This window comes from Isoptericola haloaureus (genome assembly GCF_036689775.1).
Lineage (GTDB): Bacteria > Actinomycetota > Actinomycetes > Actinomycetales > Cellulomonadaceae > Isoptericola > Isoptericola haloaureus.
This window is the reverse complement of the sequence record NZ_JBAGLP010000118.1, coordinates 684,639-740,489: the sequence shown is the minus strand read 5'-3', so window position 1 is coordinate 740,489 and position 55,851 is coordinate 684,639. Positions and strand designations below refer to the sequence as shown.

Sequence of the window (55,851 nt, the reverse complement as noted above, 5' to 3'; positions counted from 1 at the left end):
GCGATCGCGCACTCTCGGCTTCGTGTTCCAGCAGTTCCATCTCCTCCCGCACGCGGACGCCGTCGAGAACGTTGCGCTGGGCATGCTCTACTCGGGTTTCGTTCGTGCCGAACGACGACGTCGCGCGGTGGAGGCGCTACGGCGGGTCGGCCTGGGAGGGCGCCTCGATCACCGGCCCACGCAGCTGTCCGGGGGTGAGCAGCAGCGCGTCGCCGTGGCGCGTGCCATCGCGCACGAACCTGCGCTGCTGCTCGCCGACGAGCCCACCGGCGCCTTGGACGAGGCCACCGGTGAGTCGATCATCGACCTGCTGTGCCGCCTCGACGGCGTGTCCGTCGTCGTCATCACCCACGACCCGGCGGTCGCGGCCCGCTTCCCGCGGCAGGTCCGGATCCGGGACGGGCGCATCGTCGCCGACGGCGTCGGACCAGTGGCGTCCGACGGGGAGGGGCGTTGATGGCGCGACTGAGCGTCCGCGACGCGCTGGCCACCGCGGCGCTGGGGCCCCGGGCACGTCCGTCGCGCTCCCTGCTGTCCATGCTCGGCGTCGCCCTCGGGATCGCCACGCTGGTGGCCGTCCTGGGGATCACCGCCACCAACGAGGACAGGTTGCGTCTGGAGCTCGAAGCACTCGGTTCCAACGTGCTCGAGGTGCGTCCCGGCGTCGGCCCGGACCTGACCACCGTCCCGCTGCCCTCCGAGGCACCAGGCATGGTTCGGCGTATCGGGCCCGTTCTCGACGCCGCCCGCGTCTCGCCGGTGGCCGGCGCCGGCGTCTACCGGACCGATCTGGTGCCGGACACGATGGGCGGAGCCCTGGCTGTGGTGGCGGTGCAGGCGGAGCTGGCCGACACCATGGACCTGAGGATGGCCGAGGGCCAGTGGTTCGACCGTTCGTCGACGGCGCTGCCCACCACTGTGCTGGGGTCGGTCGCCGCGTCCGAGCTCGGCATCGTCGAGATCGGGCAGCGTGTGTGGGTCGACGACGACTGGTACGCCGTCGTCGGGATCCTCGAACCAGCGCGTCTCGCCCCGACTCTCGACCGTGCGGCGCTCATCGGCGAGGACTGGTCCAGCCGGACGACTCCCGCCGAGGAAGACACCGTGCTGTACGTACGAGTTCGCACCGGGGCGGTCGACCCTGTGCGCGACGTCCTGGCGGCCACCGTCAACCCGGCGATACCTCGTGCGGTCACGGTCTCTCAGCCTTCCGTGCTGGCGCACGCCCAACGGGCCGTCGACTCGACCTTTGCCAGCCTGGCACTGGGTCTGGCCGCTGTAGCTCTGCTCGTCGGTGCCATCGGGATCGTCAACACGATGGTGATCGCCGTGCTGGAGCGGCGCGGCGAGATCGCTCTGCGCCGGGCGGTCGGAGCACGGGCTGGGCAGATCCGTGCGCAGTTCGTCCTGGAGGCGGGGTTCTTGGGGCTGGGCGGAGGCGTTGCCGGCGCGACCCTCGGTGTGCTGGTCACTTCCGTGTACGCACTCACCCACGGCATGCCGCCCACTGTGGACATGGTGCCGTCGGGCGTCGGTGTCGCACTGTCGGTCGTGGTCGGCGTCGTCGCGGGGGTCTACCCGGCGACACGGGCCGCGAGACTGCCGCCGATGGCCGGTCTGCGCGGGGATTGACCGTGGGCGCTGACCGGTTCCACCGTCAGTCGGGGTGGCGCTCGACGACGTAGGTGTGGCCGTCCGGCCCGGTGATCCGTTCGTAGGTGCTGCGCAGCCGGGCCTCGCGGGCCCGGTCCTGCGCGCTCGGCGGGACGGGCGGGGTGCGCCGGATCGACGCCGGGCCGAAGACCGGCAGGAACGACTCGGTGAACCGCATGCCCCAGGTGCGGTCGTCGTCGGGGCGGCGGCGGAACAGTCCCACGGCATCTCCTGATGGTTGGTGCGCCAATGATTGATCCACCAACCATATGCCTCCGCGCGGTCGCGGCCTACCCTGAGCGCATGGACCGACCGGACGACCCCCTGGCGCTCGAGGCGCAGGTCTGCTTCGCGCTGTCGGCGGCCTCGCGCGCGATGGTCGCGCTGTACCGCCCGGTGCTCGAGCCGCTCGGGCTGACCCACCCCCAGTACCTCGTGCTGCTCGGGCTCTGGGAGGACGACGGCGCCGGACGCACCACCACGGCGACCGGCCTCGCCGACCGGCTCTACCTCGACCCGGGCACGCTGTCGCCGCTGCTCAAGCGGCTGGAGACGCAGGGGCTGCTCACGCGGCGACGGTCCGCGGCCGACGGCCGGGTCGTCGAGGTGCACCTGACGGCCCGGGGACAGGCCCTGCGGTCGGAGGCCGTCGAGGTCCCCGGCCGGGTGGTCGCCGCCTCCGGACTGAGCCTCGACGAGCTCGAGCGGGTGCGGGCCGCCTCGGACGCGGTCATCGCCGCGGCGCACGGCGAGCGCGCCGATACGGTGGGGCCATGACCGACCTCAGCGCCGCCGTCGACCCGTCCGCCTACGCCGCCCGCCTGACCGCCGACGACCTGCTCGGCACCGTGCCCGACCTGATGGCTGCCCCGGCGGTCCGCTGGGGCGTCCTCGGCGCCGGGAACATCGCCGGCTCGTTCTCCGACGGCGTCCGGGACCGGACGGCGTCCCGGGTGACCGCCGTCGGCTCCCGCTCCGTGGACAAGGCCCAGGCGTTCGCCGACGCGCACGCCCCCGGCGCGCGGGCGCACGGCTCGTACGAGGAGCTGGTGACGGACGACGAGGTGGACGTCGTCTACGTCGCCACCCCGCACTCGCACCACCTGGAGCACGCCCGCCTCGCGATCGCCGCCGGCAAGCACGTGCTCGTCGAGAAGCCGCTCACCCGGTCGGTCGCCGAGTCGCGCGCGCTGCTCGACGCCGCGCGCGAGGCCGGGGTGTTCCTGCTGGAGGCGGTGTGGACCCGCTACCTGCCGCACGTCGCGGCGATCCGCGCCGCGATCGCGCGCGGGGAGATCGGCGAGGTGCGCACGGTGCTGGCCGACTTCGACATCTTCCGTGAGTACGACCCGACCCACCGCCTGTTCGCCCCCGAGCTGGCCGGCGGGGCGTTGCTCGACCTGGGGATCTACCCGATCACGCTGGCCCACGACCTGCTGGGCGTGCCGGCCGCGACCGTGGCTCGCGGCACGCTTGCCGAGACCGGCGTCGACGACCACGTCAGCATGATCCTCTCCTACGAGTCAGGGGCGCAGGCGGTGCTGCACACGTCCTCGACCGCCCGCGGGGCGGCCGGCGCCCGCATCATCGGCACCCGCGGCCGCATCGAGATCCCGCAGGGGTTCTTCACCCCGACGGACTTCACCGTCGTGCGCGACGACGGGACGAGCTGGACGTTCACGTCCCCGGCCGGCGAGGGCAAGGCGTACGAGGCGGCCGAGGTGGCCCGCTGCCTCGAGGAGGGTCGGACCGAGAGCGCCCGGATGCCGTGGGGCCACACGCTCGAGGTGATGGGCATCCTCGACGACGTGCGGGCGCAGCTCGGGGTCACGTACCCGGGGGAGTGACCCGTACCCCTCCGGGGCGCCGTCGGCGCTCCGGAGGGCTGTCGTCAGCGGGTCAGCCGGCGACCGCTGATCTCGGTCGGCGTGATCCGCACCCACACGTTCTTGCCGTCGTCCAGGTAGGGCACCAGCTCGGTCGCCTCGGCGGCGGCGATGTCCTCGTCCGTCTCCAGCACCTCCGCGGTGCCCTTGAGCACGACGCTGGAGGCCGTGTCGAACCGCCACTCGTCGGCCTCGAAGGCCACGCGGTTGTTGACCGTCACCTCGACGAGCTTGCTGCCCGGTCGGGTGAGGAAGTAGATGCGCCCGTCCGCGACGGCGTGGGAGACCGGGAAGATCTCCGGCTCACCGGCGACGGCCGTCGCCAGGCGGCCGATCGGCTGGTCGGCGAGCACGGTCCAGCACTCGTCGTCCGTGAGCGTCGTGGTCGTTCCGTCGTCGGTCATCGTCGTCCCCTTCAGTCGTCGTGTCCCTATCGTCCCGCTCCCCGATGGGTCCTGCGTCACGAGACCCCCGGATGCGACAAATACCACAGCAGCTCCGCTGTGGGCGGGCGCGGTTAGGGTGTGGGCGTGAGCAGCGCACCCGGGTACTTCGTGTCGTTCGAGGGCGGCGACGGCGCCGGCAAGTCGACGCAGGCCCGCCTGCTCGCCGAGTGGCTCGGCGCGGTCACGGGCCGCGAGGTCGTGCTGACGCGCGAACCCGGCGGCACCCCCCTGGGGGCAGAGCTGCGACGGGCCGTCCTGCACGGCGACGACGTCGACCCGCGCACCGAGGCGCTGCTCTACGCCACCGACCGGGCGCACCACGTGGCCACCGTGGTCCGGCCCGCCCTGGAGCGCGGCGCCGTCGTGGTGACCGACCGGTACCTCGACTCCTCGGTCGCCTACCAGTCCGGCGGCCGCGAGCTCTCCCAGGACGAGGTCGAGAACCTCTCGCTGTGGGCCACCGACGGGCTGCTGCCCGCCGTGACCGTGCTGCTCGACGTCGACCCCGCCACGGCCGCGGCCCGTCGCGCGGGACGCCCGGACCGCCTCGAGCGCGCCGGCCTCGACTTCCACCGGCGCACCCGGGACGCGTTCCTGCGCCGCGCCGTCGCCGACCCGGACCGCTGGCTCGTCATCGACGCCACCGGCACCGTCGACGACATCCAGGCGCAGATCCGGGTCGACGTCGCCTCCCGCCTCGACCTGACGCCCGTGGTCGAGGAGGCAGCGCGCCTGTCGGATCCCGAGGTGTCCGCGGTGCGGGCCCCCGCCGAACCGTCCGGCGCGGACCCGGAGGACGTCTCGTGACCGTGTGGGACGACGTCGTCGGCCAGCCGGAGGCCGTGGGCGTGCTGCGGCGCGCCGCGACCGACCCGGCCGCGATGACCCACGCCTGGTTGCTGACGGGCCCGCCCGGCTCGGGACGGTCCGTCGCCGCGCGGGCGTTCGCCGCGGCGTTGCAGTGCCCCGAGGGCGGCTGCGGGCACTGCCGCGAGTGCACCACCACGCTCGCCGGGACGCACCCGGACCTGACGGTCGTGGCCACGGACAAGGTCGTGATCGCCATCGACGAGGTGCGCGACCTCATCACCACCGCCTCGCGCACGCCCTCGGTGGGGCGGTACCGCGTCATCGTCGTCGAGGACGCCGACCGGATGGTGGAGCGCACCACCAACGTGCTGCTGAAGTCGATCGAGGAGCCGCCGGCGCACACCGTGTGGGTGCTGTGCGCGCCGAGCAGCCAGGACGTGCTGCCGACGATCCGCTCGCGGTGCCGCGGCGTCGTGCTGCGGGTCCCGCCGGCCCGCGACGTCGCCGAGCTGCTGGTGCGGCGCGACGGCACCGACCCCGCCGTCGCGCTGCAGGCGGCCCAGGCCGCGCAGTCCCACGTCGGGATGGCCCGCCGGCTGGCCCGCGACCCCGAGGCACGGCGCCGTCGGGCGGACGTGCTCGAGATCGCCCGCCGGATCCGCGGGGTCCCCGACGCGGTGCTGGCCGCCGCCGACCTCGTCGAGGTCGCCAAGGCCGAGGCGACCGCCGCGACGACCGAGCGGGACGCCGCCGAGCGGGCCGAGCTGCTGCGGGCCCTCGGCGTCGCCGAGGGCGAGACCGTCCCGCCGAAGCTGCGGTCCCAGGTCAAGCAGCTCGAGGACGACCAGAAGCGCCGGGCGACCCGCAGCCAGCGTGACGTCCTGGACCGGGCGATGGTCGACCTGCTGTCGCTGTACCGGGACGTGCTGGTCGTCCAGCTCGGCGCCGACGTCGACCTCGTCAACGCCGAGCAGGCCGCCACCGTGCGCGGGCTGGCCCGCGACTCGACCCCGGAGCAGACGGTGCGCCGCATGGACGCGATCGGCCAGGCGCGCGAACGGCTGGCGGGCAACGTGGCGCCGCTGCTCGCCGTCGAGGCGATGACGGTCGCGCTGCGTCCGCAGGGCTGACGGACGCCGGTCCGGCGGGCCGCGCCCGGCGCGGGGGTGCTGCTGGCTCTGGATCCGGCCCCGGCGGCGGCGACGGGCACGAGAAGGTTCGGTGAAGGTGCCCGTCACGGCCTGTTCCGGCCGGTAGGTTGGGCGGGTGAATTTCGCTGCTCGTCCTCCGCGCCCGCAGTCCGACGTCTCGGCCGCTCGGCGGACCGGTCTGCTGGCTGCTGTGGTGGGTCTCGGACTGGTCCTGGCCGGGTGCACGGCGGAGACGCCCGGCAAGACCGCCACGCCCGTGGACGAGGCGACGACGGCGGCGCCGACGACGCCGTCGGCGGCCGGTGCCCCCGAGGGGTTCGAGGACTTCTACGCCCAGGACCTGGAGTGGACCGACTGCCGCGGCGGCTACGAGTGCGCCACCGCGACGGCCCCCCTGTCCTGGGACGACGCGGAGGCGGGCAGCATCGAGCTCGCGCTGGTGCGGACGCGCGCCACCGGGCAGAAGGTCGGCTCGCTGCTGGTCAACCCCGGCGGGCCCGGCGGCTCGGGGGCGGACTTCGTCGAGAACGGGTCCTTCGGCGAGCCGCTGCGCGAGTCCTTCGACATCGTCGGCTTCGACCCGCGCGGGGTGCAGGACTCGACCGCCGTCGAGTGCTACGACGACGAGGCCAAGGACGAGTACCTCAGCGAGGACGTCGACCTGTCCACCGACGACGGTCTCGAGGCCGCGCGCGCGTCGGCCGCGGCCTGGGCTGAGGCGTGCGCGGCGAACACCGGCGAGCTGCTCGGCGAGGTCGACACCCAGAGCGCCGCGAAGGACATGGACATGCTGCGCGCCGTGCTCGGCGACGAGCAGCTGCACTACCTCGGGTTCTCCTACGGCACGAGCCTGGGGGCGACGTACGCGGGCCTGTTCCCCGAGCGCGCGGGCCGGCTGGTGCTCGACGGCGCGATCGACCCGACGCTGGACGCGGACGAGATCTCGGCCGGCCAGGCCGTCGGGTTCGAGAACGCGCTGCGCGCCTTCGTCACCGACTGCCAGGCCGGGGCCGACTGCCCGCTGACCGGGTCCGTCGACGCCGGCATGCAGCAGGTGCGCGACGTCCTGGACCGCGCCGCAGACCGTCCCTACCCGACCAGCGGCGACCGGGACGTCACCCAGACGCTGGCCTTCTACGGGGTCGCGGTGACGCTGTACGCCGAGCAGAGCTGGCCGGTGCTCACCCAGGCGCTCGACGAGGCCATCAACGTCGGCACGGGGGACACGCTGCTGTACCTCGCGGACTTCTACAACGACCGCAACGCCGACGGCTCGTTCGCGACCAACTCCACCGAGGCGTTCACGGCGATCAACTGCCTGGACAGCGCCGGCGCCACGGACATCGAGACGATGCGGGCCGAGGCCGCCGAGATCGAGGAGGCGGCGCCCACGATGGGGTCGTTCTTCGGGTACGGCGGGCTGTCCTGCGCCGACTGGCCCTACCCGCCGGCCGAGCAGGAGTACGACGTCGCGGCGTCCGGAGCGGACCCGATCGTCGTCATCGGCACCACCAACGACCCGGCCACGCCGTACGTCTGGTCCGAGGGCATGGCCGACGCGCTCGACTCCGGGGTCCTGGTGACCTACGAGGGGGAGGGGCACACCGCCTACGGCCGGTCGAACGACTGCATCGCCGACGCCGTGGAGGAGTACCTCGTCGAGGGCACGGTGCCCGAGGACGGCCTCACCTGCTGACCCCTCTCGAGGTAGGCAACCCTCCACCGAGGTAGGCCGGGTCGTGCCGAGGTAGGCAACTCTTCGCCGAGGTAGGCAATCGTCGGCCGAGGTGGGTGATCCGCGCGCCCGGCGACGTGGCCCGGGCTGTGACGGATCCGACGACGGCGGCGCTCGGATCGCTTTGGAGTCCGGCCTCGGCGTCGGGTAGTGTTGCCTCGCCCGCTGATCGGGACCCGTTCTCGGTCGTCTGTGGCACGCCGCCTTAGCTCAGTCGGTAGAGCGATTCACTCGTAATGAATAGGTCGTCGGTTCGATTCCGACAGGCGGCTCCGAAGCACCGAAGGCCCCCTCGACCCGGTCGAGGGGGCCTTTGCGTCGTCCACGGTCGGCAGCACGCTACGTCGATGTCTCCGCTGGTCATCGAGTCGCCGGCGGAGGCACCCCGATCGAGCTCGCCCGCGAGCACCTGGGTGGCGACGGGCCCCGCACCTGGCCGATCTCGCCGAGCTGCTGCCCCGCGCATCCGCAGTGGGAGCGGCCGAGGTTCTTCAGCTTCCTCTTCGTCGTCCTGAGGCGCGCGAGAAGTCGCCGGCGCGTCACCACCTGCGGTCACCCGCCGGCGGCGAGCCACTCCGTGGTGCTGCGCAGGGTCTCGCGCAGCGTGCGGCCCTCGTGCCACTCCCGCCAGGTCAGCAGGACGATCAGCGCGTCGAAGACCGTCAGCAGGGCGACGACGACGGTCGGGTGCACCACGAGCTCGTAGGCCTGGTAGCCGAGGAACGCCAGCAGCACCGCGATCGCCCAGGGGTAGACCCGCCGGGTCCCGAGCACGAGCGCTCCGACGATGCCGATCTTCACGACCCCGTGGATCAGCAGGTAGGCCGCCAGGAACGAGGCGGTCCCGGCGTCGAGGTTCTCGACGCCGCGCAGCAGGACGTGCGCGAGCAGGTCGTGCGGGTCCTCGGCGAGCTCGTGCGCGGTCAGGGCGTCGGCCGCGTCCCGGAGCTGGGCCGGCGTCACGACGAGCAGCACCACGCCGCTGACCAGCTCGACGACGCCGTCGATCCCCTTGAGCAGCACGCCGACCAGGAAGACGAGGTCCAGCACCCGGTCGCGCACCGCCCGGTCAACCCTCGAGCTGGGCGGCCATCGCCGGACGGTCGAGCATCTCCCACACGTCGGTGATGCGCTCCCCGGCGAACCGGAAGAAGAACATGTGCTCGACCTCGATCGAGCGTCCGGTCGGGGCGAGGCCTTGCCAGGGACCGCGATGGGTGCCGTGGAGCGTCGCATGGACCGCCGCCACGTCGTCCGAGGCGGTCACGGCGTGCACGGCGAACCGGAGGCCGTCGAAGGCCTCGTGCCAGGCGCCGACGATCGCCTCGAGCTCGGCCAGGTCCGTCGTCCGGCTCCGGCCCTCGACGTGCAGCGCGAAGGTGCCGAGCGTCGGGGCGAGGGCCTCGAACCGCTGCTCGTTCCAGCCGTGGTCGAAGACGGCACGCACGAAAGCGGCCCTGTCCGTCCCCGCGGCGCCCATGGCTCGTCAGCCCTCCAGCCACTCCCAGGCGGCGTCCTGGTCGGTGAAGTACTGCGCGTCCTGGGCGTAGAACGCCTCGGCCCATCGCGCCAGCCACTTCTCCCAGGTGCGGTCCCCGACGACGGCCATCCGCTCGACGACGTGCCGGAAGCGTTCGCCGAAACGCAGGTCCGCTCCCCACGCCTCGGCCTTCTCCCATCGGAAGTTTGTGAGGTCCAGCAGCAGTCGTGCCGTGCTGTGCTCGTCCACGGCGCCCTGCACGGCGGGGACGAGCTCGTCGTAGTCGTCGCGGGTGACGTCCCCGACGACTCGGTAGCCGAGGACGGCGCCGTGGCTGCGCGGCAGCTTCTCGATCATGTCGCCCTCCGTGGTCGGCCACGTCCAGCGTCACGGCGATCGGCTCGCGCCGCACGTCGGGCGACACGGCGGCGTGCGAACGCCCTCGAAGCGTGCATAGCGTGATCCGGGAGGGACAGAGATGGGCGACGCGATCGGTGCGACAGCCGGCTACGCGGTCGGGATCGCGATCAGCCCGATCCCGATCGCCGCGGTGATCCTGATGCTCTTCAGCGGACGCGCCCGCGTCAACGGCATCGTGTTCATGCTCGCCTGGATCACCGGGGTCGCGGGCGTGGTCACGATCGTGGTGCTCCTGCCCGGACTCGGGACCGGCGGGACCGGCCCGGGCCCTGCGGTGGGATGGACCAAGCTCGTGCTCGGCGGCCTCCTGCTGGTGCTGGCCGGCCGGCAGTGGTCCAGGCGCCCAGGTCCCGACGACGAGCCACCGGTCCCCGGATGGATGTCCCGGATCGACGAGCTCCGTCCCGTCGCCGCGCTCGGCCTGGGACTCGCGCTGTCGGCGGTGAACCCCAAGAACCTGCTCCTCGCCGCGGCCGCGGGTGCCTCGCTGGCCGCGCTGCCGCTGTCCTCGGGGCAGACGGCCGGTGCCGTCGCCGTCGTCACGGCGCTCGCCACGCTCACCGTGACGCTCCCGGTGCTCGGCTACCTGGTCGCCGGACGCCGGCTCGCCCCCGTGCTGGACCGCACCAAGACCTGGTTGATCTCGAACAACGCCACGGTGATGGCGGTCCTCCTGCTCGTCCTCGGGGTCAGCCTCCTCGGGGACGCGCTGCAGATCCTGACCTGATCGGCGAGACGACCGGACGGCGGGGAGGCCCGGATGGACGACGTGGAGGCGGTACCGGCGATCGGCGACTGGAGCATCGCCGAGAGCATCTCCGTGTGGATCGAGGTCGTGGCGATCGTCGTCATCACGGTCGCCGTCGTGGCGGCGTTCGTCACCGGCGCCAGGGTGCTGCGCACCGCCGGGGTGCGTGACGCCGTCGAACGCGTCAAGCAGTCGGTGGGGCGGGGCCTGCTGCTCGGCCTGGACCTGCTGATCGCCGCCGACGTGATCCGGACCGTGACGCTCGAGCCCACGCTGCAGAACGTCGCGGCCCTGGGTCTGCTCGTCGTCGTGCGGACGTTCCTGTCCTGGTCGCTGATGGTCGAGCTGCACGGCCGGTGGCCGTGGCAGGGCACCCCGGGCACACCGACGCGCTAGGGGTCCCGGACGGTGGGGCGACCGGGCGACGACGGACGCCGGCGTGGCACAAGTTCACCCGGTAGCCGTGACGACGCCGGGGACCGCGGGGCGTGTACTGGTGATCATGGCGCACCGCCCTCCGCGCACGGCGTTCGAGGACGACGCCGGCTGGCAGCGGGCGCACGGCCGGGGTCGGGACGTGCGCGCCCGGGTGCCCCGCCGGATGCACGGGGTGTGGGATACGCGGGGCGTCGGGGACCGGGACCCGGTCGACATCCTCGACAAGCAGGCCGCGACGCGTGTCCGCGAGCTCGTCCCGATCCGCTACGGACGGATGCTCCGGTCCGCGTTCGCCTTCTACCGGGGAGCGGCGGCGGTGATGGCCGACGACCTCGCCTCGGCCCCGTCGACGGGCCTGACCGTCCAGCTGTGCGGGGACGCCCATCTCGCCAACTTCGGTGGTTTCGCCGCCCCGGACCGGGACATCGTCTTCGACATCAACGACTTCGACGAGACGCTGCCCGGACCGTTCGAGTGGGACGTCAAGCGACTGGTCGCCAGCTTCGCCGTCGCCGCGCGGGACCGCGGGTTCCCGCCGAGCGCCGAGGCCGACCTGGCGCGCTCGGCGTCCCGCAGCTATCGCACGAGCATCGCGGAATTCGCCCGGACACCCCGTCTCGACGTCTGGTACGCGCGCCTGGACGCCGACGAGCTGGAGCGTCGCTGGGGCGGGGCTGCCGGCGCCGACACCCTGAAGCGGTTCCACAAGAGCCTGCGCAAGGCCCGGCGCAAGACCGGCGCCCGAGCCTTCTCGCGGTACACCGAGGTCGGCCCCGACGGTCGGCTGCAGCCCCTGAGCGACCCGCCGCTCGTCGTCCCCCTGGAGGACCTCCTGACCGAGCAGAGCCTCGACGAGGCCCGGGAGACGATCGGCGCCGCCTACGACCGCTACCTCGACACGCTGTCGGACGACCGGCGGTACCTGCTGTCCGGGTACCGCGTCGCCGGGATGGCACGGAAGGTGGTCGGCGTCGGCAGCGTCGGCACCCGGTGCTGGATCCTGCTCCTCGTCGGCGCCGAGGACGCGGCGGACGACCTGGTGCTCCAGGTCAAGGAGGCGGGGGCGTCGGTGCTGGAGCCGTACCTCGGTGCGAGCCGGTACGACGACCACGGACGTCGGGTCGTCGAGGGACAGCGCCTGATCCAGGCGGCCTCGGACGTGCTCCTGGGCTGGAACCGGGCGACGAACGTCGCGGGCGAGACCCACGACTTCTACGTGCGCCAGATGTGGGACGGCAAGGTGTCGGCCGATCTGGAGGGGATGGACCGTGACGCCTTCGAGGTCTACGCCGAGATCTGCGGGTGGACGCTGGCGCGCGCTCACGCCCGCTCCGGGGACGCCCCGGCCGTCGCGGGGTACCTGGGGACCGGCGACCGGTTCGACCGGTCGATGGCCGAGTTCGCGACCGCCTACGCGGACCAGAACGAGGCGGACTTCCGTCTCCTCCAGCGGGCCGAGACCACTGGGCGGATCGTGGCCGCGGACGGCTGAGCCGGTCGCCGGATCAGGAGCCGCCCGCCGCCGGGCACGGCAGGTCGGCGAGCTCCGGCGCCGACTGCGTCATCGAGGCCACGGTCTCGTCGATCAGCGTCGGTGAGACCCGGCCCGGTCCGGGCGCGAAGGGGTTGTTCAACGCCATCACCAGGAGGACCAGCACCGCCGTGAACGTCGTCGAGAGCCCGACGAGGACCGCCTGCGTGCGCGGAGAGCTCGGCAGCGTCACCACGAAGAGCAGCACGACGACGAGCAGCCCACCGCCCAGGACCAGGCCCCACAGCAGGACCGGGAGGCTGGTCGCGGCCGTGACGATGCGGGTCTCCCGCGCCGTCGAGATCGACCCGATCTGCACGACGGTGTTCGTCGCGGCGGCAGAGTAGAAGGCTCCCTCCGGTGCCGGCGCGTCCTGCCCCAGCGACGCCACGAGATCCGCGTAGGCGGCGTCGACCTCCGGGGCCGCCGTCCCCTCGCGCATCGCCGGCCAGTCGTCGGCCGAGGCGGCCTCGGCGTAGCAGATGAGGGCGTGCCGGACGTCCGCGCCGGCGTCGTCGAACAGCGCGGCCTCCTCGAACGCCGTCCCGATCGAGGTGGCTTCGTCGCCCACCGCGCCGCGGGCGTCGGCGAACGCGCCGAACAGGTAGAGGATGGAGAAGCCGATGACGATCCCGTAGGCCGTGGCCACGTACGACAGGGTGGCGGTCCACGGCGCCGGGTCGACCGTCCCCAGTCCCCGTGCCGTGCGGCGGACCAGCAGCGTGATCCCGGCCGCGACCATCCCGACGGCGACCACGATCAGGGCGGTGACGCCCGGGCTCCACGACAAGACCTCAACCTCCGCTCCGTGCGCTCGCGTCGTGCGAGCCGGAATCGCCAGGGCCATGCTGACTGGCATGGCCCTCCACTCGTCAGAGTTCCAGGAGTTCGAGCGGCTCGCGATCGCTCCGCTGTACGCGCGACCGCGGGTGACGCACGGGATGCCGTCCGAGGTCATCCCGGAGGACGGCATGGACCCGCCGGTGGCGTACAGCATGATCCACGACGAGCTGATGCTGGACGGCAACTCGCGCCAGAACCTGGCCACCTTCGTCACCACGTACATGGACGACGAGGCCCGGCTGCTGTTCGCCGAGACCGCCGACAAGAACATGATCGACAAGGACGAGTATCCGCAGACGGCGGCGATCGAGGGCCGCTGCGTCCGGATGATCGCGCAGCTGTGGAACACCCCGGAGGGGGAGAACGCCACCGGCACGTCCACGACCGGCTCGAGCGAGGCCGTCATGCTCGGCGGGCTCGCCCTGAAGTGGCGGTGGCGCGAGCGCCGGAGGACCGCCGGTCTGTCCTCGGATCGCCCCAACCTCGTCATGGGGATCAACGTGCAGGTCGTGTGGGAGAAGTTCTGCCGCTACTGGGACGTCGAGCCGCGCTACGCGCCGATCGAGGAGGGTCGCCTCCAGCTGAACGCCGAGGAGGCCGTCAAGCTCTGCGACGAGAACACCATCGGTGTCGTGGCCATCCTCGGGTCGACGTTCGACGGGTCCTACGAACCGGTGGAGGAGATCGCCACGGCGCTCGACGAGCTGGCCGCCTCGGGTGGTCCCGACGTCCCGATCCACGTGGACGCGGCGTCGGGCGGGTTCGTCGCGCCGTTCCTCGACCCGGACCTGCGCTGGGACTTCCGGGTGCCGCGGGTGCGCTCCATCAACTCCTCGGGGCACAAGTACGGTCTGGTCTTCCCCGGTGTCGGATGGGTCGTCTGGCGCACCCCGGAGGACCTGCCCGAGGACCTGGTGTTCCACGTGAACTACCTCGGCGGGGACATGCCGACCTTCGCGCTGAACTTCTCCCGGCCCGGTGCGCAGGTGATCGCCCAGTACTACAACCTCATCCGGCTCGGCCGGGAGGGATACCGGCAGATCCAGCAGGCGGCGCGGGACACCGCCCTGTTCCTGTCGGGAGAGGTCGCCCGGACGGGGCCCTACGAGCTGATGTCCGACGGCTCCCAGCTGCCGGTCTTCCTGTTCCGGCTCAAGCCGGAGGTGACCAACTACACCGTCTACGACGTCTCGGCGAAGATGCGCGAACGGGGCTGGCAGCTCCCGGCGTACTCTCTGCCGGAGCATCTCAGCGACGTCTCGGGTCTGCGGGTCGTCGTCCGTAACGGGCTGTCGCGCGACATGGCCGAGCTCTTCCTCGCCGATCTCGCCCGGTCCACGGACTTCCTGGAGAGCCTCGAGACCCGGATGCCGCACGACCCCAGCCACACGGAGTCGTTCCGGCACTGATGCGACCCGTCCGGTCCGGTCACGTGACCGACGGACCGGTCAGGCGGCGTCCGTCGAGACCTGCGACGTCGGGGGGACGACGGCGGGCCTCGGTCGGAACTGCCCCGTCGCCGCCAGGACGGCGACGAGCACCAGGGGGACGATCCAGCCGCTCCACCCCAGGATGGTGGCCTGCGTGGTGTCCACCGACGTCCCGGCCGCGCCGAACAGCACGTGCATCCCGGCGGCCGCGTTGAGCGACCCGTGCGCCAGCGCGGGCGCCCAGACGTTGCCGCTGCGGATCCGCAGCCACGAGAAGACCGCACCGGTCACGGTGCAGAAGCCGACCATGGTCGCCAGCGCCACCAGCGGTGACGCGTCGGGGTAGTTGTAGCCGAGCAGGACCAGCGGCGCGTGCCAGACACCCCAGATCACGCCCGAGAGCAGGACGGCGACGAGGACGCCGTACCGGTCGGTCAGACGGGGCAGCAGCCAGCCGCGCCAGCCGATCTCCTCGCCCAGGGCCGGCACGAGGTTGATCACCGAGCCGACGACGATGTTGGCGAGCTGGGCGACCACCAGGACCTCGATCGGGAACTCGAGCTCCTCGGTCACCCCGAGGGCGGCGAACTGCGCGTCGATGGTCTCCTGCAGGCCGGAGAAACCGGTGAGGTCGGTGGTGTAGAGGCCGAACGCGGCCGCGACGACCAGTGCCGCCGCCACGAGGAGCAGCGGGACGAGGAAGGCCAGGCCCATCCAGGCGAAGAACCGACCCCAGGGACGGACCGGGACGAGGCCGAGGGACCGCGCCAGGGGCCGTCGCTCGACGAACCGGACGACGACGAACGCCGCCAGCGCCGGGGTGCACATCATCGCCAGGGCCACGAGGGTGAACCGCGGCGTCTCGAGGCCGTCGCCGAGCCACAGCGGCAGGGCGACGAGCCAGGACAGGCCGAGGCTGATCGCGAGGTACACCCAGAGCGCACGCATGGAGCCACCGTAGTGGGCGCGGGTACTCTCGGGGCATGGTGTGGACCTTCGGGCGTCGGCGGCCGACGACCTATCTGCTCGGCGAGCCCGCCGATCCGTACCCGGCGCAGGCGCCGGAGGCCCGTCGCGGTCGCGTGCTGCGGATCACCGAGATCGGCGAGCCCGTGCTGCACAGTCCGGCGCGGACGGTCGAGACGTTCTCGACGCCGGAGCTGGCCCGGCTGGTCGACGACCTGTTCGCCACGATGGAGGTGGCCCAGGGCGTCGGTCTCGCGGCACCCCAGGTGGGTGTCGACCTGCGCGTCTTCGTCTACGACCTGACCGACGACCGGGGCGACCGGCACGTGGGCCACGTGGTCAACCCCGAGCTGACGGTCGACGGCTCGGCCGAGCTGGTGACCGAGGACGAGGGCTGCCTGTCGGTCCCCGGCGCCTACGAGCCGCTCGCGCGCCGCGCCGCCGCGACCGTGCGCGGCGTCGACCAGCACGGGGGACCGGTGCAGCTCGAGGCCACGGGCTACCTCGCCCGGTGCTTCATCCACGAGAGCCAGCACCTCGACGGCGTCCTGTACTGGGACCACCTCTCGGGCGACCTCCAGCGCGACGCGTTGCGACAGCGGGACGAAGAGCGTCCGGGCATCCTGGACGAGCGGCGCGAGATCGCCGTCGAGCTGGGCAAGCGCCCGGCGGAGTACCCCGCCGAGCCCGCCGGCGGGCGCTGACCCTCAGTCGGTCAGGTGCCGGGCCCGCCAGGCCACGGCGCCGCCCACGGCCACGCCCACGGCGGCCAGGCCGAGCCCGATGGCGGCCCAGGCGTCCCCGTCCAGCAGGCGTTCCTGGGCGCTCCACAGGTCGCTGTCGCCGGGCTCACCGTCCTGGTCGGCCGCGCCCGCGGTCGGGTCGCTCGGGCCGGCGACGGCGGACGGCGAGGCGGTGGACGCCGTCGGGCTCGGTGACGCCGACGGTGACGGCGACGCCGAGCGGGACGGGCTCGGCGACGGCGTCGGCGTCGGCGAGGCGCTCGGTGACGGCGTCGGCGACGGGGTCGGGTCCTCCTCGGCCGGGGTCGGCTCGGCGGACGTCGGTGCGGGCTCGGGATCCTCGGTGGGGTCCGGCGCGCTCGGGGTGGAGGGTTCGGGGTCCGCCGGCTGCGAGGTGCGCTCGCCGGTGCACCGGGCGCCGCCGGAGTCCTCGTGCCACTCGCCCACCCCGGGCACCCGCACGTAGACGACGCAGTATCCGTCGGGCATGGTCGCGGACGCCTGGCTGAAGGCGACGTCCCCGGCCCGGCCCATCGTCATCGGCTCGGTCAGCCACTCGTAGCGCCAGCCCTGCAGGCTGCGGATCGAGTAGCCGACACGGTCCTCGTGGTCGCGCTGGTCGCGGTCGCGGTAGCTGACACCGTCGACGGTGACGGTGAGGTCGTCGTCGGCGGCCGCGGCAGAGGCGGCGAGGCCGCCCGCGGCGCCGGCCAGCACGATGCTCGCGACGGCGCGAGAGACGAGGTGGACGGGACGCACGGGAACCTTCCGACGCTGGGACCGGCTCGTGCCGGACGGCGAGGCTCATCGTAGGCGAACCGGGCACGACGGCGGCACCCTGCCGCCGTCTGCCATGCTGGGGCCGTGGCTCGCGTCGTGCTCCCGCCGTGGCCGCCGGTACCGCCGTCGGCGGGACGCGTCGAGCTCCGTCCCGTGTCGACGCGGGACGTCGCGATGGCCCGGGAGCTGTCGTCCGACCCGTACGTGTCGCAGAACGGGTCGTTGCCGTTCCGCGCCGACGCCGACGCCGCGCTGGCGTGGGTGGATCGTCAGCGGGCACGGCACACCGAGGGGTCCGGGTTCTCCTGCTCGGTGGTGGAGCGCGCGACCGGCGATGCCGTCGGCCACTGCGGTCTCTGGACGCGTGACCTCGGCGAGGGCCGCGCCTCGGCGGGCTACGCGATCGTTCCCGCCGCCCGCGGCAGGGGACTGGCGGCCGATGCGCTGAACGCCCTCACCCGGTTCGCGTGGACCGTACCGGGGCTGATCCTGGTCGAGCTGTCCGTCGAACCGTGGAACGTCGCCTCGGCCCGGACGGCGGAGCGATGCGGCTACCTCTTCACGGGCCGGCTGCCCCGGCGTCGGGTGAGCTCGGGGCGAGACCGCGACCTGCATCGCTACGTCGCCGTCCGGCCGGTGCGAGGGGACGAGGAGTCCTGAGCAGGGCTCCGCCCGTCGCGTTCATCCGGCCCACGTGGCGACCCAGTCGGCGACGGTCCGGGCGACGTCGTCGACGGCCTTGACGTCGTGGGCGCCGGCCAGTGTCACCTGCGTGACGGGTCCCGGGATCGCCGCGGCGTGCTCGGCGAGCTCCTCGGGACGGCCGAACGGGTCCTTGTCCCCGGAGACGAACAGCACCGGGACGTCGAGGTGCCCGAAGTGGTCGACGCGCAGCGTCGACGGCTTGCCGGGCGGGTGCAGCGGGTAGCTCAGCAGGACGAGCCCGGCGGCGGGCAGTCCCTCGGCGACGGCCATCGAGCACATCCGTCCGCCGTAGGACCGCCCGCCGAGCAGCAGGCGGTCCGTCGTGACCCCGAGCCGGTCGGCGAAGGCCTCGGCCTCGGTGCGGACGTGCGGGACGGCGACGGACGGCCGGTCGGGGGCGCGCCGGCCCGCGATCCGGTACGGGAAGTCGACCCGGGTCACGGGCAGCGGCGGATCCAGGGCAGCCAGGTGGTCCTCGACGGCGCGCAGCGTCTGGTGCTCACGGTCGGCGCCCGCTCCGGGCGTCAGGAGCAGGCCGGCGGGGGTGGTCGTGGAGGACATGGTGACAGTGTGGCCCGGACCCCCGACGCCGCGCACGAGGGCGCCTCGGACCGGTGATGTCCATCACCCGTCGCGTCGCCGCTGGTCAGCGGTGCGCGTCTCGGCGGCATAGGGTTTCCAACGATGTATTACATCGTTTACCCTGACGTGGACGGGAGTCGACCAACGGACGGTCCGCCCCCGTGTCGCCACCCCCGAGGAGCACCGATGACGGACCACGCTCAGGTCGCGCCCAACCCGATCGTGTTGCAGCGCGCGGACCCCCACGTACTGCGCCACGACGGCCAGTACTACTTCACCGGCTCGTACCCGGCCTACGACCGGATCGTGCTGCGCCGCGCCGCGCGGCTGGAGGACCTGCAGGCGGCGGAGGAGGCGACGATCTGGACCAAGCACGCCACCGGTCCGCAGTCGCACCTCATCTGGGCGCCGGAGATCCACCGCGTCGACGACGCCTGGTACATCTACTACGCCGCCGCACCGGTCGGCCACGGCACGGTCGACGCCCCCAGCGAGAACGAGACCTTCAACCACCGGGTCTTCGTCCTCGAGTGCACGGCCGACGACCCGCTGACGGGGGAGTGGGTCGAGCGCGGCCAGGTCGACACCGGCTGGGAGTCGTTCGCGCTGGACGCCACGACGTTCGTCCTGCACGGGGAGCAGTACCTCGTGTGGGCCCAGGAGGACCTCGAGGTCTACGGGCACTCGAACCTCTACATCGCGCGGATGGCGAACCCCTGGACGCTCGCCACGCCGGCCGTGGAGCTCACCCGGCCCGAGCTCGACTGGGAGATCAAGGGTTTCTGGGTCAACGAGGGCCCGTCCGTCCTGATCCGCGGCGGTCGCCTGTTCCTCACCTACTCCGGCTCCGCGACCGGCATCGACTACGCCATGGGCGTCCTGACGGCCGACGCCGACGCGGACCTGCTCGACCCGGCCTCGTGGACCAAGTCCACCGAGCCGGTCTTCGTCTCCGACCCGTCGGTCGGGCAGTACGGCCCGGGGCACAACTCGTTCACCGAGACGCCCGACGGCGAGACCGTGCTGGTCTACCACGCCCGTGACTACACCGAGATCGTCGGCGACCCGCTGTGGGACCCCAACCGGCACGCCCGGGCCCAGGTCCTGCCCTTCGACGCCGACGGCAACCCGGTCTGGGGCACCCCGGTGCCCGACACCCGACCGACCCCCACCACGACCGAGGTGCTGCCGCCCTCCGGTCTGGCGCACGACCTGGAGGAGGCAGCGCTGTGAGCACCGCCGAACCCGTCGTCGACCAGCGTCCGGTCCGTCACGGCGCCCTGCACTCGCTGAAGAAGCCGGTCTTCTGGAACATCGGCGGGCTGTTCTTCTTCTACTTCGCCATCTGGCAGCTCGTCATGACCTTCCTCAGCCTCTGGCTCGAGGAGGAGGCCGGGATGACGAGCGGCAACATCGGCCTCGTCTTCTCGGTCATCGCGCTGGTCGCGTTCGCCCTGCAGCCGCCGTACGGCTACATCCAGGACAGGCTGGGCTTCCGCAAGCACCTCTTCGCCTTCGTCGTCGTGTGCGGCGCGCTCATGGGGCCGTTCTTCGCCTTCGTCTTCCTGCCGATCGTCGAGACGAACCAGGTGCTCGGGGCGGTCGTGGCCGGAGCGTTCCTCGCCCTGGTGCTCAACGCCGGGGTGAGCGTCGTCGAGACGTTCAACGAGCGCAGCTCCCGCGCCAACGGCTTCGAGTACGGCCACGTGCGGTTGTTCGGCTCCCTGGCCGGGGCGACCGCCTCGCTGGTCGGCGGCTTCATCTGGGCCTCCAACCCGGACAACATCTGGTGGGCCGCGACGTTCTCGGCGGTCGTCCTCGGCGCCCTGCTGCTGGTGATGCGCACCCCGAAGCCGGGCGACGCCGGATACACGGCGCTCGCGGCCGACGGTGGCGCCGACGCGACGAAGGACGCCGTCGACCGCAGTGCGTTCCGCACCCTGCTCAAGGACCGCTCCTTCGTCGGCTTCATGGTGCTCATGTTCGGCACCGCCGCGTTGTACGACGTCTTCGACCAGCAGTTCCCGATCTACTTCGCCGAGCACGCCACCGCGGTCGCGGACCCGCAGGTCCTGTTCTCCCGCGTGGTCTTCGTCCAGATCCTGCTCGAGGCCGCGGTGATGATCGCGATGCCGTTCCTCATCAACCGGATCGGCGCCAAGTGGGGACTCGTCGCCTTCGCCGGCGTGCTCGTGATCCGGGTGCTCGGCTCGGCGTTCATCGTCAACACCGAGATGCTGGTCCTCTGGCGCCTGCTCGCGGCGATCGAGATGCCGCTCATGCTGGTATCGGTGATGAAGTACATCACCCGCATGTTCGACGTGAAGATCTCGGCCAGCGCCTACATGATCGGCTTCAGCATGTCGAAGGCCGCCGGCGTGTTCATCTTCTCCTGGCTCTTCGGTCTGTCCTACGACGCCATCGGCTTCAGCGCGTCCTACATCGTCATGGGCGTCGTGGTCGTCACCGTCACGGTGATCGCGATGGTCCTCATGCGCGACGACCGGGGTCGCCCCGACCCCGGCAAGGACGACGTCGAGGCCGCCGAGGTCACCCGTTGAGGACCGTCACGGGACTGCTCGAGTAGTCGAGCACCTGCCGGGCCGTCGAGCCCAGCACCAGGCGGTCGAAACCGCCGAGCCCGCGGGTGCCGACCACGATCCGGTCGGCACCCGCGGAGGCCTCGATGAGGACCTTCGCGGCCTGCCCGTGCACGACCCGCGGCCTGATCCGGTCCGGCGGCAGCGGGAGCTCGACCGACCGGATCACGTCCTCCAGACGTTCCCGGGCGAAGTTCTCGTAGTCGTCGATCGGCGGCGCCCAGCCCCAGGATCCCGGCAGCGGCGCGAGCGTCGTGATCTGCCAGGCGAACACCGGCTCCAGCACCGCGTCCCGGCGGGCCGCCACCGCCCCGGCGTGCCGCAGCGCCGCCACCGAGTGACCGGACGTGTCGACTCCTGCGACCACCCGCGTCTCGTCGGACGGCTGCTCGGGACCGCTCTGGTCGCCGTCCTCCGGGCGGCGCACGACCGTCACCGGGATGCGCGCGTGCTCGACCACCGAGGTCGAGACCGAGCCGAGCAGCCGACGCCCCAGACGGTTCCGCTGCCGCCGGCCCAGCACGAGCATGTCCGCGTCGTCGGCCGCGGCCATCAGCCCCTCGGGAGCGGGCCCGTGCACCACGGTGATCTCCGCGTCCAGGTCGCCGCCGTGGCGTTCCCGCGCACGGCCCACGATCTCCTCGGCCTCCGCGCGCCGCGTGGCGAGCACCTCGCCGAGCGCGTCGTCGTCCCGCTCGTGCGCGACCATCACGACGACGAGCGGCAGGCCCGCCGTCCGTGCCTCCGCGACGGCCCAGTCCAGCGCCTCGTCCGCCTCGACCGAACCGTTGACCCCGACCACGATGCCGTCCATGGATCCACCGTAGGACGGTCACCGTGACCAGGCACGACGACGCGTCCCGGCACCACGTCGTGCGTGCGGCGGCGGAGGGTCAGCGGCGCTCGGGCGGCTGCAGCAGGGACCGGATCGGGCGCGTGAGCACGGTGATCCGGTCCACGAGGTCGGCCGGACCCGTCACGACGAGGCCGCGTCCGGGCGTCGCCACGTGCACGGCCACCACGTCGCGCACCTGCACCCAGGTCGCGGCCGTCGACCGGCCGTCGACCGCGTAGGGGGCGCGGCGCAGGTCGACCTCGTCGACCTCGGTGACGATCGCCCGCATCGCGCTGCGGTAGTCCGCGAAGTCGTCGGCGAAGTCCCGGCCCGGCCGGGGGGCCGGTTCGGCGTCCGGCTCGACCGGTGCCGCGATGTCGGCGTGCAGCGGTGCGGCGAGGGCACCGCTGGCCGCGGCCCGGACGACGTCCTCCACCGCGTCCTCCGACACCGGGGTACGGAGCGTCTCCACCTCCAGCGACTCCCCGGCGACGGTGCGGTAGGAGCGGACGAACCGGTCCGACGTCGGGTCGGCATCGTCCTCGCACCCGGTCAGCGCCTCGTCCTCGAGGTCGAGGCCCCAGGTCAGCGGGTCGTCGACCTCCCCGACACGGCCGGAGAACCGCGCCATCCGGGGATCGACCTCCCCGGCCTGCTCCTCCGCCGGCGCAGCATCCCGGCCGGTGTCCTCGTGCCCTGCGTCCCGTCCGACGTCGTCCATGTGGACCTCCCGGTGCGTGTGGCCGCTTGCCCTTACCTTTCCCCCGCCGGCCGGAGTCGGCAACGGGCCACGCCGTCACGCCCCTGGCGAACACGGGCATTCGGAGGCCCTCGGTCGAGTTGGGAGCGAATAGAGTCGTAGCGGTCAGGCTGTCGCCGTCACACCGACGGGGTGCAGGAATGCCGCCCGCATGAGGAGCAGCACATGTTCGAGAGATTCACGGACCGAGCCCGTCGGGTCGTCGTCCTCGCTCAAGAAGAAGCGCGGATGCTCAACCACAACTACATCGGGACCGAGCACATCCTCCTCGGCCTCATCCACGAGGGTGAGGGCGTGGCGGCCAAGGCGCTCGAGTCCCTGGGCATCTCCCTGGACGGTGTCCGCGCGCAGGTCACCGAGATCATCGGCGAGGGCCAGCAGGCCCCGAGCGGGCACATCCCGTTCACGCCGCGCGCCAAGAAGGTGCTGGAGCTGTCGCTGCGCGAGGCGCTGCAGCTCGGCCACAACTACATCGGCACTGAGCACATCCTCCTCGGCCTCATCCGCGAGGGCGAGGGCGTGGCTGCCCAGGTGCTGACCAAGATGGGCGCCGACCTGAACAAGGTGCGCCAGCAGGTCATCCAGCTCCTGTCCGGCTACCAGGGCAAGGAGCCGGTCGCCGCGGGCAGCCCGCAGGAGGGCCAGCCGTCGGGTTCCGCCGTGCTGGACCAGTTCGGCCGCAACCTGACCCAGGCGGCCCGCGAGGGCAAGCTCGACCCGGTCATCGGCCGGACGCAGGAGATCGAGCGCGTCATGCAGGTGCTGAGCCGCCGCACCAAGAACAACCCGGTCCTCATCGGCGAGCCCGGCGTCGGCAAGACGGCCGTCGTCGAGGGCCTCGCGGCGGACATCGTGCGCGGCGACGTGCCCGAGACGCTGAAGGACAAGCAGCTCTACACGCTCGACCTCGGCGCGCTCGTCGCCGGGTCGCGCTACCGCGGTGACTTCGAGGAGCGCCTCAAGAAGGTGCTCAAGGAGATCCGTACCCGCGGCGACATCATCCTGTTCATCGACGAGATCCACACCCTCGTCGGGGCGGGTGCCGCCGAGGGTGCGATCGACGCGGCCAGCATCCTCAAGCCGATGCTGGCCCGCGGCGAGCTGCAGACCATCGGCGCCACCACGCTCGACGAGTACCGCAAGCACGTCGAGAAGGACCCGGCCCTGGAGCGCCGCTTCCAGCCGATCCAGGTCAACGAGCCCTCGATGGAGCACGCCATCGAGATCCTCAAGGGCCTGCGCGACCGGTACGAGGCGCACCACCGCGTGTCCATCACGGACTCCGCGCTGGTCTCCGCGGCCCAGCTCGCCGACCGGTACATCAACGACCGCTACCTGCCGGACAAGGCGATCGACCTCATCGACGAGGCGGGCGCGCGCCTGCGCATCCGCCGCATGACGGCCCCGCCGGAGCTCAAGGAGCTCGACGAGGAGATCGCCGAGGCGCGCCGCGAGAAGGAGTCGGCGATCGACGAGCAGGACTTCGAGAAGGCCGCGGGCCTGCGTGACACGGAGAAGCAGCTCACGCAGAAGCGTGCCGACAAGGAGAAGGCCTGGAAGTCGGGCGATCTCGACACGGTCGCGGAGGTCGACGACGAGCTGATCGCCGAGGTGCTGGCGATGTCCACCGGTATCCCGGTGGTCAAGCTGACCGAGGAGGAGTCCTCCAAGCTCCTGCACATGGAGGACGAGCTGCACAAGCGCGTCGTCGGTCAGGACGCGGCGATCAAGGCGCTGTCGCAGGCCATCCGTCGCACCCGCGCCGGCCTGAAGGACCCGAAGCGTCCCGGTGGTTCGTTCATCTTCGCCGGCCCCACCGGCGTCGGGAAGACCGAGCTGGCCAAGGCGCTCGCCGAGTTCCTCTTCGGCGACGAGGACGCGCTCATCCAGCTCGACATGTCCGAGTTCTCGGAGAAGCACACGGTCTCGCGGCTGTTCGGCTCGCCCCCCGGCTACGTCGGCTACGACGAGGGCGGCCAGCTCACCGAGAAGGTCCGCCGTCGTCCGTTCTCCGTCGTGCTGTTCGACGAGGTGGAGAAGGCGCACGCCGACATCTTCAACTCGCTGCTGCAGGTGCTCGAGGACGGTCGCCTCACCGACTCCCAGGGTCGTGTGGTCGACTTCAAGAACACCGTCATCATCATGACGACGAACCTCGGTACCCGGGACATCGCCAAGGGCGTCCAGACCGGCTTCAACGCCGGCGGCGACCTGGTGACGTCGTACGAGCGGATGAAGGCCAAGGTCAACGAGGAGCTCAAGCAGCACTTCCGGCCGGAGTTCCTCAACCGAGTCGACGACATGATCGTCTTCCCGCAGCTGTCCGAGCAGGAGATCATCGAGATCGTCGACCTCGAGATCGCCAAGCTGGACCGCCGGCTGCGCGACAAGGACATGGCGATCGAGCTCACGCAGGCCGCCAAGAAGCTGCTCGCCGAGAAGGGCTACGACCCGGTCCTCGGTGCGCGGCCGCTCAAGCGGGCCATCCAGCGCGAGATCGAGGACGCGCTGTCCGAGAAGATCCTGTTCGGCGACCTCAAGCAGGGCGAGATGGTCGTCGTCGACGGCGAGGGCGAGGGCATCCTGGGGGAGTTCACCTTCCGCGGGGTCCCCAAGTCCGAGCACGACCGTGGCCCGGTCACCGTCGGTGCCGCGGCGGCGCTGGAGTCGCCGTCCGGCGTCTCGGTCAAGGACCTGCCGCCTACCGGGCAGATGCAGGCCGGCGCGGAGTGATTCCCCGCGTGACGCGCTGACCGCGCGAGCGGCACCGCCTGACACCGAAGGCCCCGGAACCCCGCGAGGGTTCCGGGGCCTTCGTCGTGCCCGGCCGGGGCGGCGCGCCCGATCCCGGGCCGGCCCTCGAGGCAGGGCCGGGCGTCGAGGTAGGCAACCTCTCCGCGAGGTAGGCAACCTCTCTGCGAGGTAGGCAACCGTTGCGCGAGGTAGGCAACTTCCCGGCGAGGTAGGCAACTTGCCGGCCAGGCAGGCCGGGACCGTGGGCTCACACGCCCCGATCGATCTGCGCGGCGACCTTCGCGGCATCGCGCCCGACGCCGTACAGGAATCCGGAGCCGTAGGCGGACTGGAACGGCAGACCGACGAAGAAGAGCCCCGGGCTCCCCGTGGCTGCCCCGTCGACCTGCTCCGGCCACCCGGCGTCGTCGGTGACGAGTGGCTCGATCCACGTGTAGTCGTGCCGGTATCCCGTGCACCAGATGACGTTCGCCACGTCCAGGACCCGGCCCGACGCCGTCATCGGCAGCCCGTCCTGCACCCCCACGACACGGTCATCGGTCCACTCGAGACGGTCGTCGGGTATCCCCCGGATCGATCGGACCAGCTCGACCGGCAGCGGCTGGCCGTGGTCGCGCTCCGCTGCCCGGTACCGCCGCCCCAGCGGACTCCGCATGCTGAGCAGACGATTGCCGATGAACGGGATGAGCGGTGTCAGGGGACCGTTGCTGCGGAAGGGCATGTGGCCGGTGACCCTTCCGCACAGCGTGGTCGGGTGGGTCCGGGAGGTCTCGACGGCGATGTCCCCGCCGGACACCGCCGCGCCCACCACCAGCACCCGTCCGGCGGACAGCTGGCTCGGGCGCTGGTAGTCCGCGGAGTGCAGCTGGACGATGTCGTCGCCGAGCTCGGACGCGAACGACGGCACCCGGGGGTGCCACGCCTTGCCCGTCGCGACGACGACGTGATCCGCGTGGATCGGCCCGTCCGTCGTGTCGGCGCGGAACCCGTCGTCGTGGCGGACGACGCGCTCGACGGTCACGCCGGTGCGCACCGCCAGCCCGTGCCGCGCGGCGTAGGCGGCCAGGTAGTCGGCCACCTCGTCCTTGGTGGGTACGGACTTCCGGTCGCCGGGGAACGGTGAGCCCGGCAGCCCGATGATGCGTCGCGGGGTGAAGAGCCGCAGCGAGTCGTAGTGACGACGCCAGGTGTCGCCGACGCGGTCGGACGCGTCGACGACGAGAGCCTCGCGTCCCCGAGCCTGGAGATGGTATGCCGTGGACAGTCCGGCCTGACCTGCGCCGATGACCAGCGTCTCCGGGCGTTCGGTCATGGATGCCCTCCCGTCGTCCTCCGACGAGTCTCCGACGGAAGCCGTGGGCTCACAAGGCGGCGCTGAGGAGCTCACGGACCGCGGGAGCCAGTGCGGGGACCTCGTCGACGACGGCGACCGCGCCGGCCCGCTCGAGCTCGCCGGGCGGGGCGTAGCCCCACGACACCCCGAGGCAGTCGACGCCGTGGACGGCCGCGCCGTGCACGTCGTGCTCGCGGTCGCCGACCATGAGGACCGGGCCCTCGGCCGGTTCGACGGGGGAGCGGCGCCCCTGTGCGGCCAACGCCGCCGCGATCACGTCCGCCTTGGTGGAGGTGCCTTCGTCCAGCGGGGCGCCGTGGACGCCGTCGACCAGGTCGCTGATCCCGAACCGGTCGCAGATCGGCTTCGCGTAGACCTCCGGCTTGCTGGTCGCCACGAGCAGCGTGCACCCGGCGTCCCGCAGTGCGCGCAGCACGTCCGGGACACCGTCGAACACCGCGTTGTCGAACATGCCGCCGGCGGTGAACGCCTCCCGGTAGGCCGCCACCGCCTCGGCGGTGCGCTCGGGCGGGACCCCGTGGTCGGGGAAGGAGTCGGTGATCGGCGGGCCGACGAACGTGCGCAGCGTGGCGTCGTCGGGCACGGGGATCCCGAGCGCGCGGTAGGCGTGGGCGACCGAGGACGTGATGCCGGGGGCGGAGTCCATGAGGGTGCCGTCGAGGTCGAGCAGGACGAGGGGTGCGTTCACTGCCCAAGCGTACGTGGCCACCAGGTTTCGCCGTCCGGCGGGCGAGACGGGGCCTGTTTCCAGCATGTTTAAGTTTCATGACGTTGTGAAACTTCTGAGAGAACCCTCTTGTGGCACCCGTCGTGTTCCCCGTTGACTCCTCGTCACAGAGACGCGGCAGCCCGTCCGTCCACCACCGAGGAGGCTCGATGAGAACCCGGCGCACCAGACTCGCGACCATCACGATCGCCACTGCCCTCACGCTGTCGGCCTGCGGGTCGACGGACTCGGGCGAGACCAGCTCGGCCGAGAGCAGCTCGGTGGCCGAGGACGGCGGCGGGTCGTTCTCCATGGCCGTCACGGACCCCGACCTGCTGATCCCCGGCCGGCAGAGCGTGGCGTTCGACTTCGCGATGGCCGTCTGGGCCCCGCTGACGTTCCTCGAGCTGGACGGTGAACTCACCTACGTCCAGGCCGAGTCCGTCGAGAGCGAGGACCAGCAGACCTGGACCATCACACTGCGGGACGGATGGACGTTCCACGACGGCTCGCCAGTGACGGCGCAGGACTACGTCGACACCTGGAACACCGTCGCCTACGGCCCCAACGCGTTCGAGAACTCCGGTCAGCTGGCCGCGGTCCAGGGCTACGACGACCTCAACCCCGCTGAGGGCGAGCCTGGTACCGAGGAGATGTCCGGGCTGACGGTTATCGACGACCTGACGTTCGAGGTCGAGCTCGAGGGCCCGGACAGCCAGTTCCCGCTCCAGCTCAGCCAGGCGCAGACGGCTCTCTACCCGATGCCGTCGGACTCGCTGGAAGACCTGGACGCCTACAACACCCACCCGATCGGCAACGGCCCGTTCGAGCTGACCGACGACTACGTCGAGGACGAGCCGTTCGTCGTCACGACCTACGCCGACTACGCCGGTGTGGCCCCGACGACGGACCAGATCACCTTCGTGCCGTACACGGACAACGTCACCGCCTACACCGACGCGCTCGCCGGCAACGTCGACGTCGCCTCGCTGCCCACCAGCCGGATGACCCAGGCCGCCGACGACTTCGGCGACCAGGTGTACTCCTTCGAGGCTCCGGGAATCTCGTTCCTCGGCCTGCCCCTGTGGGACGAGCGCTACGACGACGTGCGGGTGCGTCAGGCGATCTCGATGGCGATCGACCGCGAGACCATCAACGACGTCATCTACGGCGGCCAGTACGAGCCCGCGACCGCGTTCACCCCGGCGATCGAGCCCGGGACGCCCGAGGGCATCTGCGGGCAGTACTGCGAGTACCGGCCCGACGAGGCGGCGGCCCTGCTCGAGGAGGCCGGTGGCTTCGTGGGCACGATGGAGATCACCTACCCCGGCGGCAGCGGGCTCGACGAGTTCTACAACGCGATCGCCAACAACCTGCGGCAGAACCTCGGCGTGGACGCCGTCGCGACACCCACCGCTGACTGGGCCGAGTTCCTCGAGGTGCGCACCAACGCGGGCATCGACGGGCCGTTCTTCTCCCGCTGGGGTGCGCTCTACCCGAGCCAGCAGGCCACGATGCGTGAGCTCTTCCTGGAGACGGGTGGCTGCACCAACTGCGTGCCGTCCTACCCGGACGACGTCGCGGAGGCGATCGCCGCGGCCGACGCCGCGCCGGACGACGGCGGGGAGTCATACGCCGCGGTCCAGGAGCTCATCGTCGAGGACTTCCCGGCCCCGCCGCTGTTCTTCGAGACCTACGGCTACGTGACCAGCGACAAGGTCGACGAGCTGGTCACCTCACCGATCGGTAACCCGAGGCTGACGCACATCGTCCTCGCCGACTGACGTCCCGCACCCCTCGCGGGGCCCGCGTCCACACCGGGCGCGGGCCCCGCCGACAGGAAGAGCGCCCGTGGCACCCATCGACACCACGAAGGACCGGCCCGCCGCCCCGTCCGCGGGACCCCGCCAAGACCTGCACGACGTCCTGGCCCACGTCCGGGGCTTCGCGCCGCAGCACCGCTTCCCGAGCGTCGACGAGATCGTCGAGCGCGCGGACCGGATCGCCGCCGCCCACCCGGACGTGGTCGGACGTCGCCGGATCGGCACCAGTCGGCTCGGCGAGCCGTTGCACGAGTACGTCGTCGGCTCCGGACCCGACGTGCTGGTCATCGGTGGCGTGCATCCCAACGAGCCCATCGGCTTCCACACCGCGCTGCAGCTCCTGGACGATCTGGCCGGTGGGGCCGGCCCCGCAGCGTCCGCGGGTGCCAGGTGGCACGTGGTGCCCTGCATCGACCCGGACGGCGCACGGCTCAACGAGTCCTGGTTCGCCGACCCTGGTGACCGGGTCCACTACGCCCGAGGCTTCTACCGCCCCGCGCCCGACGAGCAGGTGGAGTGGTCGTTCCCTCTGGACCACGGCTCCGCCTACTTCGACCGGTCGATCCCGGAGGCCGTCGCCGTGGCTCGCCTCGTGGACCGGCTGCGACCGGCCATGGTCGTCGGGTTGCACAACGGCGAGCTCGGTGGCGTGTACTACTACCTGGACCGCGACGTCGACGGCGTCGTCGCCGCGCTGCAAGAGCTGCCCGCTCGGCTCGGCCTCCCGCTGGATCGCGGTGAGCCCGAGACCCCCGAGGCCGTCCCGCACGCGCCGGGGGTCTTCCGCACCCTGAGCAGTGCCAGCACCCACGACTGGCTCATCGCGCAGGGGATCGACCCGTCCGGTCACGTCAGCGGCGGGGGACTGGCCGACTACGTGGCCCCGTACGGCAGCGTGACCTTCGTCGCCGAGCTGCCGTACTGGTCGCACGCAGACTCCGACGACGTCAGTGACGCCGGGGTGCCGTACTCCGAGGTCCTGCGGCGCAAGGCCGACGACCTCACCGAGCTCGGCGCCGTGCTGACCGACGCCTTGGACCGGGCGCGCCCGCACATGCAGATCGACTCGCCGCTGCGGCGGGCCAGCGAGGTCTTCGTGCCCCACATGGCCCGCGCCGGCCAGACGGAGCGGGACCGCGCCGCGACGGTCGACCCGAGGCGCAACGCCACCGTCGCGGAGGTGTTCTCCAACGGGGACCTCGTGCGCTGCTTCCGCCTCCGTTACGGCTCCATGCTCCACCGGGCGCTCACCGCGGAAGTCGTGGCAGGGACCGCGACCCCGCAAGTGCGCGCCGCCCGCGACGAGCTCGACCGCCACCTCGAGGACTGGTACGCCGAGGCGAGCTCGGTCACGGGGTTGACGACCTGGCCGATCGAACGGTTGGTGGCCGTGCAGTACGCCAGCACGGTCCTCGTCGCTGCGGCTGCCGTGCGCGAGCGGGGCCGGCCATGATCCGGTTCCTCTCGAGACGGGTCGTCGAGCTCGTCATCGTCTTCCTCGGCGTCACCTTCATCGTGTATGCGATGGTGTTCACCCTGCCCGGCGACCCGATCGCGGCACTCGGTGGCGACCGGCCGCTCCCGGAGAACGTCGTCGCGCAGCTGCGGGCCGAGTACCACCTGGACCAGCCGCTGTGGCAGCAGTACCTGCACTACCTCGGCGGCGTGGTCACCGGGGACCTCGGCACCACGTTCACCGGCCGCCCGGTGTCGGAGGCGATGGCGTCGCGCTGGCCGGTGACCATCACGCTGGCGCTCAGTGCGTGGGTGCTCGAGATGATCGTCGGCGTCCTGCTCGGACTGGCTGCGGGTCTGCGCCGCGGGAGCGTCCTCGACCGCGGCGTCCTCCTGGGCACGGTGCTGGCGACCTCGATCCCGGTGTTCGTGCTCGGCGTCTCCGCCCAGCTCGTCTTCGGCCTCGAGCTCGGGTGGTTCCCGATCGCGGGCACCTCCGAAGGATGGCCGGCCTCATACGTGCTTCCCGCGGCGATCGTCGCGCTGTACGGGCTGTCGAGCGTGTCACGGCTCATGCGTGGCAGCGTCGCCGACACCATGCGCAGCGACTTCGTGCGGACGCTCGTCGCCAAGGGCATTCCGCGGCACGACATCGTCGGCGTGCATGTCATGCGCAACTCGGCCGCGCCGGTGCTGACGTTCCTCGCGATCGAGCTGGGCTACCTCCTCGGGGGCACCGTGGTGATCGAGGGGATCTTCAACCTGCCGGGCATCGGCCAGCTGCTCTTCGAGTCCATCCGCACCCACGAGGGTCCCACCGTCGTCGGCGTCACCACCGCGTTGATCGTCGTCTTCCTCGTCACCAGCGTGCTGGTCGACGTGCTGTCCTCCCTGCTCGACCCGAGGATCCGTCATGAGTGAGCACATCGCCGCCACCGAAGCCCCTGTCGTCGCCGCCCGAGGGGTCTGGCCCACCGTCCGCCGTCGTCCGCTGTTCTGGACCTCGCTGGCCGCGCTCGGACTGCTGCTCCTCGTCGCCGCGTTCCCGGGGCAGATCGCCGCGCTGTTCGGCCAGCCGGATCCCCGGGCGTGCGACCTGTCCCTGTCCGGGCAGCCGCCCGGTGACGGGCATCCGTTCGGCACCGACATCCAGGGATGCGACGTCCTGGCCAACGTGCTCTTCGGCACCCGGACGTCCCTGTTCATCGGGCTGACGACGACGGCGCTCTGCCTGGTCGTCGCCCTGGTGCTCGGCACCGTGGCCGGCTACTTCGGTGGTCCGGCAGACCGGGTGATCGCACGTCTGACCGACGTGTTCCTCGGCTTCCCGTTCCTGCTCGGCGCCATCGTGGTGCTGAACAGCGCGCCCGAGCGCACACCGCTGCTCGTCGCTGTCGTCCTGGCGTTCTTCTCGTGGCCCACGCTCGCACGGCTCGTCCGCGGGTCCGTCCGGTCCGTGCGGGAGGCGGAGTTCGTCCAGGCGGCGCACGCACTGGGCTTCTCGCACACCCGGATCGTGCTGGGGCACGTGCTGCCGAACTCGCTCGGTCCGGTGCTGGCGATCGCCACGACCATGGTCGGGGGCGTCATCGTCGCGGAGTCGACCTTGACCTTCCTGGGGGTCGGGCTGGTCCAGCCGACCATCTCCTGGGGCCTGCAGCTGTCCACCGCCCAGACGTACTTCCAGATCGCCCCCCACACACTGGTCTTCCCCAGCCTGTTCCTAACCGTCACGGTCGTCAGCCTCATCATGCTCGGCGACATCCTGCGTGACGCCCTCGATCCGAAGGGACGTTCATGAGTGCCGCACCCGACGCCGTCCTGCGCAGCATCGCGCCCTACCTCGCCGAGTGGGCCACCTTCCACGCCGACTATCGCGGTGCACCGGGCCTGCAGCTCGCGGTGGCGCACCGCGGTGAGATCCTGCTCGACGTCGCCTGGGGGCTTGCGAACGTGGAGACCGACGAGCCCTTGACCACCGAGCACCTGTTCCGCGTCGCCTCGCACTCCAAGACCTTTACCGCGGTGATCGTCATGCGGCTCGTGGAGTCGGACCTGCTGCGCCTCGACGACCGGCTCGGGGAGCTGGTCGCCGACCTCGCCGGGACGGAGGCCGCCGAACTCACCGTCCGTGAGCTGCTGGGCCACCAGGGCGGCGTGATCCGCGACTCGTCCGACGGTGATTTCTGGCAGCGGAACCGGCCGTTCCTCGACCGCGACGAGCTGCTCGAGGTAGTGAGGCGCGAGGGGATCGTCTACGCGCCGAACCACACCTTCAAGTACTCCAACGTGGCCTACGGGCTCCTCGGTCTCGTCATCGAGCGCGTGACCGGCCTGTCGTACACCAAGGTCTCGGACGAGATGATCGTCGGTCCGCTCGGCCTGCGGCGCAGTGGGCCCGAGTACGACGCCGACCGAGCCGCCGAGTACGCCGCCGGGCACACCGGACGGACAGCGCACGACGACGGACGGCGCGTGATCCAGCACGTCGACACCCGAGCGCTCGCGGCGGCCACCGGCTGGTACTCCACGGCGCGCGAGATGGCCGTCTTCGGGTCGGCGCACGTGCTCGGCGACGAGTCTCTGCTGGCAGACTCCAGCAAGCGGCTCATGCAGCGCACGGAGTCGGTCGTCGAGGCGCGGGGCCGGGAGATCGGCCGCTACGGGCTCGGGCTCGATCGTCGCCGGATCGGCGAGCGCGAGCTGGTGGGGCACTCCGGCGGATATCCGGGGCACATCACGCGGACCTGGATCGACCCCGACGACGGGCTGGTCGTCAGCGCCCTGACCAATGCCATCGACGGTCCCGCGGACCCGATCGCCACCGGGGTCGTCCAGATCGTCGACCTGGCGTTGCAGGCTGCTGCCGAGGAGTCCGGCCCGGTGCCCGTGGACGCGCCGGTCGGCCGGTACGCCAACCTGTGGGGGGTGAACGACGTCGTCGACCTCGGCGGGATCCTGCACGTGGTCGACCCCCGCCAGCCGGAGCCAGCCGCGGCTCATCAGCGTCTGCTGGCACCGAAGGACCGGCTCGTGCTCGAGCCCGTGCCTGGCTTCGGCGCCACGGGCGAGGCCGTGGCCGTCGAGCGGGACCGCGACGGGGTGGTCGCGGCCGTCAGGCTCGGTGCCATGACGGCGTGGCCCATGGAGACCTACCGCGCGGCGTTGGCCTCCGAGGATCCCGGCGCGAGGCTCGGGAGAATGTCGCTATGACGACCGACGACGTGCGTTCCTCCGACCAGCCTGACGACGGCGCCGTGCCCCCGGCGTCTGATGCCCTCGACGCCGAGCGGCTCGAGTTCATCGAGAACTTCGCCTCCGCCTGGGAGGCGCAGAACGGTGCCCGGATGGACGGAAGGGTCCTGGGTCTGCTGCTGATCTCCGACGAGCCGTTCATGTCGTCGGCACGGATCGCCCGACTGCTCCACGCCAGCGCGGGTGCCATCTCGATGTCGACGCGCGCCCTGGTGACCGTCGGCTTCATCGTCCGCCACACCGTGCCGGGGGAGCGGCGCCACTACTTCAGGGTGGAAGACGACGTCTGGGGTGCGTTCCTGGCGGGAGAGCGGGAGTACCTGCGCCGCATGGCGGCCGTGATCCGGTCCGGGCTGCAGATGGAGGCGGGTCGGCGCGAGGGCCCGCACACCCGGCTGACCAATGCGAACCGCTACATGACCTGGTTGGAGGGGTACCACCGCAAGATGCTGGAGGACTGGTACGCGTACCGCGACCAGGTCGAGGCGGGGACCGACCCTGAGGAGCTGCCATGACCCCGCCCGTGCTCTCGATCGACGGACTGACCGTCGATTTTCACACCTCCGACGGCACGGTGGTGCCCGCCGTGCGCGACGTCTCGCTGGACGTCGGCGTCGGCGAGGTCGTCGCCGTCGTCGGCGAGTCCGGGTCGGGCAAGTCGGTGACCGCGATGAGCGTGCTCGGTCTGCTGCCGCCGAACGCCCGCACGTCGGGCAGCATCCGGCTAGCGGGCACGGAGCTCGTCGGTGCGGACGCGGCGCAGCTGGCGTCGGTGCGGGGGCGCCGGGTGGCCATGGTGTTCCAGGACCCGTTCGGGTCGCTGGACCCGGTCTTCACCGTCGGTTTCCAGATCCGCGAGGTGCTGCGCCGGCACCGGCCAGAGATGTCGCCCGCCGAGCGTCGAGCCCGGGCCGTGGACCTGCTCCGCCTGGTCGACGTCCCCGAGCCGGAGTCCCGCGTGCGTGCCTACCCGCACCAGCTTTCCGGCGGCCAGGCCCAGCGGGTCGTGATCGCCATGGCCCTGGCCTGCGACCCCGAGGTGCTCATCGCCGACGAGCCGACCACGGCGCTCGACGTCACCGTGCAGCGAGAGATCCTCGACGTGCTGCTGCGGCTGCGTGACACGGCTGGCGTGGCCGTCCTGCTCATCACCCACGACATGGGTGTGGTCGCCGATGTCGCCGACCGTGTCGTCGTCATGCGGCACGGGGTGGTCGTGGAGACCCAGGACGTCGGCTCCCTGTTCGCCACCCCACGGGCCACCTACACCCGTGAGCTCCTCGCCGCGGTCCCGCGGTTGGAGGCCACGCACCGGCCCGAACCCGAGGCGGCCGGTGCCGTGCTCTCGGTGGAGGGACTGGTCGTGGAGTACCAGCGCCGACGGCGGACGACCCGGGCCGTGGACGGTGTCGATCTGGAGATCGCCTCGGGCAGCGTGCTCGCGCTCGTGGGGGAGTCGGGGTCCGGGAAGTCGACGATCGGCAAGGCGATCACGGGGCTCGCCCCGGTGCACTCCGGTTCGGTCGTCGTCGACGGGGTGGATGCGGTCGACTCGCCCCGGCGGACGCTGCGTACGCTGCGCCGACGCATCGGTGTGGTGTTCCAGAACCCGCTCGGCGCGCTCGACCCGCGGCATACGATCGGTGAGGCGGTCGGTGAACCGCTGCGTGTGCACCGGCGGATGCGTGGGGCGGCGCTGGACCGACGGGTCGGCGAGCTGCTCGACGCCGTCGAACTGCCAGGGCCCTGGGCGGGGCGGTTCCCGCACGAGCTCTCGGGCGGTCAGCGTCAGCGCGTCGCCATCGCTCGGGCCATCGCCCTGGACCCGGTGCTGCTGGTCGCGGACGAACCCACCAGCGCCCTGGACGTGTCGGTGCAGGCCACGGTGCTCGACCTGTTCCGCCGCATCCAGCGCGAGCTGCGCTTCGCCTGCTTGTTCATCAGCCACGACCTCGCGGTGGTCGACGAGCTCGCCGACCAGGTCGCCGTCATGCACCAGGGGCGCCTCGTGGAGACGGGTCCCCGGGTCGACGTGCTGACCCGGCCGACCGAGGACTACACGCGGCGTCTGCTGGATGCCGCACCTGTGCCCGACCCCGCCCGGTCTCGTCGCGCCACCGCGCGGCTGGCGGGCTGACCACGGAGGAACCGCATGCGACACACCCCGCACTACGTCCTGGACGACGTCGAGGAAATCCGCCGCCTGGTCCGCGACAACCCGTGGGCGACCTTCGTGTCGGCGACCTCGCAGGGCATCGTGGCCTCGCACTACCCGATCCTGCTGGACGAGCAGGCCGACGAGCTCACCGTGCTGAGTCATGTGGGCCGACCCGACGACGAGCTGCTCGAGCTGGGCTCGCACGAGATGCTGATCGTCGTCCAAGGGCCGCACGGGTACGTCTCGCCGAGCTGGTACGGCGACGCTTCGCTGATCCCGACGTGGAACCACGTCACCGCCCACCTGTACGGCGTGCCGGAGATCCTCGACCCCGAGGAGAACTACGCCACGCTGTCCCGGCTGGTCGACACCTTCGAGCGACACGTGGCACACCCGCGCAGCCTCTCGGCCGACCCCACCTTCTCCCGCGGGGCCGCCCGCGGCACCGTCGGGCTGCGCATGCGGGTGTCGCGGTTCGACGCCCGGCTCAAGCTCAGCCAGAACAAGGCGCCCCAGGTGCGCGAGCGCATCCAGGACGCCCTGCACCATGACGGTCCGTACGCCAACCCGGCGCTCGCGGCGGAGATGGCGCGGGTGCCGGCCCTGCCCCGCGACGCCGAGGGGGCCGAGTGAGCCACGCGGGACGCCCGGCCACCGAGCGGCTCGTGCTCGGCAGGGTCCGCGTCCACGGCCGCGGTGACGCGATGCGCGACGTCGTCCTCGCCGGTGGCCGGGTAGAGCGGTTCACAGCGCCGGGACAGGTGCGCGACGCCGAACGGATCGACTGCGACGGCGCCACCCTGATGCCCGGACTGTGGGACCACCACGTCCACATGGAGCAGTGGGCCCTGGCCCGGCGCAGGCTCGACCTGTCCGGGACCGGCAGCGCTGCCGAGGCGGCCGCCGTCGTGCAGGCCGCGTTGGCCGATCCGCCCGCCGAGCTGGGTGCCGCCGAGCTGCTCGTCGGCTACGGGTTCCGGGACGGGCTCTGGCCGGACGTACCGCACGCCACCTTGATCGACGCCGACCGGCCGGTCGTCCTGATCAGCGGTGACCTGCACTGCACGTGGATGAACTGCGCCGCGATGTCGGTCCTGGGAGTCGAGGGTGCCTCCACGGGAGTGCTGCGCGAGGACGAGGCGTTCGCCGTCAACCGGGTCGTCTCGCGGGTGGACACCACGACCATGGACCGCTGGGTCCACGACGCGGCCCGGGCAGCGGCCGCCCGGGGCGTGGTCGGGGTCGTCGACCTCGAGATGGACGGTGCCGTGCCCGCCTGGGAGCGCCGAGCGTTGGCGGGACGGCCACCGGTCCGCGTCCGCGCGGGGGTCTACCCGGACCAGCTCGACGCCGAGGTGGCGCGGGGGATGCGCACAGGCCGTCCGCTCGACGCCGCCGGGCGTGTCGAGGTCGGCCCGCTGAAGATCGTGGCCGACGGGTCCCTGAACACAAGAACCGCCTGGTGCCACGACCCCTATCCGGGCACCGACGGGTTCGGTCGGCCCTCGCTGGCGCCGGAGGAGCTCGAGGAACTACTGGTGCGCGGCGGCGAGGCGGGGTTCGTCCCGGCGATCCACGCCATCGGCGACCGTGCCCTGACGGTCGCGCTCGACGCCGTCCAAGCTGTCGGCTGCAGGGGGTCGATCGAGCACGCCCAGCTCGTCACCGAAGCCGACGTGGCACGCATGGCCCGGCTCGGGATGGTCGCCAGCATCCAGCCCGAGCACGCGATGGACGACCGCGACGTCGCCGAGCGGCACTGGGCGGGACGTGAAAACCGCGCGTTCGTCGTCGGATCGCTGGCCCGGGCCGGCGTCCCGCTCGCGCTCGGGTCCGACGCACCGGTGGCGCCGCTGGACCCGTGGGTGTCGTTGGCGGCCGCCGTCGACCGCTACCGCGACGGGCGCGAGTCGTGGCAGGCGCAGGAGGCGATCTCGGTCGAGTCGGCTCTGGCCGCCTCGACGTCCACCGGCGGGGTGGTCGCGGTCGGGGACTCGGCCGACCTGGTGGTTGTGCCCGACGACCCGACCCGACTGTCCGGCGCGGCGTTGCGCTCGACTCCGGTCCTGCTCACCCTGTGCGGCGGCGAGGTCACCGCGGACCTGCGGTGAGCGCCGGTCTGCATCCAGCGCTCAGATCGCCCCGGCGTGCGCCACGAGCCGGTCGAACCCCGCGTCCAGCACGGGGTCGGTCTCCCGCGCGGCGGCGTGGGCGTCGAACCAGGCGATCTGCTCGTGCGCGGCCTCGTCGTAGGTGATCGTCGTGGCGAACTCGGGCACGAGCGCCTGCAGCTTGGCGCAGTCGAAGACCATCGAGTGGGCCTTGTCGCCGAGCAGGCCGGGCCCGACGTCGGGCAGCACGTGGGCGATCGTCTCGGAGGCGACGTGCACGATCTCGGGGTCGGGCACCCCGGCCGCGGCGGCGAGCCACGTGTAGATCTGGTTCCAGGTGGGTGCGTGCGTGCCCATGATCTGGAAGGTGTCGCCGATCGCGTGCGGGTGGCCGAGCAGGCCGACGAACCCGACGGCGAAGTCCTCGGTGTGGGTGAGCGTCCACAGGCTGGTGCCGTCCCCGGGGACGACGACGGGACGTCCGTCGCGCATCCGTGCCACGTCGGTCCAGGCGCCGAGGGTCGGCAGCAGCGTGCGGTCGTAGGTGTGGCTGGGCCGCACGATCGTGGCGGGGAAGGCGTTCTCGCGGTACGCGCGCACGAGCAGGTCCTCGCCGGCGATCTTGTCGCGCGAGTAGGCCCAGTACGGGTTGCGCAGCGGGGTCGACTCGGTGACGGGCAGCCGGGAGGGGGGCGTCTGGTAGGCCGAGGCGCTCGAGACGAACACGTACTGGCCGGTGCGGCCGGTGAAGCGGGCGATGTCGCGGGCGACGTGGTCCGGGGAGAACGCGCGGAACTGGGCGACGACGTCGAAGTCGCGGCCGTCCAGCACGGCGTCCACGGCGGCGTCGTCGGTGACGTCCGCGGCGAGCTGCTCGACGTCGGCCGGCAGCTCGCGGTGCGTGGAGCGGCCCCGGTTGAGCACGGTCACGCGGTGCCCCCGGGCGACCGCCCGGCGCACGGAGGCGGCGCTGATGATGCCGGAGCCGCCGAGGAACAGGATGTCGAGCGGGTTGCGGGTCATACGGCTCATGCTGCCCGACGGCGGTGGGCCCCGCCGGGCGGCCGACGACGCGGACGGTCAGGGATCGGCTGCGGACGGCCGACTCAGCGTGACGCCGGTCCGGAGACGGTCAGGCCGGGCGGCAGGTGCTGCGGCAGGACCTCGGTGAGCGCACGGATCCGGCGGTCGCGGGACGGGCCGGTCATCCGCTCGACCGGGGCGGTGATCGACACCGCGGCGACTGGCCGGTCGCCGCGCAGCACCGCGACGGCGGCGCACGCGATCCCCGGCTCGGTCTCCTCGGTCTCGGTGGCGACACCGGCGGCGGGGGCGGCGAAGGCCCGGCCCAGCGCCGTGGTCTCCGCGGGCCGGCGCCGTCCGACGGCGGACCACACCCGGACGGCACGCTGCGGCTCGACCTTGTCGAGGTAGACCACCTCCTGGCCGGCGAGCACGCCGAGGTGCACGAGCTCGTCGACCTCGTCGCGCAGCGCCTCGAGCGCGGGACGCAGCAGCGCGGGCAGGTTCTCCTCGGCGAGGTAGCTGCTGCTCAGGGCGAGCACGGCGGGCCCGAGGCGGTAGCCGCCGTCGTCGGACTGCTCGGCGTACCCCCGGTGCCGCAGCGCGGACAGCGTGCGGTGCAGGGTCGACTTGTTCACGCCGACGTCGGCGGCGAGCCGGGCGAGCGTGGTGCCGGCCGCACCGGCGCGGCCGAGGGCGTCGAGGGTGAGCAGCGCCTTGTCGACGCTGCCGAGGGGGCTGGGTTCCATCGAGGCCGTCCGGTAGAGTGCGTTTCGTAGTGAACAACTGACGTTCACCATAGCGAAACGGAGTGAGAATGTCAGTCGATGACGACACCGTGCTGAAGACCCTCGCCGCGCACCGGCTCGTCCCCGTGGTCGTGGTCGACGGCGCCGACCAGGGCCTCGCCCTCGCCGACGCGCTCGTCGCCGGCGGCCTCCCGGTCGCCGAGATCACCCTGCGTACCGCCGGCGGCCTCGACGCCGTCCGCGCCGTCGCCCAGGAGCGCCCCGACGTCGTCGTCGGCGCCGGGACCGTGACCACCGCCGACCAGGTCGACGCCGTCGTCGACGCCGGGGCCCGCTACATCGTCTCGCCGGGTCTGTCCGAGGCCGTCGTGCGCCGCGCGCAGCACCACGGCGTGCCCGTGCTGCCCGGCGTGGCCACCGCGACGGAGATCATGACCGCCCTCGACCTCGGTGTCTCGACGGTCAAGCTGTTCCCCGCCTCCGTCGTCGGCGGCCCGGCCGCGCTCAAGGCGCTCGCCGCCCCGTTCGGCGACCTGCGGTTCGTGCCCACCGGCGGCGTGAGCGCCGAGAACCTGCCCGACTACCTGGCCCTGCCGCCCGTGCTCGCCGTCGGCGGCTCCTGGATGGTCGCCAAGTCCCTCGTGGACGCCGGCGAGTGGGACGAGATCACCCGCCGCACCGCCGACGCCGTGGCGCTGGCCGCACCGACGAAGGAGAGCTGAGATGACCAACCCGTCCATCACCACCCGCCCCGCCGCCGAGTGCCGCTACGACGTCGTCGCCCTCGGAGAGGTCATGCTGCGCCTCGACCCCGGGGAGCGGCGCGTGCGCACCACCCGGAGCTTCGACGTCTGGGAGGGCGGCGGCGAGTACAACGTCGCCCGCGGCCTGCGCCGCTGCTTCGGCCTGCGCGGCGCGATCGTCACGGCGCTCGCGGACAACGAGGTCGGTCGCCTCGTCGAGGACTGCATGCTCACCGGAGGCCTGGACACCTCCTGGGTGCAGTGGCGCGACTTCGACGGCATCGGCCGCGAGGTGCGCAACGGGCTGAACTTCACCGAGCGCGGGTTCGGCGTGCGTGGGGCGATCGGCACCAGCGACCGCGGGCACACCGCCACCTCCCAGATGCGGCCCGACGACGTCGACTGGGACGCGCTGTTCGCCTCCGGCGTGCGCTGGCTGCACACGGGAGGCATCTTCGCGGCGCTGTCGGAGTCCACCGCGGAGGTCGCCGAGGCCGCGATGGCCGCCGCCCGCCGGCACGGCACGATCGTGTCCTACGACCTGAACTACCGCCCCTCGCTGTGGAAGGGGATCGGCGGCGTCGAGCGGGCCCGCGAGGTCAACCGCCGTCTCGCCGAGCACGTCGACGTCATGATCGGCAACGAGGAGGACTTCACCGCGTCCCTCGGCTTCGAGGTCGAAGGCGTCGACGAGGACCTCACCGACCTGGACACCGGCGCCTTCCGGGCCATGATCAAGACCGCCGCGGCCGAGTACCCCAACTTCCAGGCGATCGCGACGACCCTGCGCGGCGTGAAGTCCGCGTCCGTCAACGACTGGGGCGCGATCGCGTGGTCGCGTGCCGAGGGCTTCGCCGAAGCGACCCACCGCTCCGACCTCGAGATCCTGGACCGCGTCGGCGGAGGGGACTCGTTCGCCTCGGGCCTGGCCTACGGCCTGATGGAGCTCGACTCCCTGGCCGAGGCCGTCGAGTACGGGGCCGCGCACGGGGCGCTCGCCATGACGACCCCGGGCGACACGACGACGGCGACCCTCGCCGAGGTGGCCAAGCTCGCCTCGGGCGGCAGCGCGCGCGTCCAGCGCTGAGCACGGGTCCGCCCGCCCCGCCCGCGAGGTAGGCACCCCTCCGCCGAGGTAGGCAACCTTCCGCCCAGGTAGGCAGATCTCCGCCGAGGTAGGCAACCTTCCCGCGAGGTAGGCATCGATTCTCGCCTACCTCGGCGCGGGGTTGCCTACCTCGGCCCGGGGTTGCCTACCTCGGCGGAAGGTCGCCGCACGGACGTGCCGACGCACGGACGTGCCGACGCAGGGACGGACGACACCTCGGTAGCGTGGGCCCGTGACCTCATCGGACCGCCCCGTGACCCCGGACGCGACACCGACCGCCCTGCGGCTCCTGGTCGTCGGGATCCTGTTCGCGCTCGCCGTGTCACCCAGCGTGCTGCTGGTCGGCTTCCTGGGGTCCGGGGCCGCAGCGGCGGCCCTGGCCGCGCTCGGGCTGCTCTTCGTGGGCCCGGCGTTCTCCGCGGCGCTCTTCGCCCTCGGCGACAAGGCGCAGGACGACGGGCTCGGGCCGGCGGCGGCCTTCGGGCGGGGCTACCGGCTCAACGTGGTCGACGCGCTCACCCTCTGGGTACCGACCGTCCTGGCGCTCGCGGTGCTGGCCTTCACGGTCGTCGACGCGGCCGGCACGGCGCCCGCCTGGGCGGTCGGTGTCGCGATCGGCATCGGCGTGCTCGTCCTGCTGTGGCTCGTGCAGAGCACGGTGATCGCGTCCTTCTTCGCCTTCCGGGCCCGGGACACCGCCCGGCTCGGCCTGTACTTCCTCGGGCGGCTGCCGCGCTCGACCCTCGTCGTCCTCGTCCTGATCGTGCTGGCGGCCGCCGTCGGGTGGCTGATGTCCCCGGCGCTGCTCGCGCTGCTCGGGGTGCTGTGGGTCGCCGGCGTGCTGCGCGCAGACCGTCCCGTGCTCGCCGAGACCCGGCAGCGCTTCGTGCGGGGCGACCCGGCCTGAGGCCCGGCGGCACGTCGACGACGCGCCGCCGGGCGACCGCTCACGGCTGCGGGTAAGAGGCCAGGGCCGAGCGGTAGGCCAGGTCCCCGGCGACCTCGACGGCCTCGTCCTGCTCGAGGCGGTGCTCGGCCACCAGCCGGGCGAGGTAGCCCGCGTCGACGCGGCGGGCCAGGTCGTGCCGGGCGGGGATGGAGCAGAACGCCCGGGTGTCGTCGACGAACCCGCTGAGGTTGCTGAAGCCGGCGGTCTCGGTCGCGGCCTCGCGGAACCGTCGCATCGCGTCGGGGGCGTCGAGGAACCACCACGGGGCGCCGAGCTTCATCGCGGGGTACACCCCGGCCAGCGGGGCCAGCTCGCGGGAGTAGACGTCCTCGTCGACGGTGAACACGATGAACCGGAAGCCGGGGTGGTGGCCGAACGCGTCCAGCAGCGGCTGCAGCGAGCGGGTGAACTCGGTGACCGCCGGGATGTCGTAGCCCTTGTCCGGTCCGAACGCCGCGAACGGCGCGCTGGCGTGGTTGCGCAGCACGCCCGGGTGGAGCTGCATGACCAGGCCGTCCTCGCAGGACATGCGGGCCATCTCGAACAGCATGTGCCCGCTGAACGCCCGGGCCTCGTCCGCCGTGACCTCGCCCGCCAGTGCGGCGGCGAAGATCCGGCGCGCCTCGGCGTCGTCCAGCGGGGTGGTGTCGGCCCACAGGTGGCCGTGGTCGGTGGCGCGGGCCCCGGCCTCGACGAACCGACGCCGCTGGACGCGCAGCGCCTCGAGGTAGGCGTCGTACTCGTCGACCTCGACGTCGGCGGCCCGGGCGAGCAGGTCGATCTCGTCGCGCCAGGTCTCCCGGTCGACGTGCAGCAGCGGGTCGGGGCGGAAGGTGGGCAGCACGCGGTCGCCGAAGCCGTCCTCGGCGAGGCGGGCGTGGTCCTCCAGCGAGGCCCAGGCCGGGTCGGTGGTCGCGATGACCTCGATGTCGAAGGCGTCGAGCAGCGCGCGGGGCCGGAACTCCGGGGACTCGAGGCGGGCGGCGACCTGGTCGTAGATCGCGTCGGCGGTATCGGCCGACGGGCGCTGCGTGACGCCGAAGATCTCGACGAACGCGTGCTCGAGCCAGTAGCGCGTCGGCGTGCCGCGGAAGTGCTTCCACCCGGCGCAGAACCGCCGCCAGATCGCTCGCGGGTCCTGCTCGACCGCCTCGGTGCCCGTGGAGCCCACGCCGAGGCGGGGCAGGGTCTCGCCCTGGGAGACGAGCATGCGGGTCAGGTAGTGGTCGGGGACCACGAACAGCTGGGCGGGGTCGCCGAACGGCGCGTCGTCCGCGAACCACTCCACCGGCACGTGGCCGTGCATCGACACGATCGGCAGCGACCGGGTCGAGGCGTAGATCTCCCGGGCGATCTCCCGCGTCGTCGGGTCAGCGGGCAGGGCCCGGTCGGGGTGCAGGGTCCACGGCTCACTCATGTCCGCCTCCTCGTCGAGATGATGACAACGTTTGCATCCTACGTGCTGCCGAGATCGTCGTGCCAGTGAACAAGCGTTACGATGAGGCTGACGATCCGGATGCAAACGTTCGCAGAGAGGCTGAGAGATGGTCACGGTGCACGACGTCGCCCGGGCGGCCGGCGTGTCCATCTCCACGGTCTCGCGGGCGCTCGCCTCGCCGCAGAAGGTCGCCGCCCCCACACGTGAACGCGTCGAGGTCGCGGCCCGGGAGCTCGGGTACCGCCCGAACCGGGCCGCCTCCTTCCTCCGTGCCGGCCGCACCGGAGCCCTCGGGCTCGTCGTCCCGGACCTGTCCAACCCCTACTTCGCGGCGGTCGCCAAGGGTGCCCAGGCGCGTGCCCGGGACCACGGCGCCGGTCTCTTCGTCGTCGACACCGAGGAGAACCCCGACCTCGAGGCAGAGGTGCTGAGCTCCCTGGCCCCGCAGACCGACGGCGTCGTGCTCTGCTCGCCCCGCGCCGTCGAGGCCGCGCTCGCCGCGCTCGAGGGGCGACGGGTCGTGCTCGTCAACCAGGCTGCCGAGGGGGTGCCCGCCGTCGCGGCGGACCACGCCGCCGGGATGCGCCGCGCGCTCGAGCACCTGCGTGCGCTCGGCCACCGCCGCGTCGCGTACGTCGGCGGGCCCGCCGGCTCCTGGAGCGACCGGCGCCGTCGTGCCGGCCTGACCGCGGCGGCCGAGCGGTACGACGACGTCGAGGTCGTCCCGCTCGGCGCGTTCCGGCCGCAGGTCGAGGGCGGGCAGGCCGCCGCCGACCTCGTCGTGGCCTGCGGCGCCACCGCGGTGCTGACGTTCAACGACCTCGTGGCCGTCGGACTCGTCGACCGGCTGCGGGCCCGCGGGCTGGACGTCCCGCGCGACCTCTCCGTCGTCGGCTCGGACGACTCCTACGTCGCCTCCCTCGTCTCCCCGCCGCTGACCACGCTGCGGGCCGACCTGCGCGCCCTGGGGCGCGCCGCCGTGGACCTGCTCCTGGCCGACGACGGCGGCGCCCCGGCACCGCTCGACGTCGACCTGGTGGTCCGCTCGTCCACCGCACCACCCGCCACCGTCCCGGAGGACCTCCCGTGACCGACCGACTGCACCGTGACCACCTGCCCGCCGGGATCCCGTCGCCGGTGACACCCGAGACCGTCGCTATCGTGCACCTCGGCATCGGGGCCTTCCACCGCGCGCACCAGGCGGTCTGCACCGAGCAGGCCGCGCGCGCCACGGGTGACCGTCGTTGGGGGATCCTCGGCGTCACGCAGCGGTCGTCCCGGGTGCGCGACCAGCTGCGGCCCCAGGGCGGGGTCTACGCCGTCCTGACCGCCGGGGCGCACGAGAGCTCGATCGACCTGGTGGGCTCGGTGCTCGACGTCGCCTGGCCGGCCGAGGAGACCGGGCGGGTGCTGTCGACGATCGCCGCGCCCACCACCCACCTGGTCACGCTGACGGTCACCGAGAAGGGGTACTGCCGCGACGACGCGGGTGCACTCGACCGGTCGCAGGTGGACGGCGACCTGGCGGCGCTCGCCGCCGAGACCTCTGCCGGGGCCGACGACGGGCCCGTGGCCGTCGACGTCGTCCCGGGGGCGAGCGCGATCGGGCTGCTCGTGCGCGGGCTGGCGGCACGGCAGCGGGCCGTCGCAGCCGCGGGGGAGCGGCGCCCGCTGACCGTGCTCACCTGCGACAACATGGTGGACAACGGTCGGGTGCTGGCCCGGCTCGTCGGCGAGGCCGTCGACGCCGCGCTGCCCGGCGCCGAGGGCGACGACCTGCGGGACTGGCTCGCGAGCGACGTGACCTTCCCCTGCTCGATGGTCGACCGGATCGTGCCGGCCACGACGCCGGCGCAGCGGGACGCGGTCGAGGCCGAGCTGGGGGTGCGCGACGAAGGCCTCGTCGTGGGGGAGCCGTTCTCCCAGTGGGTGATCGAGGACCGGTTCGCCGGACCGCGCCCGGCCTGGGAGGAGGCCGGGGCCACGCTGACCGACGACGTCTCCGTCTGGGAGCGGGCCAAGCTGCGGCTGCTCAACGGCACCCACTCGCTGCTCGCGTACGCGGGTCGCCTCGCCGGGCACACGACGATGGCCGAGGCGGTCCAGGACCCGGCGATCGCGGCCCGGGCGCGCCAGCTGCTGTTCGACGACGCCCTGCCGACGCTCACCCCGCCGGCCGGTGCGGACCTGTCCGCCTACGGGGAGTCGCTGCTCGAGCGGTTCGCGAACCCGGCGACCGGGCACACGACGCGGCAGGTGTCGATGGACGGCACCCAGAAGATCCCCTACCGGTGGGGCGACACGATCGCGGCCCGGCTGGCCGCCGGCCAGGTCCCGCACGGCGCCGCCTACGCGCTGGCCTGCTGGGCGGAGGTCGTCCGGCGCGAGGCTGTCGAGGGCCGGGCGGTGGACGACCCCCGCGGCGAGGAGCTGCAGCGCCTGGTCGCCGCCGTGGGCGACGGGTCGGCGGTGCAGGCCGACCCGGTCGAGGTGGCGCGCGCCCTGACGGCGCTGCCCGGGCTGCTCCCCGGCGACGCCGCGCAGGATCCGCGGCTGCTCGACGCCGTGGCCGCCGAGGTCGAGGCGCTCGCGGAGCACGCGGCCACGCTGCGGTGAGACCGCGGCGCCGCCTCCGGGGCCGGCGCCGCCCCCCACGGATCGCGACCGGGTCCGCACCAGCAGGTCACGATCCGGACACGGTCGTGCGGTGATCCTGTGTGGAAGACCGGCGCCTCGGTGCGGCCTCGACACGCCCGGCACGTAGGCTCTCCAGCGGTGTGAGCGCTCACACGCGCTTCCTCGCGAGTGTGGCCCAGGTCACCTTCGTGTTGCCGGATCGTGATGAAGCGCTTTCCAGCGGGGCTTTACATCTGGCGGGAGATCTGTATTGTATCGTTTCAAGTCGACGGCGACTGAGGCTGCCACAGGGGGCACCTCACGTCGGCAGAACAGAGCAAGGAGGCTCCGATGAGGATCACGCGTAAGGCCGCCGGTGCGGCCGCCGCGACCGCTGCGGTCACTCTCGTCCTGACCGCGTGCAGCGGTGGCGACACCGAGTCCGGTGACGGTGGTGGCGACGCCGAGGGCGGCGACGTCACGCTGACCGTCGCCTGGTGGGGCAACGACGACCGTGCCGCGCGGTACGAGGAGTCGATCGACCTCTTCGAGGAGGCGAACCCCAACATCACCGTCCAGACCCAGTTCCAGGACTGGGAGAACTACTGGACCGCCCGCAACACGGAGGCCGCCGGTCAGTCGCTGCCCGACGTGTTCCAGATGGACCTGTCCTACCTGCGCCAGTACGGCGGCACCGGTCAGCTCGCCGACCTGTCCGAGTACGTCGGCAGCGAGATCGACACCTCCGGTTTCGAGGACGCGCTGCTGTCCTCCGGCACCATCGAGGGCGCCCAGTACGGCATCCCGACCTCGCAGAACACCCTCGCGCTGTTCTACAACCAGGACGTGCTCGACACGATCGGCGTCGACCCGCTCGAGCCGGGCTACACCTGGGACGACTTCAACGCCTTCATCGCCGAGGCCTCCGAGGCCGGCGCGGGCGAGGACCCGGCCATCTACGGCTCCGGTGACTACACCGGGACCTTCTGGTTCTTCCTGCAGTGGTTCCTGCAGCAGGGCGAGCAGCCGTTCACCGAGGACGGGCAGCTCAACTTCGACGAGGCCGCCGTCACCGAGTTCCTCAACCTCGCCTCCGAGCTGCGCGAGGCCGGTCAGCTCTTCCCGACCGAGCGCGCCGTGCAGCTCGCCCCGCTGGGCGGGTTCACCTCGAACGAGGCCGCTGCCGAGGCCAGCTGGGACAACTTCCTCGCGGGCTACATCTCCGACGCGGGCACCGAGAACATCCACATGCTGCCGATGCCGGCGGGTGACAACGGGCCGCAGCAGTTCTGGAAGCCCTCGATGCTGCTGTCCTCGGGCGCCAACTCCGAGCACCCGGCCGAGGCCGCCGAGCTCATCAGCTTCCTGGTCAACGACCCGGAGGTCGGCGAGATCTTCGGCACCTCGAAGGGCGTGCCGGCCGTGGCCGCCCAGCGTGACGCCATGAACGTCGAGGAGGGCTCGGTCGACGCCACCGTCCTCGAGTACGAGGAGATGGTGGCTCCCGACGTCACCGAGTCGGCCCCGCTGCCGGTCGAGGGCTTCGGCTCCATCGAGGCCGAGTGGATGCGCCTGGCCGAGGAGCTCGGCTACGGCAACATCACGGTCGACGAGTTCGTCGAGCAGTGGTTCGCCTTCGCCAACGACACCGTCGGCCAGTCCTGACGCTCCCCACGTAGCGTGCGGCCCCGCGTGGCATCGCGGGGCCGCACGCACCGGAGGTTCCCCCCCATGGCTTCAATCGATCCTGGCGCACCCGTCGCCGCACCGGGTCAGCCGGTACCCGCGCAGCATCTGCAGCGGACCGACGCCGAGACCCCGCTGCCCCCGCAGAAGGGCAAGCGCAAGTACAAGCCGGAAGACATCCGGTCCGGCTACCTCTTCCTGTCTCCGTGGATCATCGGATTCCTCGGTCTGACGGCCTTTCCGATGCTCGCCTCGTTGTACCTGGCGTTCACGGACTACGACCTCTTCACGGCGCCCGAGTGGGTCGGTTTCGAGAACTTCGTCGACCTGTTCAACGACCCGCGGTTCATCCAGTCCGCGCAGGTGACGGCCGGGTACGTGCTGCTGGGCACGCCGATCAAGCTCGCCGCGGCGCTGGCGGTGGCGATGCTGCTGAACATGAAGCATCGCGGCCAGGGTGCCTACCGGTCGATCTTCTACGCGCCGTCGCTGATCGGCGCCTCGGTGTCCATCGCCATCGTGTGGAAGGTGATGTTCATCGACGACGGGATCGTCGACCGCATCCAGCAGGCGGTCGGTATCGACGTCGGCGGCTGGGTGGGTAACCCGGCGTTCTCGCTGCCGATGCTGATCCTGCTGGGGGTGTGGGGCTTCGGTGCCCCGATGGTCATCTTCCTGGCGGGTCTGAAGCAGATCCCCACCGAGCTGTACGAGGCGGCCGAGTGCGACGGCGCCGGTCCGATCCGCAAGTTCCGCAACATCACGCTGCCGATGCTGAGCCCGGTGCTGTTCTTCAACCTGCTGCTCGAGACGATCGCCGCCTTCCAGGTCTTCAGCTCGGCTTACATCATCTCCGGCGGGACCGGCGGGCCGGCAGGTTCGACCATGTTCTACACGCTGTACCTGTACCTGCGCGGGTTCCAGGACTTCCAGATGGGCTACGCCTCGGCGATGGCCTGGATCCTGGTCTCGGTGATCGCGGTCATCACCGTGATCCTGTTCCGCTCGTCCAAGGGTTGGGTCCACTACACGGGAGACGAACGATGACGACTCTCACCGAAACCCCTGCCCCGCAGACCCCTCCGGTCGACCACGAGGCGCTGGCCCGTCGGGCCGCGGCCCGCAACAAGCGTCGCGTCAAGTCGGTGATCTTCCACCTCGTCGCGGTCGGGGCCACGATCGTGGTCCTGTACCCGGCGGCGTGGATGGTCTTCGCCTCGATGAAGCCGAACTCCGACATCATCGGCAACACCCAGCTGCTGCCGGACGTGTGGACGATGGAGCACTACACCACCGCCCTGGCGGGCATCGGTGGGGTGTCGTTCTGGACGTTCTTCAACAACTCGCTGCTGCTGGCGGTGCTGTCCGTCGTCGGTACGGTGCTGTCCTCGACGATCGCGGCCTACGCGTTCGCCCGGATCAGCTTCCCCGGACGCGGGCCGATGTTCGCGGTCATGATCGGCACGCTGCTGCTGCCGTTCCACGTCACGATCATCCCGCAGTACATCCTGTTCAACAATCTGGGTCTGGTGAACACCTACCTGCCCCTGCTGCTGCCGAAGTTCCTGGCGGCCGAGGCGTTCTTCGTGTTCCTCATGATCCAGTTCATCCGCGGCATCCCGCGGTCGCTGGACGAGGCCGCACGCATCGACGGTTGCGGTCACGGGCGCATCTTCTTCCGCATCATCCTGCCGCTGATGCGCCCGGCGATCGTGACCAGCTCGATCTTCACCTTCATCTGGTCCTGGAACGACTTCCTCGGGCCGCTGCTGTACCTGAAGGACCCGAGCCTGTACACGATGCCGATCGCGCTGCGCCAGTACGTCGACCAGACGACCGTCTCGGACTACGGTGCACAGATGGCCATGGCCGTCCTCGCACTGCTGCCCGTGATGATCTTCTTCGTCGTCTTCCAGCGCTTCCTCATCAACGGCGTCGCCACGCAGGGCATCAAGGGCTGACATGGCACGGCGTCCTGACGCTCGGGCCTCCCGGTCTTCCGGCCGCGGGGGCCCGAGCGGCTTCTACCGCAGCATCCAGCTCTTCGGCGAGGTGGCCCTCGTGGGCGTCCTCGTCGCGCTCGGCAGCCTCCTGCTCGTCACGCTGGTGCCCTCGCTCGCCGCCGGCGTCGCCTACCTGCGCCGGGACGTGGTGGGCGCCGACACCCGGCTCGCGCGCTACTGGCGCGAGTGGGCCGCCGCCACGCGCGCGCTGTGGCCCCTCGGCCTGGCGGTCGGGGCCCTCGCGGTCCTCCTGGTCGGCGACTGGCAGCTCGCGACGTCGGGCCTGCTGCCCGGCGGGGAGATCGTCGCGCTCGTGGTGGCGCTCTTCGCGGCGGGTGCGATCGTCGTCGTGCTGCGGGCCACGGGCGCGTGGTCCGACGACGAGGGCGAGCCCGACCCGGCGGCGACCACCCGCCGGGCCCTGTCGGTCGGCAGCGACCGCGCCGTCGAGGACCTGTCCGGCTCGGCGCTGCTGCTGGGAGCGGTCGTCATGGCCGCCGTCCTGGTCTGGATGCTGCTGCCGCTGGTGCTCGTCGTCGGCGGTCTGCTGGTGCTGGCCGTCGTCGGGGTCGAGAGGCGCCGCCGCATGCCGTCCGTCCGCTGAAACACACCCGGTCCGATCATCGAGAGAGTGACACCCATGAAGGTCGCCATCCTGGGCACCGGCGCGATCGCCCACGCCCACGCCGAGGCCGTGAACGCCCTGGCCCAGCACGCCGGCCTCGAGGCCGTCGAGCTCGCCGCCGCCGTCGACATCGACGCCGTGCGCGCCGAGGAGTTCGCCACGAAGCACGGTATCCCCCGGCACGGCACGGATCTCGACGCCCTCCTCGCCGCGGGCGACGTCGACGTGCTGCACGTCTGCACCCCGCCGTCGCTGCACCTCGAGCAGGCCCGCGCCGCGCTGGCCGCCGGCGTGCACGTGGTCGTGGAGAAGCCGGCCGTGCTCTCGCTCGCCGAGATCGACGCCCTGGCCGCGGCCGAGGAGCAGGCCGACGGCGCCACCGTGACCCAGATCGTCCAGCACCGGTTCGGCCCCGGCGCCGTGCGGCTGCGCCGTCTGCTCGCCGAGGGCACGCTCGGCCGGGCGCTGGTGGCGCAGTGCGACACGCTGTGGTTCCGTCCGCCCGAGTACTTCGACGTGCCCTGGCGCGGCCGCTTCGACACCGAGGGCGGCGGCCCCACGATGGGTCACGGCATCCACCAGTTCGACGTCCTGCTGTCCGTGCTGGGGGAGTGGAGCGAGGTCCGGGCGATGGCCGGCCGGCTGGCCCGCCACGTCGACACCGAGGACGTCTCCATGGCGATGGTCCGCTTCGCCGACGGCGCCATGGCGAGCATCACCAACTCGCTGCTCTCCCCGCGCCAGACCTCGCAGCTGCGCTTCGACACCGAGGCCGCCACGATCGAGCTCAGCCACCTGTACGGGTACGACGACAGCCACTGGACGGTCACCCCCGCCCCGGGTCGCGAGGACGTCGCCACGCACTGGGCCGACGACGTCGCGGCGTCGGCCGACGGGGCGATCGACGAGGGCCGCTCCGGCCACCTCGGCCAGCTCGTGCCGACCTACCGCGCGCTCGTGGCGGGCCAGGCCCCGCCCGTGGGCGTCGCGGACGTGCGCGGCACGCTCGAGCTGGCCGCCGCGATCTACAAGTCGGCCTTCACCGGTGCCCCCGTGGTCCGCGGCGAGGTCTCCCCCGGGGACCCGTTCTACGAGACCATGGCAGGGACCGGGGCCCCGTGGCCCCCGCTGAAGGACACCACCGAGGAGACCTCCTGATGGCAGTCACGCTGAACTCCGACGGCGCCGCGATGACCGGCTCGCGCGACGGCGTCGACCTGTTCACCTACGTCTACCGTCCGCACGACGTCCCCTACGAGAGCCCCCGGCCCTACCTGCACCCGCTGCGCACCCGCGGCGGCGACGTCGTGTCCGCCTACCGCCCGTGGGACCACGTCTGGCACAAGGGCATCGCCTGGTCGTTGCCGCACGTGGGGCCCTGGAACTTCTGGGGCGGGCCGAACTACGTCCGCGAGCAGGGCACCTACGTCGACCTCGACAACGACGGCTCGATGGAGCACCAGCAGTTCACCGCCCTGGGGCCGTGCGGGTTCACCGAGGAGCTCTCCTGGCGCACGCCCCCGTCCGCGGACGGGACGCCCGGCGAGGTCGTCGTGCGCGAGGAACGCACGGTGCAGGTCGTGGTGCCCGACGACGCACCGGACGCCTGGGTGCTGACCTTCCGGTCGGTCATGACGAACGTCTCCGCCGGACCGCTCGACATCGGCAGCCCCACCACGAACGGTCGCGAGAACGCCGGCTACGGGGGCCTGTTCTGGCGCGGGCCGCGCTCCTTCACCGAGGGGCAGGTCCTGGTGCCCACCGACGACGGTGGAGCGGCCGCGGCCGACGCCGAGGACGTCCGCGGGCTGCGGGCCGAGTGGCTGGGCTTCGTGGGCCGGCACGACGGCGAGGCGCCGAGCGCCGCGGGCGGCTCGCGGTCGTCCACCGTGGTCATGGTCGACCCCGGCTCCAACCCGGGGGGCACGCCGCAGTGGTTCGTGCGCTCGGTGCCCTTCGCGTGCGTGTGCCCGGCACCGTTCTTCAGCCAGGAGGTGCCGTTCGCCGCGGGGCAGACCCTCACCTTCGACTACGCCGTGGTCGTCGCCGACGGCGCGGCGGACGGCGCGCGGGGTTCCGCGCTGGCCGCGCTCGGCCGGCACGTGCTGGCCGGCGAGGGCGCTGGGCTCGAGACCGGTCACGTGACGCCGGCGGGAGCCCGGTGACAGCTCCGCTCTTCCCGGGCGGGGTCGCCGTCAGCCACCTGCAGGTCTACGACTGGCCCGCCGACGACGCTCCGCAGGGCAGCGGCTCGCCGCACCTGCACACCACCTCCACCGAGGCCTACGTGACGCTGGGCGGCCGCGGCCGGGTCGAGACGCTCGGCCCCGAGGGGTACGCGGTGCACGACCTGGCACCGGGCCGGATCGTCTGGTTCGGCCCCGGGGTGATCCACCGGGCGGTGAACCTCGGCGGGCTGGAGGTGCTGGTCGTGATGTCCAACGCCGGCCTGCCGGAGGCCGGGGACGCCGTCATCACCTTCCCGGCCGACGTCGTCGCCGACCCGGAGCGGTACGCCGCGGCGGCCGCCCTGCCGCGGGTGGACGACGGCGCCACGGACGCGCAGGTCGCCGCGGCGGCCCGCGCGCGCCGGGACCTGGCGCTCGAGGGCTACGCCGCGCTGCGTGCCGCCGTCGAGCGGGACGGACCGTCGGCCCTGGAACCGCTGCACGCGGCGGCCGCGGACCTCGTCGCACCCCGGACGAGCCGGTGGCGCGAGATCTGGGAGTCGTCGGTCGGGCGGGCCGCTGGGCAGACGGACTCCGCCCTCGAGGCGCTGGCCGCGGCGTCGGCGGCCACGCTCGCCGACGGGCGGGTCACGGCGCGCGACGCCCGGCCGGGGCCGCGTCGCTACGGCATGTGCGGGCGGTTGCAGACCTGGCCGCTCACCCCGTCGGACTGACCCCCCGTTCCGTCCCCTCCCGCACGTTGTGGGCATGAAATCTGCAGGTCAGGACCCGTCCTGAACTGCAGATTTCATGCCCACAACGGGGGTCGACGGGGGCGACGGGGGTCGACGGGGGTGGGGGAGCGGAACCGTGCGCGGCGTCAGGCGCCGGACGTCTGCCGGACCACCCGCACCGCGCCGCCCGGCACGGGCAGCGCACCGTCCACCGTCGTCCCGCTCAGCAGCTCCGCACCCGAGACGCCGTCGAGCACGGCCTCGTCGTCGCCGTGGTTGATCGCGAAGAGCCAGGAGGTCCGCCCGTCGTCGGCGTGCCGGTGGACGACCTCGACGCCGGCGGGGGCCGCGACGTCGGGCAGCACCCCGGCCTCCTCGGCGAGCCGACCGGCCAGGGCCACGGTCCCGGCCTCGTCCAGGCGGGTCCCGACGTACCAGGCGGTGCCGGTCCCCACGGCTCGACGGGTGACCGCGGGCCGTCCGGCCAGTGCTCCGTCGTCGTACGTGGCGACCGCCTCCGTACCCGGCGCGAGGTGGGTCTTCTCGCTCCACAGGTCGGCGCGGGCCTCGCCCTCGACGGCCTTGCCGGAGACCTGGAGGCGCTCGTCGACCTGGAGCGGGTAGAACTCCTCGGTGCGGACGCCGAGCAGGTCGCGGAACGCCCCGGGGTAGCCGCCGAGCCGCACCTGGTCGTGCTGGTCGACGATGCCGGAGAAGAACGTGACGACCACGGTGGCGCCCTGCTCGGCGGCCGCGGCGAGGGCGTCGGCCCCGGCGTCGTCGACCAGGTAGAGCGTCGGGACGACGACCAGCTCGTAGCCGTCGAGGTCGCTGCGGGGGCTCACCAGGTCGACCGTGACGCCGTGCTGCCACAGCGCGGCGTACCAGGACCGCACCTCGGCCATGTAGTCGAGGTCCTGCGTCGGGTGGGAGTCGAGCTCGGCCGCCCACCAGGCGGGATAGTCGACGACGATCGCGGCGCGGGAGCGCACGCGGGAGCCACGGACCTCGCCGAGCCGGCGCAGCACCCGGCCGAGCTCGACCGTGTTGCGCCAGACGTCGGTGTCCTCGCCCGCGTGCGGGACCATCGCCGAGTGGAACTTCTCGGCACCGGCCCGGGAGGCGCGCCACTGGAAGAACATCACGGAGTCGGCTCCGCGGGCGACGTGCTGCAGCGAGTTCCGCAGCATCTCGCCGGGGAGCTTGCTGCGGTTGCGGTGCTGCCAGTTGACCGCCGAGGTCGAGTGCTCCATGAGGATCCACGGGTCGCCGCCGGCCACGCCCCGGGCCAGGTCGGCCGACAGGGCCAGCTCGACGTGCCGGTCCCGGTCGGCGGCGATCGTGTAGTGGTCGTTCGCCACGACGTCGAGGTCGTCGGCCCACGAGTAGTAGTCCATGCCCTTGGTGGTGGACGTCGTCATGAGGTTCGTCGTCGTGGGCACGTGCGGGGTGATCTCGCGCAGGGTGTCGCGCTGGTCCCGGTAGTAGCCCAGCAGCGCGTCCGAGCTGAACCGGTCGAAGTCGAGCTGCTGGGTGGGGTTGCTCGACATCGGGGCGACCAGCGGGGGCAGGACGTCGTCGAACGTCGCGTAGCGCTGCGACCAGAAGGCCGTGCCCCAGGCCTCGTTGAGGGCGTCGACGGTCCCGTAGCGCTCGGCGAGCCAGACGCGGAACGCCGCCGCCGCGCTGTCCGAGTAGTCGCGCGGGACGTGGCACCCGATCTCGTTGTCGACGTGCCACAGGGCCAGCGCCGGGTGCTCGCCGTACCGTTCGGCCATCCGGGTCGCCATGCGCAGGGCGTACTCGCGGTGCAGCGGGTGCGTGACGGCGTAGGCCTGACGGGCGCCCTGG

54 protein-coding genes and 1 tRNA gene (2 of these 55 running past the window's edge) are annotated in these 55,851 nt (G+C 72.3%); 38 read left to right on the top strand and 17 right to left on the bottom strand.

All coding sequences use genetic code 11. The features are described 5' to 3' along the window. Together V5O49_RS13540 and V5O49_RS13535 are read left to right on the top strand one after the other, a co-directional pair. Nucleotides 1-457 carry the 3' portion of an ABC transporter ATP-binding protein gene (locus tag V5O49_RS13540; protein ID WP_332902662.1) on the top strand. Its footprint begins 272 nt before the window's first position, so 457 of the gene's 729 nt are visible here — the last part of the coding sequence; its start codon lies off the left edge, out of view; it ends in the stop codon at nucleotides 455-457. After that, nucleotides 457-1,632, top strand: a complete 1,176-nt coding sequence (locus V5O49_RS13535) for an ABC transporter permease (protein WP_332902661.1) — start codon at nucleotides 457-459, stop codon at nucleotides 1,630-1,632. The genes V5O49_RS13540 and V5O49_RS13535 overlap by 1 nt, the downstream gene beginning before the upstream one ends. Before the next feature lie 25 nt (nucleotides 1,633-1,657). Here the strand turns inward: V5O49_RS13535 and V5O49_RS13530 are convergent, their stop codons facing one another. After that, nucleotides 1,658-1,876 (bottom strand): hypothetical protein, encoded by a 219-nt coding sequence (locus V5O49_RS13530; RefSeq protein WP_332902660.1) that lies wholly within the window; start codon nucleotides 1,874-1,876, stop codon nucleotides 1,658-1,660. A gap of 80 nt (nucleotides 1,877-1,956) precedes the next feature. Between V5O49_RS13530 and V5O49_RS13525 the strand changes: the two genes are divergently transcribed. After that, complete coding sequence (locus tag V5O49_RS13525) at nucleotides 1,957-2,430, top strand: MarR family winged helix-turn-helix transcriptional regulator (protein WP_332902659.1); 474 nt, start codon at nucleotides 1,957-1,959, stop codon at nucleotides 2,428-2,430. Then, a complete protein-coding gene (locus V5O49_RS13520; protein ID WP_332902658.1) occupies nucleotides 2,427-3,500 on the top strand; it encodes a Gfo/Idh/MocA family protein in 1,074 nt (357 codons plus the stop codon). Before V5O49_RS13525 ends, V5O49_RS13520 begins: the two co-directional genes overlap by 4 nt. Nucleotides 3,501-3,544: 44 nt before the next feature. Here V5O49_RS13520 and V5O49_RS13515 read toward each other — a convergent pair whose 3' ends face one another. Next, a complete protein-coding gene (locus V5O49_RS13515) occupies nucleotides 3,545-3,943 on the bottom strand; it encodes a pyridoxamine 5'-phosphate oxidase family protein (protein ID WP_332902657.1) in 399 nt (132 codons plus the stop codon). 126 nt (nucleotides 3,944-4,069) lie between these two features. Here V5O49_RS13515 and tmk point away from each other — a divergent pair, with 126 nt between their 5' ends. From tmk to V5O49_RS13495, 4 genes are all read left to right on the top strand, one after another. Next, nucleotides 4,070-4,792, top strand: a complete 723-nt coding sequence (gene tmk, locus V5O49_RS13510) for a dTMP kinase (protein ID WP_332902656.1) — start codon at nucleotides 4,070-4,072, stop codon at nucleotides 4,790-4,792. Beyond that, the gene (locus tag V5O49_RS13505; RefSeq protein ID WP_332902655.1) at nucleotides 4,789-5,925 is read left to right on the top strand and encodes a DNA polymerase III subunit delta'; all 1,137 of its coding nucleotides are present in this window, start codon (nucleotides 4,789-4,791) and stop codon (nucleotides 5,923-5,925) included. The genes tmk and V5O49_RS13505 overlap by 4 nt, the downstream gene beginning before the upstream one ends. 136 nt (nucleotides 5,926-6,061) lie before the next feature. After that, entirely contained in the window at nucleotides 6,062-7,642 is a 1,581-nt protein-coding gene (locus V5O49_RS13500) for an alpha/beta hydrolase (protein ID WP_332902654.1), read from the top strand. Between the two features lie 238 nt (nucleotides 7,643-7,880). Then, nucleotides 7,881-7,953: transfer RNA gene (locus tag V5O49_RS13495), tRNA-Thr, on the top strand. Nucleotides 7,954-8,233: 280 nt separating this feature from the next. Here the strand turns inward: V5O49_RS13495 and V5O49_RS13490 are convergent. The 3 genes from V5O49_RS13490 to V5O49_RS13480 are packed head-to-tail and all read right to left on the bottom strand — an operon-like array spanning nucleotide 8,234 to nucleotide 9,518. Continuing rightward, nucleotides 8,234-8,743: a DUF2127 domain-containing protein gene (locus tag V5O49_RS13490; protein ID WP_332902653.1), complete on the bottom strand. Its 510-nt coding sequence runs from the start codon at nucleotides 8,741-8,743 to the stop codon at nucleotides 8,234-8,236. Nucleotides 8,744-8,750: 7 nt separating this feature from the next. After that, nucleotides 8,751-9,128, bottom strand: a complete 378-nt coding sequence (locus V5O49_RS13485; protein WP_332902652.1) for an ester cyclase — start codon at nucleotides 9,126-9,128, stop codon at nucleotides 8,751-8,753. 39 nt (nucleotides 9,129-9,167) lie between these two features. Beyond that, entirely contained in the window at nucleotides 9,168-9,518 is a 351-nt protein-coding gene (locus V5O49_RS13480) for a SpoIIAA family protein (RefSeq protein ID WP_332902651.1), read from the bottom strand. A gap of 121 nt (nucleotides 9,519-9,639) precedes the next feature. On the opposite strand from V5O49_RS13480, the gene V5O49_RS13475 reads away from it, so the two are divergent. The 3 genes from V5O49_RS13475 (at nucleotide 9,640) to V5O49_RS13465 (ending at nucleotide 12,259) form a co-directional block, all read left to right on the top strand. Then, the gene (locus V5O49_RS13475) at nucleotides 9,640-10,308 is read left to right on the top strand and encodes a GAP family protein (RefSeq protein ID WP_332902650.1); all 669 of its coding nucleotides are present in this window, start codon (nucleotides 9,640-9,642) and stop codon (nucleotides 10,306-10,308) included. 33 nt (nucleotides 10,309-10,341) lie between these two features. Further along, nucleotides 10,342-10,725 carry a DUF1622 domain-containing protein gene (locus V5O49_RS13470; protein WP_332902649.1) on the top strand — a complete coding sequence of 128 codons (384 nt, stop codon included), beginning with the start codon at nucleotides 10,342-10,344 and terminating at the stop codon, nucleotides 10,723-10,725. 106 nt (nucleotides 10,726-10,831) lie between these two features. Next, a complete protein-coding gene (locus tag V5O49_RS13465; protein ID WP_332902648.1) occupies nucleotides 10,832-12,259 on the top strand; it encodes a DUF2252 domain-containing protein in 1,428 nt (475 codons plus the stop codon). 13 nt (nucleotides 12,260-12,272) lie between these two features. Here the strand turns inward: V5O49_RS13465 and V5O49_RS13460 are convergent, their stop codons facing one another. Further along, the gene (locus tag V5O49_RS13460) at nucleotides 12,273-13,088 is read right to left on the bottom strand and encodes a bestrophin-like domain (RefSeq protein WP_332902647.1); all 816 of its coding nucleotides are present in this window, start codon (nucleotides 13,086-13,088) and stop codon (nucleotides 12,273-12,275) included. A gap of 67 nt (nucleotides 13,089-13,155) precedes the next feature. Between V5O49_RS13460 and gad the strand changes: the two genes are divergently transcribed. Then, nucleotides 13,156-14,550, top strand: a complete 1,395-nt coding sequence (gene gad, locus V5O49_RS13455; RefSeq protein ID WP_332902646.1) for a glutamate decarboxylase — start codon at nucleotides 13,156-13,158, stop codon at nucleotides 14,548-14,550. Between the two features lie 39 nt (nucleotides 14,551-14,589). On the opposite strand, the gene V5O49_RS13450 is transcribed toward gad, so the two are convergent. Further along, complete coding sequence (locus tag V5O49_RS13450; protein WP_332902645.1) at nucleotides 14,590-15,519, bottom strand: CPBP family intramembrane glutamic endopeptidase; 930 nt, start codon at nucleotides 15,517-15,519, stop codon at nucleotides 14,590-14,592. Nucleotides 15,520-15,554: 35 nt separating this feature from the next. Here V5O49_RS13450 and def point away from each other — a divergent pair, with 35 nt between their 5' ends. Then, a complete protein-coding gene (gene def, locus V5O49_RS13445) occupies nucleotides 15,555-16,241 on the top strand; it encodes a peptide deformylase (RefSeq protein ID WP_332902644.1) in 687 nt (228 codons plus the stop codon). A gap of 3 nt (nucleotides 16,242-16,244) precedes the next feature. On the opposite strand, the gene V5O49_RS13440 is transcribed toward def, so the two are convergent. Next, entirely contained in the window at nucleotides 16,245-17,039 is a 795-nt protein-coding gene (locus tag V5O49_RS13440; protein WP_332902643.1) for a hypothetical protein, read from the bottom strand. Nucleotides 17,040-17,144: 105 nt separating this feature from the next. Between V5O49_RS13440 and V5O49_RS13435 the strand changes: the two genes are divergently transcribed. Continuing rightward, the gene (locus V5O49_RS13435) at nucleotides 17,145-17,720 is read left to right on the top strand and encodes a GNAT family N-acetyltransferase (protein ID WP_332902642.1); all 576 of its coding nucleotides are present in this window, start codon (nucleotides 17,145-17,147) and stop codon (nucleotides 17,718-17,720) included. A 21-nt stretch (nucleotides 17,721-17,741) separates the two neighbouring features. On the opposite strand, the gene V5O49_RS13430 is transcribed toward V5O49_RS13435, so the two are convergent. After that, nucleotides 17,742-18,326 (bottom strand): alpha/beta hydrolase family protein, encoded by a 585-nt coding sequence (locus V5O49_RS13430; protein WP_332902641.1) that lies wholly within the window; start codon nucleotides 18,324-18,326, stop codon nucleotides 17,742-17,744. 207 nt (nucleotides 18,327-18,533) lie between these two features. Here V5O49_RS13430 and V5O49_RS13425 point away from each other — a divergent pair, with 207 nt between their 5' ends. Next, entirely contained in the window at nucleotides 18,534-19,580 is a 1,047-nt protein-coding gene (locus V5O49_RS13425) for a glycoside hydrolase family 43 protein (protein ID WP_332902640.1), read from the top strand. Continuing rightward, nucleotides 19,577-20,908, top strand: coding sequence for an oligosaccharide MFS transporter (locus V5O49_RS13420; protein ID WP_332902639.1), 1,332 nt, complete (start codon nucleotides 19,577-19,579; stop codon nucleotides 20,906-20,908). The genes V5O49_RS13425 and V5O49_RS13420 overlap by 4 nt, the downstream gene beginning before the upstream one ends. On the opposite strand, the gene V5O49_RS13415 is transcribed toward V5O49_RS13420, so the two are convergent. Further along, the gene (locus tag V5O49_RS13415) at nucleotides 20,898-21,761 is read right to left on the bottom strand and encodes a universal stress protein (RefSeq protein WP_332902638.1); all 864 of its coding nucleotides are present in this window, start codon (nucleotides 21,759-21,761) and stop codon (nucleotides 20,898-20,900) included. The genes V5O49_RS13420 and V5O49_RS13415 overlap by 11 nt on opposite strands. A 79-nt stretch (nucleotides 21,762-21,840) precedes the next feature. Then, the gene (locus V5O49_RS13410; protein ID WP_278236353.1) at nucleotides 21,841-22,503 is read right to left on the bottom strand and encodes a hypothetical protein; all 663 of its coding nucleotides are present in this window, start codon (nucleotides 22,501-22,503) and stop codon (nucleotides 21,841-21,843) included. Nucleotides 22,504-22,707: 204 nt separating this feature from the next. Here V5O49_RS13410 and V5O49_RS13405 point away from each other — a divergent pair, with 204 nt between their 5' ends. Further along, nucleotides 22,708-25,275, top strand: a complete 2,568-nt coding sequence (locus V5O49_RS13405) for an ATP-dependent Clp protease ATP-binding subunit (RefSeq protein WP_332902637.1) — start codon at nucleotides 22,708-22,710, stop codon at nucleotides 25,273-25,275. A gap of 268 nt (nucleotides 25,276-25,543) precedes the next feature. On the opposite strand, the gene V5O49_RS13400 is transcribed toward V5O49_RS13405, so the two are convergent. Both V5O49_RS13400 and V5O49_RS13395 read right to left on the bottom strand, forming a co-directional pair. Beyond that, entirely contained in the window at nucleotides 25,544-26,608 is a 1,065-nt protein-coding gene (locus V5O49_RS13400; protein ID WP_332902636.1) for a flavin-containing monooxygenase, read from the bottom strand. 49 nt (nucleotides 26,609-26,657) lie between these two features. Continuing rightward, nucleotides 26,658-27,338: an HAD hydrolase-like protein gene (locus tag V5O49_RS13395; protein WP_332902635.1), complete on the bottom strand. Its 681-nt coding sequence runs from the start codon at nucleotides 27,336-27,338 to the stop codon at nucleotides 26,658-26,660. A gap of 188 nt (nucleotides 27,339-27,526) precedes the next feature. On the opposite strand from V5O49_RS13395, the gene V5O49_RS13390 reads away from it, so the two are divergent. The 9 genes from V5O49_RS13390 to V5O49_RS13350 all read left to right on the top strand — a co-directional run bounded on the left by V5O49_RS13390 (nucleotide 27,527) and on the right by V5O49_RS13350 (nucleotide 38,158). Beyond that, a complete protein-coding gene (locus tag V5O49_RS13390) occupies nucleotides 27,527-29,140 on the top strand; it encodes a peptide ABC transporter substrate-binding protein (RefSeq protein ID WP_332902634.1) in 1,614 nt (537 codons plus the stop codon). 67 nt (nucleotides 29,141-29,207) lie between these two features. After that, complete coding sequence (locus V5O49_RS13385; protein ID WP_332902633.1) at nucleotides 29,208-30,632, top strand: M14 family zinc carboxypeptidase; 1,425 nt, start codon at nucleotides 29,208-29,210, stop codon at nucleotides 30,630-30,632. After that, nucleotides 30,629-31,555, top strand: coding sequence for an ABC transporter permease (locus V5O49_RS13380; RefSeq protein WP_332902632.1), 927 nt, complete (start codon nucleotides 30,629-30,631; stop codon nucleotides 31,553-31,555). Before V5O49_RS13385 ends, V5O49_RS13380 begins: the two co-directional genes overlap by 4 nt. After that, a complete protein-coding gene (locus tag V5O49_RS13375; RefSeq protein WP_332902631.1) occupies nucleotides 31,548-32,435 on the top strand; it encodes an ABC transporter permease in 888 nt (295 codons plus the stop codon). The genes V5O49_RS13380 and V5O49_RS13375 overlap by 8 nt, the downstream gene beginning before the upstream one ends. Then, a complete protein-coding gene (locus V5O49_RS13370; protein ID WP_332902630.1) occupies nucleotides 32,432-33,847 on the top strand; it encodes a serine hydrolase domain-containing protein in 1,416 nt (471 codons plus the stop codon). The genes V5O49_RS13375 and V5O49_RS13370 overlap by 4 nt, the downstream gene beginning before the upstream one ends. Continuing rightward, on the top strand, nucleotides 33,844-34,404 hold the full coding sequence (locus tag V5O49_RS13365; protein WP_332902629.1) for a GbsR/MarR family transcriptional regulator: 561 nt from the start codon (nucleotides 33,844-33,846) through the stop codon (nucleotides 34,402-34,404). Before V5O49_RS13370 ends, V5O49_RS13365 begins: the two co-directional genes overlap by 4 nt. Then, the gene (locus tag V5O49_RS13360) at nucleotides 34,401-36,026 is read left to right on the top strand and encodes an ABC transporter ATP-binding protein (protein WP_332902628.1); all 1,626 of its coding nucleotides are present in this window, start codon (nucleotides 34,401-34,403) and stop codon (nucleotides 36,024-36,026) included. The genes V5O49_RS13365 and V5O49_RS13360 overlap by 4 nt, the downstream gene beginning before the upstream one ends. 15 nt (nucleotides 36,027-36,041) lie before the next feature. After that, on the top strand, nucleotides 36,042-36,680 hold the full coding sequence (locus tag V5O49_RS13355; RefSeq protein ID WP_332902627.1) for an FMN-binding negative transcriptional regulator: 639 nt from the start codon (nucleotides 36,042-36,044) through the stop codon (nucleotides 36,678-36,680). Then, nucleotides 36,677-38,158 (top strand): amidohydrolase, encoded by a 1,482-nt coding sequence (locus V5O49_RS13350; RefSeq protein WP_332902626.1) that lies wholly within the window; start codon nucleotides 36,677-36,679, stop codon nucleotides 38,156-38,158. Before V5O49_RS13355 ends, V5O49_RS13350 begins: the two co-directional genes overlap by 4 nt. 21 nt (nucleotides 38,159-38,179) lie before the next feature. On the opposite strand, the gene V5O49_RS13345 is transcribed toward V5O49_RS13350, so the two are convergent. Together V5O49_RS13345 and V5O49_RS13340 are read right to left on the bottom strand one after the other, a co-directional pair. Further along, a complete protein-coding gene (locus V5O49_RS13345; RefSeq protein WP_332902625.1) occupies nucleotides 38,180-39,181 on the bottom strand; it encodes an NAD-dependent epimerase/dehydratase family protein in 1,002 nt (333 codons plus the stop codon). 83 nt (nucleotides 39,182-39,264) lie between these two features. Beyond that, nucleotides 39,265-39,930, bottom strand: coding sequence for an IclR family transcriptional regulator (locus tag V5O49_RS13340; RefSeq protein ID WP_332902624.1), 666 nt, complete (start codon nucleotides 39,928-39,930; stop codon nucleotides 39,265-39,267). Between the two features lie 68 nt (nucleotides 39,931-39,998). Here V5O49_RS13340 and eda point away from each other — a divergent pair, with 68 nt between their 5' ends. The 3 genes from eda to V5O49_RS13325 all read left to right on the top strand — a co-directional run bounded on the left by eda (nucleotide 39,999) and on the right by V5O49_RS13325 (nucleotide 42,688). Beyond that, the gene (gene eda / locus V5O49_RS13335; RefSeq protein WP_332902623.1) at nucleotides 39,999-40,652 is read left to right on the top strand and encodes a bifunctional 4-hydroxy-2-oxoglutarate aldolase/2-dehydro-3-deoxy-phosphogluconate aldolase; all 654 of its coding nucleotides are present in this window, start codon (nucleotides 39,999-40,001) and stop codon (nucleotides 40,650-40,652) included. 1 nt (nucleotide 40,653) lies between these two features. After that, nucleotides 40,654-41,760 (top strand): sugar kinase, encoded by a 1,107-nt coding sequence (locus V5O49_RS13330; protein ID WP_332902622.1) that lies wholly within the window; start codon nucleotides 40,654-40,656, stop codon nucleotides 41,758-41,760. Nucleotides 41,761-42,013: 253 nt separating this feature from the next. After that, entirely contained in the window at nucleotides 42,014-42,688 is a 675-nt protein-coding gene (locus tag V5O49_RS13325) for a glycosyltransferase (protein ID WP_278236361.1), read from the top strand. Between the two features lie 40 nt (nucleotides 42,689-42,728). Here the strand turns inward: V5O49_RS13325 and uxaC are convergent, their stop codons facing one another. Further along, nucleotides 42,729-44,147, bottom strand: a complete 1,419-nt coding sequence (gene uxaC / locus V5O49_RS13320) for a glucuronate isomerase (RefSeq protein ID WP_332902621.1) — start codon at nucleotides 44,145-44,147, stop codon at nucleotides 42,729-42,731. 127 nt (nucleotides 44,148-44,274) lie between these two features. Here uxaC and V5O49_RS13315 point away from each other — a divergent pair, with 127 nt between their 5' ends. From V5O49_RS13315 to V5O49_RS13275, 9 genes are all read left to right on the top strand, one after another. Beyond that, nucleotides 44,275-45,258 carry a LacI family DNA-binding transcriptional regulator gene (locus V5O49_RS13315; RefSeq protein ID WP_332902620.1) on the top strand — a complete coding sequence of 328 codons (984 nt, stop codon included), beginning with the start codon at nucleotides 44,275-44,277 and terminating at the stop codon, nucleotides 45,256-45,258. Beyond that, a complete protein-coding gene (locus V5O49_RS13310; protein ID WP_332902619.1) occupies nucleotides 45,255-46,784 on the top strand; it encodes a mannitol dehydrogenase family protein in 1,530 nt (509 codons plus the stop codon). The genes V5O49_RS13315 and V5O49_RS13310 overlap by 4 nt, the downstream gene beginning before the upstream one ends. A 351-nt stretch (nucleotides 46,785-47,135) precedes the next feature. Continuing rightward, on the top strand, nucleotides 47,136-48,449 hold the full coding sequence (locus tag V5O49_RS13305; protein WP_278236365.1) for an ABC transporter substrate-binding protein: 1,314 nt from the start codon (nucleotides 47,136-47,138) through the stop codon (nucleotides 48,447-48,449). Nucleotides 48,450-48,515: 66 nt separating this feature from the next. Then, a complete protein-coding gene (locus tag V5O49_RS13300; protein WP_278236366.1) occupies nucleotides 48,516-49,517 on the top strand; it encodes a carbohydrate ABC transporter permease in 1,002 nt (333 codons plus the stop codon). Further along, complete coding sequence (locus V5O49_RS13295) at nucleotides 49,514-50,431, top strand: carbohydrate ABC transporter permease (protein WP_278236367.1); 918 nt, start codon at nucleotides 49,514-49,516, stop codon at nucleotides 50,429-50,431. Before V5O49_RS13300 ends, V5O49_RS13295 begins: the two co-directional genes overlap by 4 nt. Nucleotide 50,432: 1 nt before the next feature. After that, nucleotides 50,433-51,077, top strand: coding sequence for a Poxvirus protein I5 (locus V5O49_RS13290; protein WP_332902618.1), 645 nt, complete (start codon nucleotides 50,433-50,435; stop codon nucleotides 51,075-51,077). A 36-nt stretch (nucleotides 51,078-51,113) separates the two neighbouring features. After that, nucleotides 51,114-52,256, top strand: a complete 1,143-nt coding sequence (locus V5O49_RS13285) for a Gfo/Idh/MocA family protein (RefSeq protein WP_332902617.1) — start codon at nucleotides 51,114-51,116, stop codon at nucleotides 52,254-52,256. Further along, nucleotides 52,256-53,263 carry a DUF6807 domain-containing protein gene (locus V5O49_RS13280; RefSeq protein WP_332902616.1) on the top strand — a complete coding sequence of 336 codons (1,008 nt, stop codon included), beginning with the start codon at nucleotides 52,256-52,258 and terminating at the stop codon, nucleotides 53,261-53,263. Before V5O49_RS13285 ends, V5O49_RS13280 begins: the two co-directional genes overlap by 1 nt. Then, on the top strand, nucleotides 53,260-54,000 hold the full coding sequence (locus tag V5O49_RS13275) for a cupin domain-containing protein (RefSeq protein WP_332902615.1): 741 nt from the start codon (nucleotides 53,260-53,262) through the stop codon (nucleotides 53,998-54,000). The genes V5O49_RS13280 and V5O49_RS13275 overlap by 4 nt, the downstream gene beginning before the upstream one ends. A 146-nt stretch (nucleotides 54,001-54,146) precedes the next feature. On the opposite strand, the gene V5O49_RS13270 is transcribed toward V5O49_RS13275, so the two are convergent. Beyond that, nucleotides 54,147-55,851, bottom strand: partial view of a beta-galactosidase gene (locus tag V5O49_RS13270; RefSeq protein WP_332902614.1) — the 3' portion only. The gene runs 368 nt beyond the window's last position; the window shows 1,705 of its 2,073 coding nt (coding positions 369-2,073); its start codon lies beyond the right edge, outside the window; it ends in the stop codon at nucleotides 54,147-54,149.

Excerpts from the sequence above, each read along its gene's own strand:
- V5O49_RS13535 (WP_332902661.1), top strand. The coding sequence starts at position 457 with ATGGCGCGACTGAGCGTCCGCGACGCGCTGGCCACCGCGGCGCTGGGG.
- V5O49_RS13525 (WP_332902659.1), top strand. The coding sequence starts at position 1,957 with ATGGACCGACCGGACGACCCCCTGGCGCTCGAGGCGCAGGTCTGCTTC.
- V5O49_RS13520 (WP_332902658.1), top strand. The coding sequence starts at position 2,427 with ATGACCGACCTCAGCGCCGCCGTCGACCCGTCCGCCTACGCCGCCCGC.
- V5O49_RS13515 (WP_332902657.1), bottom strand. The coding sequence starts at position 3,943 with ATGACCGACGACGGAACGACCACGACGCTCACGGACGACGAGTGCTGG.
- V5O49_RS13480 (WP_332902651.1), bottom strand. The coding sequence starts at position 9,518 with ATGATCGAGAAGCTGCCGCGCAGCCACGGCGCCGTCCTCGGCTACCGA.
- V5O49_RS13475 (WP_332902650.1), top strand. The coding sequence starts at position 9,640 with ATGGGCGACGCGATCGGTGCGACAGCCGGCTACGCGGTCGGGATCGCG.
- V5O49_RS13470 (WP_332902649.1), top strand. The coding sequence starts at position 10,342 with ATGGACGACGTGGAGGCGGTACCGGCGATCGGCGACTGGAGCATCGCC.
- V5O49_RS13465 (WP_332902648.1), top strand. The coding sequence starts at position 10,832 with ATGGCGCACCGCCCTCCGCGCACGGCGTTCGAGGACGACGCCGGCTGG.
- gad (WP_332902646.1), top strand. The coding sequence starts at position 13,156 with ATGGCCCTCCACTCGTCAGAGTTCCAGGAGTTCGAGCGGCTCGCGATC.
- V5O49_RS13450 (WP_332902645.1), bottom strand. The coding sequence starts at position 15,519 with ATGCGTGCGCTCTGGGTGTACCTCGCGATCAGCCTCGGCCTGTCCTGG.
- def (WP_332902644.1), top strand. The coding sequence starts at position 15,555 with ATGGTGTGGACCTTCGGGCGTCGGCGGCCGACGACCTATCTGCTCGGC.
- V5O49_RS13430 (WP_332902641.1), bottom strand. The coding sequence starts at position 18,326 with ATGTCCTCCACGACCACCCCCGCCGGCCTGCTCCTGACGCCCGGAGCG.
- V5O49_RS13425 (WP_332902640.1), top strand. The coding sequence starts at position 18,534 with ATGACGGACCACGCTCAGGTCGCGCCCAACCCGATCGTGTTGCAGCGC.
- V5O49_RS13415 (WP_332902638.1), bottom strand. The coding sequence starts at position 21,761 with ATGGACGGCATCGTGGTCGGGGTCAACGGTTCGGTCGAGGCGGACGAG.
- V5O49_RS13410 (WP_278236353.1), bottom strand. The coding sequence starts at position 22,503 with ATGGACGACGTCGGACGGGACGCAGGGCACGAGGACACCGGCCGGGAT.
- V5O49_RS13405 (WP_332902637.1), top strand. The coding sequence starts at position 22,708 with ATGTTCGAGAGATTCACGGACCGAGCCCGTCGGGTCGTCGTCCTCGCT.
- V5O49_RS13400 (WP_332902636.1), bottom strand. The coding sequence starts at position 26,608 with ATGACCGAACGCCCGGAGACGCTGGTCATCGGCGCAGGTCAGGCCGGA.
- V5O49_RS13390 (WP_332902634.1), top strand. The coding sequence starts at position 27,527 with ATGAGAACCCGGCGCACCAGACTCGCGACCATCACGATCGCCACTGCC.
- V5O49_RS13380 (WP_332902632.1), top strand. The coding sequence starts at position 30,629 with ATGATCCGGTTCCTCTCGAGACGGGTCGTCGAGCTCGTCATCGTCTTC.
- V5O49_RS13375 (WP_332902631.1), top strand. The coding sequence starts at position 31,548 with ATGAGTGAGCACATCGCCGCCACCGAAGCCCCTGTCGTCGCCGCCCGA.
- V5O49_RS13370 (WP_332902630.1), top strand. The coding sequence starts at position 32,432 with ATGAGTGCCGCACCCGACGCCGTCCTGCGCAGCATCGCGCCCTACCTC.
- V5O49_RS13365 (WP_332902629.1), top strand. The coding sequence starts at position 33,844 with ATGACGACCGACGACGTGCGTTCCTCCGACCAGCCTGACGACGGCGCC.
- V5O49_RS13360 (WP_332902628.1), top strand. The coding sequence starts at position 34,401 with ATGACCCCGCCCGTGCTCTCGATCGACGGACTGACCGTCGATTTTCAC.
- V5O49_RS13355 (WP_332902627.1), top strand. The coding sequence starts at position 36,042 with ATGCGACACACCCCGCACTACGTCCTGGACGACGTCGAGGAAATCCGC.
- V5O49_RS13345 (WP_332902625.1), bottom strand. The coding sequence starts at position 39,181 with ATGACCCGCAACCCGCTCGACATCCTGTTCCTCGGCGGCTCCGGCATC.
- V5O49_RS13340 (WP_332902624.1), bottom strand. The coding sequence starts at position 39,930 with ATGGAACCCAGCCCCCTCGGCAGCGTCGACAAGGCGCTGCTCACCCTC.
- eda (WP_332902623.1), top strand. The coding sequence starts at position 39,999 with ATGTCAGTCGATGACGACACCGTGCTGAAGACCCTCGCCGCGCACCGG.
- V5O49_RS13330 (WP_332902622.1), top strand. The coding sequence starts at position 40,654 with ATGACCAACCCGTCCATCACCACCCGCCCCGCCGCCGAGTGCCGCTAC.
- uxaC (WP_332902621.1), bottom strand. The coding sequence starts at position 44,147 with ATGAGTGAGCCGTGGACCCTGCACCCCGACCGGGCCCTGCCCGCTGAC.
- V5O49_RS13315 (WP_332902620.1), top strand. The coding sequence starts at position 44,275 with ATGGTCACGGTGCACGACGTCGCCCGGGCGGCCGGCGTGTCCATCTCC.
- V5O49_RS13305 (WP_278236365.1), top strand. The coding sequence starts at position 47,136 with ATGAGGATCACGCGTAAGGCCGCCGGTGCGGCCGCCGCGACCGCTGCG.
- V5O49_RS13300 (WP_278236366.1), top strand. The coding sequence starts at position 48,516 with ATGGCTTCAATCGATCCTGGCGCACCCGTCGCCGCACCGGGTCAGCCG.
- V5O49_RS13295 (WP_278236367.1), top strand. The coding sequence starts at position 49,514 with ATGACGACTCTCACCGAAACCCCTGCCCCGCAGACCCCTCCGGTCGAC.
- V5O49_RS13290 (WP_332902618.1), top strand. The coding sequence starts at position 50,433 with ATGGCACGGCGTCCTGACGCTCGGGCCTCCCGGTCTTCCGGCCGCGGG.
- V5O49_RS13285 (WP_332902617.1), top strand. The coding sequence starts at position 51,114 with ATGAAGGTCGCCATCCTGGGCACCGGCGCGATCGCCCACGCCCACGCC.
- V5O49_RS13280 (WP_332902616.1), top strand. The coding sequence starts at position 52,256 with ATGGCAGTCACGCTGAACTCCGACGGCGCCGCGATGACCGGCTCGCGC.